Source organism: Agromyces sp. Y575 (assembly GCF_059445445.1).
The window spans coordinates 1,186,375-1,241,934 of the sequence record NZ_JCAIUI010000002.1 but is presented as its reverse complement, the minus strand read 5'-3'; the positions used below and the strand labels follow the sequence as shown (position 1 = coordinate 1,241,934).

Below are 55,560 nucleotides of genomic sequence, written 5' to 3'. Positions count from 1 at the left end.
GGAGGTCCTCGCCTACATCACCCCACGTTCACAACGTGTCGGGGAAATACAGGTAGCGCTCGGCGTCGCCGACGCGGCTGTAGGCCTCCGTCGGCGGGCCGTCATCGCCCCACCGGTACGGCTCGGCCGGGAGCTCGTCGACGCCCGACGACGCGCCGCGCCGCGGTAGGGCGGGTGGCAAGCCGACGGCGCCGGTCATCCGCCCGCCCGCTCGACGAGGCCCGTCATGATCGCCGTGTCGGAGTCGATGCAGGCCTCCGAGAGCGCAGCGTCCCACTCGGCGTCCATCGCCATCGGGTGGTCGCCGACCATCGGGAACCAGCCCTGGTTCGGCCAGTTCGCGACGAACTCCTCGCGCGGCGGAGCGGGCGGCACGACGATGTCGTTCGCCTCGTAACAGGGCACGTAGTACTCGGTGAGATAGTCGTAGATCCAGCCGAGCTGCTCGGCGTTCGGCGGGCCCGAGGTGCGCCGCTCCGGATGCGCGACCCGGCAGGAGAACAGGGCGATCGCCTCCTCGACCGTCGTCGTCGACGTGCCGACCGAGACGACGGGGTCGTCGGGGTTCGGGCCGGTGCGACCCTCGTCGATCGGCAGGCTGGCTGCCTCGAAGCAGGCACGCGTCACGTCGACGCGGTTCTCGTCGGTCACGTAGGCCTCGAACGCGACCTCTGGTCGCACCGCATCGGGATACGTCGCCAGCACGGCCTGCCAGTTGCTGTCGGACTCGGCGATGCGCGCGGCCTCGATGTCGGCCTCGGTGAACGGATCGCTCTCGGGCCACGGTGCGAACTCGGGCATCGGGATGGACACGACCTGCGCCGCGGCATCCGTCGCCTCGATTGTCGCCTTCGCGTCGCCGGATGCCGCGCTGTCAGAGCACCCGGCGAGCGCCGCCAGCGCCATCAATGCCGCAGCCGCACCCATCGAACTCGTCATTCTGCGCACGCGCACCTCCGCGGCGAACATAACAGCGCCCTGCGAGGTTGCACCAGAGCCCGCCCCTGCGGGTGAGCTCGTCCAGACTCGACCCGAGCGGTTTCGACAGGCTCAACCCGCAGACGCCGATCAGATGAACTCGATCAGGCGCTCGATCATGATGATGCGTCGGGCGGCCTCGATGAGGGCGAGGTGCGAGAACGCCTGCGGGAAGTTGCCGAGGTGCTGGCCCGTCTCCGTGTCGAGCTCCTCGGCGAGCAGGCCGAGCGGGGAGACGATTCGGAGCAGCTTCTCCATGAGCGCGTGGGCGCGCTTGCCCTCGCCGATGATCGTGAGCGCCGAGACCAGCCAGAACGAGCAGATGAGGAAGGTGCCCTCGCGCCCCGACAGGCCGTCGTCGGTCTCTTCAGTGCGGTAGCGAAGCGCGAACCCGCTCTCGGTGAGTTCGTCGGCGATCGCCAGCACCGTGTTCCGCAACCGCTCGTCGTCGACGGGGAGGAAGCCGTAGATCGCCGCGAGCAGGGCGGATGCATCCAGAGCATCGGTGCCGTAGTGCTGGCGCAGCACGCCACGATCGCTCACGCCGTTGCCCAAGATGTCGGCGGCGATCTCGTCGGCGACGCCGCGCCACTGCTTCGAAAGCTCCGCGTCGCCGACGATGTCGCCGAGCTTCGAGGCCCGGTCGAGCGCGACCCAGCACATGATCTTCGACGACACGTAGTGCTGGGGTTCGCCGCGGGACTCCCAGATACCCTGGTCGGGCTCGCGCCAGACCGCGGTTGCGCATTCGGCCTGCGACCGGATGAGCGGCCAGAGTGATCGCGGCACCCGCTGGCTGCGACGCGAGTGCATCAGGATTGCATCGAGCACCGCCCCGTACAGGTCGTTCTGCCGCTGGGCGAACGCCCCGTTGCCGATCCTGACGGGCCGCGAACCCAGGTATCCCGTGAGGTGATCGAGCGTCGACTCCGTGAGGTCGCGCCGGCCGTCGATGCCGTACATGATCTGCAGCGAACCGTCGCCGTTCGCCTCGAGCCCGGAGAGGAACTCCACGAACTCGTCGGCCTCCCAATCGAGGTCGAGATAGTGCAGCGCCTGCACGGTGAACGACGAGTCCCGAATCCAGTTGAAGCGGTAGTCCCAGTTGCGTTCCCCGCCCGGCGTCTCGGGCAGCGAGGTCGTGAGGGCGGCAACCGTCGCGCCCGTCGGCATGTACGTGAGTCCCTTGATCGTCAGGGCCGAGCGCTCGAGCGCTTCGCGCCACGGGTGGTCGGGGATTCTCGCGTCGCTCAGCCAGTCACGCCAGAACGCGACCGTGACGTCGAGTTCGGCGGTCGCCTCTTCGAACGTCGCCGGTCCGGCGAGGTCGTCAGCCCACGACAGCGAACAGAACGCCTGATCGCCCGCGCTCAGGGTGTGGCGCGCGCGAACGTGTCCGCCCTGGATGCCGAGGGAGAGATCGGAGCGCAGCCGCAGCGAGACGCCGCCGCCGCTCGCGGTCGTACTGTGCTCGTCGGTCGCCGCCCACTCGGCGTCCACGCGCCCGTAGTCGAAGACCGGCTCGCAGACGAGCTCCATCTCGACGTGTCCGTCGAGGCACGTCACGGTGCGAACGAGGCAATGCGCCGCGTCGTCGTCGGCGGGCGCCCGGGTATGCGGGGTCGTCGTGTCGGGCGCCGTCCGCGGAACGATCGTGAGCGCGTCGCGCACCTCGGCCCAGCCGGTCGGGGTCTTCCACGTGGTGACGAGCACGTTGGTGCCCGGGTCGTAGGCGCGCGCAGACGGTGCGTTGACGTCGAACGGCCCGAAGCGGAAATAGCCGGCCTGCCGGTCGAGGATCGTCGCGAAGACGCTGGGCGCGTCGAACCTCGGCGGGCAGAGCCATCCGACCGATCCGTCGGGTGCGACGAGTGCACCGGTGTGGCAGTCGGAGAGGAACGCGAACTGGGCGATCGGCGGGAACGGCGAGCGACGGACCGCGCCTGCCAATTGCGGTGCCCGACTCGCGTTCACGAGTTCGCCCCTGCGATTACCGGTTCCCGCGTCGAGTCAGTCACCCACTCATGACAGCACAGCATCGGAGCCTGTGGCGAGAGGCGCGCAATCGGAACGCCCGCACGCTGCCGCGCCCTGTAGCGCGCGCGTCGCGCGTCGCCCGCCGATCCGTCGGCCGACCGGCCGACCGGCCGACCGGTCGGTCACCGGCCGGGTAGGTCCTGCATGCGCTCGATCTCGGCGGTCTGGGTCTCGACGATCGCCTCGTAGCCGGCATCGGCGACGGCCGCGCTGATCGCAGCCGCGGAGACCGGGGCCGCGCTGCGCACCGTCACGCTCGAGACGCCGCCCGCGACGAGCTCGATCTCGACCGCGTCGACGCCGTCCATCCCGACGAGCTCTTCGGTCACGTGGCGCACGCAATTGCCGCACGTCATGCCCGCGACGCCGAAGTTCGCCTCGACGAGCGAGGCACCGTCGGCGGGCGTGTGCGCCTCGGGGACATGCGCGTGCGCCTCGGCGGGAGCCGCGGCATCCGTGACCGTGTCGACTGCGCAGCACGCGCAGCTGTCGTCGGTGAGTTCGATCTCGGTTCTGCCTTCGGGCGCGAGGGTCATCTCGGGGTCCTTTCGTCGTTGCGACTCAATATACCCCCCTAGGGTATGCACGACGCAAACAGACCACGCATGGCAGCATGAGGAAAAGAAGTTCGCGAGCGATGTCGATTCGGCGTCCGCCCGTTCGACGCCAGAGTGAGGCGGGCACTTCGGCCCCCTCCCCACAAAGGAGAGAACCATGAAGTACATGCTGATCATGCGGTCCAACGACGCAGCCGTCGAGGCGTACGAGAACCTCGACTTCGCCGAAGTCATCGCGGCGATGGGCGCATACAACGAGTCGCTGATCAAGGCCGGCGTGCTGCTCGCGGGCGAGGGCCTCTCCGACGCGAAGGAGGGCTTCGTCGTCGACTTCGACTCCACCCCGCCGGTCGTCACCGACGGCCCCTACGGCGAGACGAAGGAGCTCTTCAACGGCTTCTGGATCATCCAGGCCTCGAGCGCTGAAGAGGCCGCCGAATGGGCCAAGCGCTGCCCCCTCGGCCCGGGCTCGAAGCTCGAGGTGCGCCGGATCAATGAGCTCGAGGACTTCCCTCAAGACAACGAGTGGATCCAGAAGGAAGCCGGCTGGCGCGAAGAGGCAGAGGGCCGTCTCGGCACCGCAGCCGAATGAGCGAGACGGATGCCCCGGGCACGGTCGGCGAGGCGAATGAGCCCGCCGACCGCGCACGACGCGCCGTCGCCGCCGTCTGGCGCATCGAGTCGGCGCGCATCGTTGCGACCCTGACCCGCTTCGTCGGCGACGTCGGCCAGGCGGAGGATCTCGCGCAGGAGGCGCTCGTCGAAGCGCTGCGGCAGTGGCCGGCCGAGGGCGTGCCGAACAACCCGGGCGCGTGGCTCACCGCGGTGGCCAAGCGCCGCGCGATCGACGGCTGGCGTCGTCGCGAGCGGCTCGACGAGCGGTACGCCTCGATGGCCCACGACCTCGAGCGCGATCGCGCCGCGGCATCCGACACCTTCTGGGACCCCGACACGATCGACGACGACATCTTGCGGCTCATCTTCGTGTCGTGCCACCCAGTGCTCTCGCGCGAGGCGCAGATCGCCCTGACACTCCGCATCGTCGGCGGCCTCGGCTCGGACGAAATCGCCCGGGCGTTCCTCGTGCCGACGGCCACGATCCAGCAGCGCATCGTGCGCGCGAAGAAGACCCTCGCAGCGGCCAAGGTGCCGTTCGAGGTGCCCGAGCCGAACGAATACGCCGAGCGGCTCGGCTCGGTGCTCTCCGTGCTCTACCTCATCTTCAACGAGGGCTACCTGCCGGCGACTGGCGAGGCCTGGGTGCGGCCGGATGTCTCGGCCGAGGCCATCCGTCTCGCCCGCATGGTCGCGGGGCTCATGCCCCGCGAGCCCGAGGCGCAGTCGCTCGTCGCCCTGATGGAGTTCACCGCCTCGCGCTTCGCGGCGCGCACGAAACGCGACGGCACGCCGATCCCCCTCGACGAACAGGACCGCTCGCGCTGGGACCGGTCGCAGATCGCACGCGGCAGCGCAGCGCTCGCCCGCGCCGACCAGATCGGCCGCGGACGTGCCGCATACGGCCTGCAGGCGGCGATCGCCGAGTGCCATGCGGTCGCGGCATCCGTCGACGACACCGACTGGGCGCGCATCGTGGTGCTCTACGAAGCGCTCGGGCGCCTCGCCCCGTCGCCCGTCGTCGAGCTGAATTGTGCGGTCGCCGTCGCGATGTCGACGGGTCCGGCCTCAGCGCTGCTGATCGTCGACGAACTCGTGGCCGGCGGCAAGCTCGCCGGCTACGCCCCACTGCCTGCCGTGCGCGGAGAGCTGCTGCGTCGGCTCGGCCGCACCGGCGAGGCACGCGGCGAACTCGAGACCGCAGCCCGACTCACCGGCAACGAACGCGAGCGCGCCTCGCTCCTCGCGAAGATCGCCGCGCTCGCGCCGCCTGCACCACCCGCGCCACCCGCGCCGCCCTCCGAGTAGCGCGCCAATACACAACTGAAGTCACCGAAACGTCGCAGATGGCGACCTCAGCGGGCCGATGCCCGCCATCTGCGACGTTTGGACGCCCCGTCGATCGGTTGCCGGGGTCAGATACCGTCGCCCGGGGAGACGTCGTCGACGTCTCCCCGGTGGGCGTCGGGGTCGGCGTCGGCGTCGACCGCAGCGGGCGCGGCCGACTCAGTGTCCAGCTCGACGGACGCCGCCGCTGCAGACGCCGCAGCGCCACCCGCGACGGCGAGCGCCGGCGACACCGAGGCATCCGACCCGCCGCCCGCCGCCTTCGCCGCTCGCTTCGCCCGGCGACGCTCGCGCCCGCCCTCGACGAGGTCGTAGAGCACCGGCAGCACCACGAGGGTGAGCGCCGTCGACGACACGAGTCCGCCGATCACGACGAGCGCGAGCGGCTGCGAGATGAAGCCGCCATGACCGGTGATGCCGAGCGCCATGGGCAGCAACGCGAAGATCGTCGCGAGCGCGGTCATCAGGATCGGGCGCAGTCGCCTCGACGAACCGTGCACGAGAGCTTCACGCACGGTCATTCCGCGATCTCGATACTGGTTCACGAGGTCGACGAGCACGATCGCGTTCGTCACGACGATGCCGACGAGCATCAGCACACCGACGAGCGAGGCGACGCCGAGGGGGATGCCCGTGATCACCTGCAGCGCGATCGCACCGGTCGCCGCGAACGGCACCGACACGAGCAGCAGCAACGGCTGCAGCAATGAACGGAACGTCGCCACCATCACGATGTAGACGATCAGGATCGCGGCGAGCAGTGCGAGCCCGAGCTGCGAGAACGACTCGGTCTGGTCGGCACTGACGCCGCCGATCGATGCCGTCGTGCCTGCGGGCAGCTCGACCGCCGCGACCGCCGCCGAGACGGCGCCGCTCGCCGTGCCGAGGTCGTCTCCCGAGGGCGTCGCAGACACCGTCGCGCTGCGGAGGCCCTGCACGGTGGTGACGGATGCCGGCCCCTCGACGTTCTCGACTGTCGCGAGCGAATCGAGCCGCACGAGGCCGGCGGGAGTCGGCACCTCGAGCGCCGACAGCTCTTCGACGGTGACCGGCGGGTTCGCGGCGGCGAGGTAGATCGTGAGCGTCTTCTCGTCGATCACGACGGAGCCGGCGCTCTGCGGTTGCATCGCGGCGGACACGACCGCACCGAGGGCGACCTCGGAGTAGCCCGCGGCAGCGGCATCCGCTCGGTTCACCTCGACGGCGACGTAGGGCTGGGACTCCGACAGATTCGACGACACCTGCGCGATGGAATCGATGCCGTCGAGCTCTTCGACCACGGCATCCGTCGCGGCTTGCAGGTCTTCGGCGTTCGACGCGGTGATGTCGACTTCGATGTCGTTCGAGGCGCCGAACCCGCTCGACGCGGCGAGGGTGACGTCGCCGACGTCGTCGAGGGCGGCCAGTTCGTCGCGCACGCTCGCCTGCAGTGCATCTTGATCGGCGCTCTCGTCGGTCGTGACCGAGTACGTCACGGTCGCACCGCCACCACCGAACGCGGCGGCGAGCCCGCTGCCGCCGCCGATCGAGGTCTGCACTGTCTCGACGCCCTCGGTGTCGCGGATCACCCGCTCGACCGGCTCGGACGCCGCTTCCAGCGCGTCGAGGCTCGTACCGAGCGGCAGCTCCTGCGACACCTGGAACGTGTTCTGGCCCGAGGATCCGAGGAAGTTCGTCTTCATGAGCGGGGTGAGCGCGACGGTGCCGCCGAGCACGAGCAGCGCGACGACGATCGTCACGACGCCATGCTTCAAGGTCCACTCGATGATCGGTAGGTAGCCGCGCTGCAGGCGCGACGGGTGCTCGAGCTCGTCGACGGCTGCTGCGGCGCTCGTGCCGGTCGCCGGCACCGGCGTTTCGTCGACGAACGCCGCCGCCGCGACCTCTGCATCGGCCCCGGAATCACCCGATCCCTGACCCTGTCGAAGGGTCGCGGGCTTCAGGAACCAGTACGCGAGCACCGGCACGATCGTGAGCGAGACGAGCAGTGAGGCGACGAGCGCGATGGTCACGGTGAGTGCGAACGGCCGGAACAGTTCTCCTGTGACGCCCTCGACGAGCGCGAGCGGCAGGAAGACCGCGACGGTCGTGATGGTGGACGCCGTGATGGCGCCGGCGACCTCGCGCACGGCGTGCACGATCGTCGAGGCCTTGTCGACGCCTTCGATGAGGTGCCGCTTGATGTTCTCGATGACGACGATGGAGTCGTCGACGACACGGCCGATGGCGATCGTGAGCGCACCGAGCGTGAGGATGTTGAGCGTGTAGTCGGCAGCCTGCAACCCGATGAAGGTGATGAGCACCGACGTCGGAATCGAGATCGCGGTCACGAGCGTCGCCCTGATCGAGAGCAGGAAGACGAGGATCACGATCACCGCGAACAGGAGGCCGAGCAGGCCCTCGGTCGCGAGCGACTCGATCGACTGCTCGATGTAGGGTGCCTGGTCGAAGACGACCGTGAAGGTCGCTCCCGGATTCGTGGTGTCGAGCGAGGACTCGAGGTCGGGCAGCAGCGCGGTCACCGCGTTCGACACCTCAACGGTGTTGGCCGCGGGCAGCTTCGTGACCGAGATGGTGAGCGCGGGCTCGCCGTTGACGCGCGAGATGCTCGAGACGGGGTTGTCGGTGAGCTCGACGGATGCCACGTCGGCGATCGTCGCCGCGACGGGAACGCTGTTGGTTGAGCCTGTCGAAACCGAGCCTGGCGCAACCGAGTCTGGTGCAACCGAGCCCGTCGGCTCCTGCTCTGCCGACGGTTGCTCTTCGGTCGCCGGCTGGTCGCCGGCCGGGGTCTCGGGGGGCGGGGCCGGCAGCACTTGCTCGGTCGCTCCCAGCACGGGTAGCGCGGCGATCTCCTCGATGCTGCCGATACGCGTGCCGGTCTGCACGGCGAAGGTGGAGTCGCCCTCGGTGATGCTGCCGGCGGGTACGAGCAAGCCGTTCTGCTGCAACGCGTCGCGAATTGCCTGCTGGGTCAGCCCGAGCGCCGCGAGCTTCTCGGGGTCGGGTGTGATGGTGACCCGCTGGCCGACCTCGCCGATGAGGCTCGCTTCACGCACGCCGTCGACGTCGGTGATCTCGGGCAGAGTAGTGCGCTCGATCTCGTCGGAGAGCGCGCTGATGTCGTCGGCGCCGGTGACTGCGATCTGCAGCACGGGGAAGTCGTCGAGACTGAGGGCGAGCACCTGGGGGTCGACATCCTCGGGCAACTGGCTCGAGATGCGGTTCACCGCCGAGAGCAACTTCTGCTCGACGAACGCGAGGTCGGTGCCGTAGGTGAAGCTCGCGGTCACCCGCGAGAGACCGGTCGAGCTCGTCGTCGAGGTTGTCTCGAGTCCGGTGATGCCCTGGATCGCGGTCTCGATCGGCGTCGAGACATCCGTGTTGACGATGTCGGGTGACGCACCCGGGTAGCTCGTCACGATCGACAGCTGCGGGAACTCGATCGACGGTGCCAGCTCCTGCTTGAGGCTCGTGAGCGAGATGCCGCCGAAGATCGCGACGACGACGGTGATGAGCGCGATGAGCGCGCGGTTCTTCATGCTGAGCGCTGCGAGCAGGTGCATTGCTCAATTCTCGCAGGCACGAGCGAGCGATATCTCGAACCGATGAAATCCGAGTGACATTCGGTGAATTCCGATCGCCTCGAGTCGGGCAGCCATCGGGCGAGCTCAGATCACCGACGCGAGCAGGCTCTGGTCGGGCGCCGGCGCCGCCCCCGAGAGCGAGCGCCACGCGCGGGCGAGCGCCTGCACCGCGGCATCCGTCGTCTCGGCCGGATAGCAGATGGGCAGCCTGAGGAATCGTTCGAACGCGCCGTCGATGCCGAACCTCGGCCCCGCCGCGATGATCAGCCCCTGCGAACGGGCGGCGAGCGCGAGCTGCGAACTCACGGCGGCGCCGAGCCCGACCCACGTGACGATACCGCCGTCGACGTGCGGCACCTGCCATTCGGGGAACGCCTCGGCGAGCAACCCCTCGAGCCGGTCGCGCCCGGCTCGGAGCTGCTCGCGGCGCAGGTCGAGGATGTCATCCATGTGCGGAAGCAGTCGGGTGACGAGCAACTGCTCGATGATCGGCGTGCCGAGATCGCCGGGTGATCGCACGGCGAGCAGGCGCCGGATGAGCGGCTGGTCGGCGCGGATCCAGCCGACGCGCACGCCGCCCCAGACCGTCTTGCCGACCGAGCCGACCATGATCGCCGGACCGTACGCGGCCATCGGCAGGAAGGATCCTGCGCGATCGATATCGAGTTCGCCGGTCGTCTCGTCGGCCACGATCACCGTGCCCTGTCGGGCGGCGGCGTCGAGCACGCGCTCACGGGCGTCGACGCTCATCGATCGCCCCGTCGGGTTCTGGAAGTCGGGCATGAGATACGCGGCAACCGGGTTCGAATGCCCGATCGCTCGAGTGAGCGCCTCGGTCTCGGCCTGCCCGGTCCAGGCGGGGTCATCGCGCGACGCGACGCTCACGGGCACGAGCCGGGCACCCGCCGCGCGCAGCGCCTCATACGCGTGCGGGTACGTCGGCGCCTCGATGATGGCCCGGTCACCGCGCCCGACGATCGCACGGGAGAGCAACGCGATCGCGTGCTGCGCACCGATCGTGACCATGATCTGCTCGGGAGCTGTCGGGAGTCCGCGCGCCGTGTAGCGATCGGCGATCGCCGCACGCAACGCGGGCGTGCCGATCGGATCGAACCCGGCGTCGCCGAGGTGCTCTGGCAGATCGTCGATCGCCTGCCGCGCGACATCCGGAAGCCAGGGAAGCGCCGGGGGCGCCGCCTTGGAGAAGTCGATGTAGTCGGAGGCGGGTGGCGCCGGCAGGATCGTCGGCGCTCCGGGCAGTCTCGCGACGCTGCCCGAGCCGCGCAGGCTCAGCACGAGCCCCTGCTCACGAAGATGACGGTAGGCAGCGGTCACCGTGGTGCGACTGAGCCCGAGTCGCTCGGCGAGATCGCGCTCGGCCGGCAGCCGGGTGTCGACGGGGATGCGTCCGTCGAGCACGAGCAACCGGATGCGTTCGGCGAGCGCGTGATACGCGCTGCCTGCGCCCGTTCGCCAGTCGCCGAGCAGGTTCTCGAGCGATCGCGCGCTCAGTGTGGACTCCGCCATTCGAGCCACTTTAGACGAATTGGCTCTTTGCGAAAAGGCCAATCATGCAATTGGATTGCAGAATGCCCCGCTCGACGCTCTTTCAGTCTGCCGATTCGACCCCGGTACTCGTACGCCGGTTCGTGCAGCTCTTCGTCGGGCTGTTCCTCTACGGCATCGCCATCGCATTCATCGTGCGCGGCGAGCTCGGCGTCGGCCCATGGGACGTGCTGACGCAGGGCATCGCGAAGCACACCGGCGCCGGCTTCGGCCTCATCACGGTGCTCATGAGCGGCGTGGTGCTGCTGCTCTGGATCCCGATCCGCCAGCGACTCGGGTTCGGCACCGTCATGAACGCCCTGCTCATCGGCCCGGCCGCCGACGTCGGCCTCTGGCTCATCCCTCCGGGGCTCGACCTCTGGGTGCGCGTGCTCTTGCTCCCCGCAGGCATCCTCCTGCTCGCCGTGGCGACGGGCCTCTACATCGGCGCGCACTTCGGCCCCGGCCCGCGCGACGGCCTGATGACGGGCCTGCACCGCGTCACCGGCTGGAAGATCTGGATCGTGCGCACCGGCATCGAGCTCATCGTGCTCGCCGCCGGCTGGCTGCTCGGCGGCAATGTCGGCATCGGCACCGTCGCCTTCGCGGTGCTCATCGGTCCGCTCTGCGGGTACACGATCCCGCTGTTCGCGATCAAGCGCACGCCGGTCGCGCCGGTCGCGCCAGTCGCGCCAGACACACCGAGCTTCGAAAGCGCGCCGGACGCGCCAGACACAACGGGCATCGAGCGAGCGGATGCCGCTGCGCCCGGGTCCCCCGCCACATCTGCCACACCCGCCGACCCCGCCACATCTGCCACACCCGCCGACCCCGCCACATCCGCGACATCCGCCGCCTGACCCCGACCCTCGCCGCATCCGCGACATCCTCCCACCCCGCGACATCCGCCGACCCCGCGACATCCGCCGCCTGACCGCGACCCTCGCCACCATGACCGTCACATCGACTCCCAGCAATTCAGGACGACGATGGCGTGTCTCACGCGCAACCGTGGCGACACGCCGGGCGACACACCTCCGCTCCTGAATTGCTGAAGCCGACCGGGCGCCGAGACCGCAGTCGCCCCCGAGGCCGGGACACCTCGGGGGCGACTGCACGGGCTCGCGTTACAGCTCGCGCTACAGCTCGCGCTACAGCTCGCGCTCGGCGTAGGCCGTCATCGCGTCGCGCACGAACTCGGCACCCGCCTGGCCGCCGTAGTTCGCGCCGAAGCGCTCGTCGGCCACGTACATCTCGGCGAGGCCGAGAAAGTAGGCCTTGCTCGGGCCGGCACCGCCGCCACCCGGCGTACCGGGCACGCCGCGCAGCCACTCGAAGTGCCGCTGCGCGAGCGCCTGCGCCTCGTCGCCCGCGGGGTCGACGCCCCGCTCGAACGCCGAGATCCAGTCGCTGCTCAGCTGCAAGACGCGCTGCTGCCCCGCAGCCTTCTCTTCAGAGCTCAGCGAGCGCCACCACGCGTCGCTCTTCGCGTATGCCTCCTTGCCCCAACGCTCCTCGACCTCCTCCCTGTACTGGGTGTGGTCGAATCCGTCGAACATGTTTTCTGCCATGAGTTGTTCACCTCCTTCCAATGCTCCGATGGTGCTCACGACCGACGCGATCTGCCGCGCCAGCCGCTCCTGCTCGCCGCGCAGCCACTCGAGGTGACTGCGGAGCGCATGCGGGGCGCTCTCCTCGCGGTCGAGCACCTCGCTGATCGCCGGGAGTCCGATGCCGAGCTCGCGCAGCAGCAGGATGCGCTGCAAGCGCACGAGCGCGGCGTCGTCGTAGTAGCGATACCCGTTCGACCCGATGCGCGCCGGGGCGAGCAGCCCGATGTCGTCGTAGTGACGCAGCGTGCGGCTCGTCGTGCCGGCGAGCTTCGCGATCTCCTGGATCGACCAGTCCACGGCGTGCTCCTCTCGTGATCAGCGGGGCGTCTGCCCCACGTCACTGACGATAAAGGTTGACGCTGCGTCAATGTCAAGCTGCGGCATCCGCTCGCCCTGACGGGCTGAAGCTCCCATGGCGCTGAGTTGCACGATGATCGGCACGACGCGCCGCGCGCAAACGGCGTGCCATGCAGATCATCGTGCAACTCGGCGAATACGGGCCGGCGAAACACGCACTTGCGATTCGCGGAGACGCGATATATCGTGTTTACGTCAGCACACGCGATATATCGCGATACAGACTTCGAGGTCAGCGGATGCCGCGGCATCCGAACCTCGCAACAGGCCTCAACGGCGTTACGGCAACAGAAGGAGCACCGCATGTCCATCGAGAAATGGGTCATCAACCCAGGCGAAACGCGGGTCATCGACCTCGAACTGGTTCGCAAGCTCAAGGTGAGCCTCATCGGCGGCAAGGTCGACGTGATCGCCCACGACGAACCCGGCGCCCGCATCGAGGTCGCCAACGTCACCGGCAAAGACCTGAAGATCGAGATCGACGGCGATTCCCTCGAGATCGACCACCCGCAACTGCGGTGGGACAACTTCATCGACGTCTTCAAGGGCTGGGCCGGCAACGCGAAGGCCGACGTGTCCATCCTCGCTCCGCGCCATGTGGTCATGAAGCTCGGCATGGTCTCGGGCGATGCGCTCGTCTCCGGATTCACGACCGATGCGAAGCTCAGCACCGTCTCGGGCGACCTCGTGCTCGACAACCACGAGGGCGACGTCGAGCTCTCGACGGTCTCGGGCGAAGTGTCCGCCGGCAACCACACCGGCCGCATCACCGCGCACTCGGTGTCGGGCGACGTCGTCGCCACCGGCGACGTGCGCTCGTTCAACGCCGACACGGTGTCGGGCAACATGATCCTCGATGCGTTCGGCACGCCCGACCGGGTCGACACGAACACCGTCTCGGGCAACCTGACCGTGCGCTTCGCGCCGGGCGCCGGCGCTCGCTACCGCATCAACACGGTCGGCGGCACGGTGCTGATCGACGATACGACCATCAGGGGCATGCTCGGCAAGGGCTTCGAGCGCGTCACCGGCGAGCTGTCGGGCCGGTGGCTCGACCTCGGCGCGAACAGCGTCTCCGGGTCGATCTCCGTCATGCGCCGCGAGGCGAACAGCACGGCGACGGATGCCGCGGGCGCGAGCCACGGCGACGCGTCGAGCGCTTCGGGCTCGAGCGACGACGAGGCATCCCCTCGACAGGCTCAGGGCGGCGCCGCATGACCCCGCCCGTCTTCGCCCACGGCAGTCTGCGCCTCTACCTGTTGGCGCTGCTCGACGAGCAGCCGCGTCACGGTTACGAGTTGATCCAGGCGCTCTCGGAGCGCTTCGGCGGCACGTACAGCCCGAGCGCCGGCACGATCTACCCCCGCCTCTCGAAGCTCGAGGAGGAGGGCCTCGTCTCGAAGTCGACCGACGGCCGCAAGACCGTCTACGAGATCACGGATGCCGGTCGCGCCGAACTCGAGGCACGCCGCGACGAGCTCGACGGCATCGAGAACGAGGTGACCGACTCCGTGCGACGCCTCGCCGACGGCGTACGTGCCGAGGTCAACGATGCGATGCGCTCGCTCCGCGCCGAACTCGCGAGCGCGGCCCGCGAGGCCACGCGATCGGCGACCAAGATGCCGGCATCCGCGGCATCGACGTCGGGCAGCACCTCGACCACCGGTTGGGGCGGCGACGCTCGCGCCGAGACGAGCCGTGCCGTGCACGAGGCCGATCTCGTGCTGAGCGAGTTCCGGCAGCAGCTGCGCACCGATCTGCGCACCCACGCGAGTCGCGGTCGCGTCACGCCCGAGTCGGTCACGGTCCTGAAGGCGCGACTCGCGCAAGTGCGCGCCGACGTGCTGGCGACCCTCACCGACCACTGAGCCGGCACCCGCCGCTCAGTCCCAGGTCATGCGGGACGGATGCCCCCGCTCCGTCCCGCATGTCAGCCGCATGTCAGCCGCATGTTTGTCAGTCGTGCATGCTTCGATGACGAAATGCCCGACATCGAACTGCGCCCGTGGTCCGAAGACGACCTCGAACTCCTCCACCGTGCGAACACGCCCGAGCTCATGGACCAGCTCGGCGGCCCCGAGAACGACGAACAGGTGCTCGCCCGCCACGAGCGCTATCTCCGACTGCAGCGGGAGGGCGCGGCCCACCAGTTCCGTGTCGTGATCCCGGGGCATCCCGAGGGGGTCGGCATGGTCGGCTACTGGCAGCATGAGTGGCACGGCGAGCCCGCCCTCGAGAGCGGATGGTCGGTCGAGGCCGAGTATCGCGGCCAGGGCATCGCGCCTGCCGCGGTCGTTGCGATGCTCGAGGCGGCACGCGCCGAAGGCGAGACCCTGCCGGTGCACGCGTACCCGCGCGTCGACAACCCGCCGTCGAACGCCGTGTGCCGCAAGGCCGGCTTCCGGTTGCTCGGCGAGGAGCCGTTCGAGGTGAAGCCCGGCCTCGTGCTGCACACGAATGACTGGGTCTTCGAGCTCAGCGCACCGCCTCAGGCATAGGGCGGCCGCGCGAGCGGATGCCGCGTCACCCGCGACATCCGCTCGTTTCGATCAGACGGCGTCGCCCGACGAATCGGTGCCAGACGAACCTGTGCCATCTGTGCCATCGGTGCCGGTCGAGTTCGTTCCCGACGATCCCGAGCCGTCGCCAGCACCGGGACCTGCACTCCGACGTCTCGCGTTCACGATGACGGCGGCGATGAGCGCGAGAATTCCGAGCCCGCCGACGACGAAGCCGACGATCGCCAATCCGTCGGGGCCGCTCGCGGCGGCGTCACTGTGCGCATCGTCGTGCGCGTCGCCGTCCTCGGCGTGCTCACCCTCGTCGTCGCCGGTGGCCGCGTCGTCGTGCGGCGGCTCCTCGGTCCAGCCGCCGGTCGCGTCGGCGCCGACACCGAAGTCGATGGTTCCCTCGATGGGGTGCCCGTCGCTCGAAACGGCACGCCAGCGCACCTGGTACTCGCCCTCGAGGCCGGCGGGCAGCGAGGCCGTGACGCGTGGCCCGGCGACGACGGGCTCGCCCACGGCGACCTCTTCGCCGTGGTGGTCGACCACGATCACGGCGGTGCCGAGCTCGATGATGTCGTTCGAGAAGTCGAGCGCGACCTCGGTCGGGGCGGTGTCGAACACCTGGCCCGGCTCGGGGGTCGATGCGACGAGTTCGTCGTGGGCGAAGGCGGGCGATGCACCGGCGAGCGTGATGCCGGCGGCGACGGTGAGCACGAAGGCGGTGAGCACGAAGGCGCGCACGCGGGTGGTGCGGGTCGTCGACTGGTCGACGCTGGTTGCGATGGTCATTGCGGTTGGGAGTCCTTCTCCTCGGGTCCGGGACCGATGAGGACCACGCGCGCGTGGGTCACTCGGAACATCCGGAGTTCTCTGGTACCGCCGAACGGCGGCGATTATGCGGAGGCGAGGAGGAGGGGCGGCCCGCGATAGCCGAACGCGGTGAAGCGCAGCCGCGAGCGAAGCTGGGGCGCCGGCGACTCGACGACCCGGAGTGCGACCGGCGCCGTGACGGCGACGGGTTGCATCGGCATGGTGAGCCGCAGTACGAATCGGCGGGCGGCGGCACCGACCGCGCGCCATGCCGCCTGTTCGAATGCGAGCAGATACACGATGGTGAGGGCCGCAGCGACGGCGTGACCGACGAGCATCGCAGCATCGGCGTGAGTGTGTGCGGCCGCCGCGGCACCGGCGGCACCCGCGCCGTCGACGAACGCGACGGTCTGGTGGTGGCCGGCGCCGTCGATGACGAACGACCCGGTCGGCTTGCCCGCGCCGACGGCGAAGAGCAGGTGGAATGTGCCCTGGCTCGCGATCACGGCCAGCGCGGTGCGCAGCGGCGTCGAATGGCGGCCGACGAAGGCGACGGATGCCGCGAGCGCGACGATGCCTGCGAGCACGAGCCCGACCCCTCCGGGCGCCTCACCACCGGCGGCGGCGTGTGAGAACGCTGCGAGGAGCAGGGCGACCGCAGCGGTGGCGGAGCCACGCGCGAGTTGCATCGCACGGTTCACGTCCGCTCCCGGGTGGCTCGAATGATCGAAGAATCGTCACCCAACTCTACAAGGCGTTCCCGGCGCTGATCGGGCGCGTTTCAGGCCACGCGCGGCTGCAGCGTGAGGCATCCGTCACCCGGCGTCGATCGACCCTTGACACGGGGCGCCGCGGGTGTAGTCTCAACCGCCGTGACGAATGAGGCGGATACACCGCCGGCTGAATTGAAGTCGCCGAAGAACTGGATCATCGGCGACCCGCTCCCCACTGAGCATCTCGAGGGTCAGCTCCTCCCGAAGCGCTTCGCGCTGCCGATCTTCGCGAGCGACCCACTCTCTTCTGTTGCGTACGCGCCGCAAGAGCTCCTGATGATCCTCATGGTCGGCGGCCTCGCCTTTCTGAGCTTCGCACCGTGGGTCGCGCTCGCGGTCGTCGTGCTGCTCGTGACGGTCGTCGCGAGCTATCGGCAGCTGATTCGCGCCTACCCGTCGGGCGGTGGCGACTACGAGGTGGCGCACAAGAACCTCGGCGAGAAGTCGGGCCTCGTCGTGGCATCCGCCCTGCTCGTCGACTACGTCATGACCGTCGTCGTCTCGGTCGCATCGGGGGTCGACAACATCATCTCGGCGATCCCTGAGCTGAACCCGTTCCGGGTCGAACTCGCCGTCGTCTTCGTCATCATCCTCGCCGCCGTGAACCTCCGCGGCGTCAGCGAGTCGTCGAAGGCGTTCGCCGTGCCGACGTATCTCTTCATCGGCAGCGTGTTCATCATGGTCGTCATCGGCCTCACCCGCACCGTGCTCGGCGACCCGCCGGTGGCCGAGTCGGCGGGCTACGGCGTGCAGGCCGAATCGCTGGGCCAGGCCGCGGTGATCCTGCTGCTGCTCCGATCGTTCGCGAGCGGATGCTCCGCTCTCACGGGCGTCGAGGCGATCTCGAACGGCGTGCCCGCGTTCCGGTTCCCGAAGGTCAAGAACGCGCAGATGACGCTCGTGCTCATGGGCGGCATCGCAATCGTGCTCTTCGCCGGCCTCACGGCGCTCGCGCTCGTCTCGCAAGTGCACTACGCCGAGGATCCGTGCCACCTGATCGGCTGGGCGGAGTGCGCCACCGAGCCGCAACGCAGCCTCATCGCCCAGGTCGCGGCCGCGACGTTCGGCGACGGCACGGTGTTCTTCTACGTGATCCAGGCTGCGACGGCACTCGTGCTGCTGCTCGCGGCGAACACCGCGTTCAACGGCTTCCCGCTGCTGGGATCGGTGCTCGCACGCGACCGCTACGCCCCGAAGTCGCTGTCGACCCGCGGCGACCGCCTGATCTACTCGAACGGTGTGGTGATCCTCGCGCTCGCGGCATCCGTCATTCTGGTGATCTTCCAGGCGAACCTGACGGTGCTGATCCAGCTGTACATCATCGGCGTGTTCGTCTCGTTCACGCTCGGGCAGACCGGAATGGTTCGGCACTGGCTGCGAGAGCTTCGGCGTCGGCGGCATCGGCCCGGCGGCTCGAAGGCGTCGAGAGGGCGAGCGGATGCCTCGGGCGCCGCCCCGCTCTCTCGCGGTGGAGTCGATGCCTCGGGCGCCGCCCCGCTGACTCGCGGGGCGATCTGGCGGGCGCTCGTGATCAATGCGATCGGCGCTGTGATGACGGCGGTCGTGCTCATCGTGGTCACGATCACGAAGTTCACCCACGGCGCGTGGATCGTCTTCGTGCTGATGCCGATCCTGTTCCTCCTCATGTTGGGCGTGAACCGCTACTATCGCGACGTCGAGAAGGAGATCGAGGTCGACCCGACCACGACGTTCGGTGCGACGGGCGACCATGCGATCGTGCTCGTCGGCCGCATGCAGAAGCCGACGCTGAAGGCGCTCGACTATGCGATCGCGGCCCGCCACGACTCGCTCGAGGCGGTGCACGTCTCGCTCGACGAGGAGGAGACGAAGCGCCTGAAGAAGGACTGGGTGAAGCAGAACATCCACGTCAAGCTGCGCATCCTGAGTTCGCCGTATCGCGACCTCAGCTATCCGCTGATCCACTACATCAAGTCGCGGCGCGAGGAGCACGGCTCCGAGGTCGTCACGGTGTACATGCCGCAGTACATCGTCGGGCACTGGTGGGAGGGCATCCTGCACAATCACAAGGCGCGGCGCATCAGCCAGAAGCTGCTCCTCGTGCACGGTGTCACGGTCGCGCTCGTGCCGTGGCTGCTCGACTCCTCCGACCTGCTCTACGGTCGGCGCTCGCGCCCGCTGCCCGGACAGGATCGTCGTGGCGAGCCCGTGCGGCCGGTGCCAAGACGAGCGAATGCCGAGAGCGGCAGGAAGCCGAAGAAGTAGCGTCGGACTACGGCTACGGAAACGATGGATGCCTCGGTGCGCGAGTTCATCGACCGTGTCACGCGCGCCGTGCGGCGGCGCGACATCCGCCTGACCTCTGCGGGTTGAGCTTGTCGAAGCCCCTCAGCCCCGAGTCTCGACATCCGCCTGACCTCTGCGGGTTGAGCTTGTCGAAACCCCTCAGCCCCGAGTCTCGACAGGCTCAACCAACAGTTCGGCCGATTAGAGCATCGCCATGATCTGCCGGGCGATCATGCGCCCCGCGCGGCTCGCACCGATCGTCGAGGCCTGCGGACCGTAGCCCGCGAGGAAGATCCGCGGGTCGCTCCACGCCGCGCCCTGGCCGACCGTGACGCCTCCGGCCTTCTCGCGGAGCTTCAGCGGCGAGAGGTGGCGCAGCTCGGGCCGGAAGCCGGTCGCCCAGATGATGACGTCGGCACGGGCCATGCCCGATTCTTCGCCCTCCCAGACGACCCGGTCGCCCTCGATGCGGTCGAACACTGGTCGCGCGACGAGCAGACCGCGCTCGATGCCCGCGGCGATGCGCCGGCTTCGGGGCACGCCGGTGCCGCTGACGATCGACGGCAGCGCACGACCCGAGCGCGCGGCCTCGTCTTGCATGGCCACCGCAGCGGATGCCCCTTCGAGGTCGAGCTCTTGGCGATCGAGCCAGTCGATCGGCCGGCGCGAGACCCACGTGAGCCCTGCTGCGACATCCTCGAGTTCGAGCATGAAGCCGATCGCGGAGGTGCCGCCGCCGACCACGACGACGTGCTTGTCGCGGAAGTCCTCGGCCGCGGTGTAATCGGAGGTGTGCACGTGCCGGCCGGCGAACTCGGTCATGCCGGGGTAGTACGGCACGAACGGCGAGCCCCATGTACCGGTGGCGTTCACAAGGAACTGCGTCGCGAGTTGATGCTGCGGCGCTGACGGGGCTTCGGGCTCTTCGAAGGTCTTGCGCCGCCGCCCGAAGAGACCGCGCGCGGCCTTCTGCTCTTCGAGCGCGAATGGTTGCGGGGTGATGTCTTCGTAGCGCACGAGCAGATCGACGCCGTCGTTGGAGACCTGCCGTACGTTCATGGGCCGTCGCACACGGAGGTCGAAGTGTTCTTCGAACCGCCCGTAGTAGTCGGCGACGACGTCTTTGGCGGGCAGGTTGCGGTCGGCGGTCTCGAAACTGAGGTCCAGTTCGGCCATGCCGGGCAGGTCGTTCACCCGGTGCGCGGTTCCGAGCCTGAGCGATGACCAGCGGTGCTGCCAAGCCCCGCCTGCGCCAGGCGCCCGGTCGAGCATCACGAAGTCTTGGTCGGCGACGAGCTGGAACCGGCGTAGGTAGAACGCGACCGACAAGCCGGCCTGGCCGGCGCCGATCACTACGACCTTCACGCGTTCAGGGCTCGTCATCACCTGACAATCTCAGCACGGGTTGCTGTGTGCTCGCAGCACACGCGCTGAACGCCGGCATCCGACCGACAGCACGCCTGTGGAGGACGCCGAGCGCCCCGAGTCCGGTGCTAAACTGGCGGCCGGACGATTTCATTTATCAGATGAGCGCCGGGTGACGAAGACATCCCACCCGGCCAGATGCCGTAAGGGGGTCACGCATGGGGCGCGGCCGTCAGAAAGCCAAGCACACCAAGGTCGCTCGGGAGCTGAAGTATTTCAGCCCGAACACCGACTACAACGCGCTTGAGCGCGAGCTCACCAGCTCGCCGCATGACGATTACACCGAAGAAGCGGCGAAGTGGGCGGATTACTCCGCCGACGACGACGACACCTACGTCGCGGGCGACGAACAACGCGCCTGACAGGCGCTGTCATCACCGACCTTCCCTCACGGTCTTCGTCACACCGGCCCGAGGGCGGCATGCGTAGGCTCGCGACATGGCCGAGTTCGTCATCCTCGTGAACGGTGTTCCTGGTGCCGGAAAGTCGACCCTCGCCGCTCCGTTGGCGCACGAACTCGGTGTGCCGCTCGTGTCGAAGGACGCGATCAAGGAGGCCCTCGCCGATGCGGTCGACGCGCGACTGCCCACCTCGCGGCTGGGCGCAATCGCGTCCGACGCGATGTGGTCGATCGCGGCGATGCTCGACGGCGCCGTCATGATCGACTCGTTCTGGGCGACCGGCCGCGACGAGGCCTTCCTCCGCGACGGGCTCCGAACCGTCGGCAACCCGCCGGGCCTGGAAGTGTGGTGCCACGCTCCCGCCGACGTGATGCGTCGTCGCTTCACGTCACGACAGAGGCATGCGGGCCACACCGATGCGGGGCGCCTGGCCGAGTGGGACGAATGGAGCGCGACGGCTCGACCGATCTCGGACTTGCCGATCCTCGATGTCGAGACCGAGCATGCCGTCGACGTCGGCGCCGTGACGAACGAGATCGCGCGGCTGCTCTCGCCTGCCTCAACGCGAGCGGCGACACACGCGCCCACAGAAGGCGCTGCGCCTCAGGAGGCGCCGCGCCACCCGGCCGCCGTCTCGACGAAGCGCTCGAGTTCGGCGAGTGAGCCCGTCGGGTTGATCGCGCGCAGCACGATCTCGTCGACCGCGCCGTCATAAGCCGAGAGACCCGCCGCGTCGGTGATCGTCGCGTCGATCGCGCGAATGCCGAGGCGGGCGAAGTTCGCCGCGTACGAGGGCACGGTCTCGTAGCGTTCGGCCTCGACTTCGAGCGCCGGGCGCGCATCGGCGTCGGTGATGGTGCGCACGTAGAGCACGCTGCTCACCTGCCGCGATCCGGCCGCGGCGCGGAGCTCTCGCGTCGCGTCGGCGGCCACCGACGGCGTGAGCCAGTTGAAGACGACCCCGTCGGCCTGCTCAGCCGCGAGTCGGCGCATGCGGGGGCCGAGTGCGCCGACCATGATCGAGACGTCACTCGCTTCGCGAAGCGAGGCGATGCCCCGTTCGACGAGCGCGAGCGAGCGGGCGGCTCCACCTGAGCCGACGCCGATCACCGTGCGCCCGGCCGGAAGGCCGGCGAGGTCGAGCGAGTCGGCTGGCCGCCGGTCGAGCGGAATCACCCCCGTCGCGAGCCGGAGCGAGTCGGTGACGCCGGCCGCGACGCGAAGCCCGGCAAGCGAGTCGCCGCCGGGGACGTCGTTGAGCCACAGCCCGGAGAACCCGAGACGCTCGATGCGCGGCGCCAGTGTCCGCACGATCGACGCATCGGTGGTGCCGGTGAGCCCGATCGAGACGGAGGTGCGCATGATGATCGTCAACCCCGGTCAGCTCGCGTAGGAGCCGACGAGGCGCACGGCGCCGCCGTCGACGCCCTTGGCGCCCTGCTCCCAGCCATCGACATCCGCTCCCTGAGCTTGGCCTGCCCTGAGCCCGTCGAAGGGTCGAAGGGCGCCGATCGTCACGGTGCCCGCCTGCCAGGCCGGCAGGCCGAGGGCGCCGAGTGCCGAGATGACGGATGCCGCGGCATCCGCTCGCACGACGGCGAAGAAGCCGATGCCGAGGTTCCAGGTGCCTTCGGTCGACTCGAGCGTGGTGCCCGCGAGGTCGTTGAGCACGCGGAACACGGGCGCAGGTGACCACGTCGAGCGGTCGAGTTCGACCCACGAACCGAGGGGCAGCACGCGTGCGAGGTTCGCGGCGATGCCACCGCCGGTGACGTGCGAGAGCGAGTGCACCGCATCGCCGTGCGGGCCGGCGAGCAACTCGACGAGCGGGCCCGAGTAGAGGCGTGTGGGCTCGAGCAGGGCCTCGCCCCAAGTCGAGCCGAGATCGTCAGAGCGATCGGCGAAGTCGATCTCAGCCTGTCGAAGCACACGGCGCACGAGTGAGAAGCCGTTGGAGTGCAGGCCGCTCGAGGCGATCGCGAGCACGACGTCGCCTGACTCGACTCGTTCGGCGCCGAGCAGCTTGTCGGCCTCGACCACCCCGACCGCAGCACCCGCGACGTCGTAGTCGTCTTCGCCCATGAGCCCGGGGTGCTCGGCGGTCTCGCCGCCGACGAGTGCAGTGCCCGTCTCGGCGCACGCCCGGGCGATGCCCGTGACGATCGCGGCGATGCGTTCGGGTACGACCTTGCCGCACGCGATGTAGTCGGTCATGAAGAGCGGCTTCGCGCCGACCACGACGATGTCGTCGACGACCATGCCCACGAGGTCTTGCCCGATGGTGTCGTGCTTGTCGAGCGCCTGGGCGATCGCGATCTTCGTGCCGACGCCGTCGGTCGAGGTCGCGAGCAGCGGCCGCGTGTAGTCCTTGGCGAACGAGAGGTCGAAGAGCCCCGCGAAACCGCCGAATCCGCCGACCACGTTCGGCCCATGCGTGGCGGACACCGCCTCTTTCATGAGCTCGACAGCGAGATCACCCGCGCGCGTGTCGACTCCGGCAGCGGCATAGGACGAGTTCGAGGTCACCCGTCAAGCGTACCCGCGCACCGCGCGCCGATCCGTGCCGCCGAGCGAGGCGAGGACTAAAATGCTGCCATGCAGCCGGGGGGCACACCATCGTGGGTGATCCGTGAGAACGCGGGTCGTCCGGTACTCCTCGCCCTCTATCTGCGCGAAGTGCTCTCGATCGCCTCGCCCGTCGAGCTCCCGCGGTTGCGCGACGTCGGCGCGGTCGGCGACCGCCTCGAGATCGACCAGCACGACCTGCTCGAGCGCCAATGGCGCGCCTGGTGGGCGATGACCGTCGAGCCTGAGGCGCATCCGTCGCCCGTGCCCCTCGAACTCGTCGATGAGTTCGGTGCGGATGTCGCGCTGCCGCTCTCCGAGGCCGAAGTGCTCGCCGCCGCGATCGTGCCACACGCCGAAGCCGCGCGGGCGTGGGCCGATTGGGCGCACGAGGGCTACCGCACTGCTTCAGCCTCGCGCCGCGGCGACTCGTACCGCGCCTACGCCGGCACGATCGCCGAGCACGAGCGGGAGGTCGGGCGTCGCGCCCACTCCTTCGAGCTGAACGTCGAAGTCGTGCCCTTCGCGACGGCCGGCGTGTGGTGGATCGGCGCGATGACCGTCGCAGTCACTGACTCGCTGCGGTCGGATGCCTCGGCGTTCGACGACGCCATGCACCCGATCATCGCCGAGCTCGCATAGAGTCACGCGGGTTGAGGAAACCCCGCCAGGGCCGTCTCGAAACCGCGAGACGGATGTCGAGCGGTTTCGAGACGCTCGCTGCGCTCGCTCCTCAACCCACAGAGTGAGACGCTCGCTGCGCTCGCTCCTCAACCCACAGAGTGGTGCCAGACTCGAGGGCATGAGCATCTGGTTCGGCGAGCCTTCACTGGAGTGGGCGAACTCACGAGACGACACCATGATCCGGGCGATCGGCATCGAGATGACCGAGGTCACGGAGCATTCGCTGAAGGGTCGCATGCCCGTCGACCACCGCACGCGCCAACCTGGCGGAGTACTGCATGGCGGGGCATCCGTCGCCTTCGCGGAGACGCTCGCGAGCTGGGGCGCGAGCTTCACCGTCGACCCCGAGAAGAACTACTGCGTCGGCATGGAGATCAACGCGAACCACACGCGCCCGGTGGCCGACGGCTGGGTCTACGGCGAGGCGACGCCGCTCACGCGCGGTCGCACCACCCAGGTGTGGGAGATCAAGATCACGGATGCCGCTGGCAAGCTCGTGTGCATCTCACGCTGCACGATGGCCGTGCTCGCGAAGCCGTCGGAGTACTGAGCGTTCGTTCGTTGCTCAGGCAGCTCCCACGCGCACGTATGGGAGGATTGAGGCGTCCTGCTCGGACGCTTCCCCCACCTTCGAGGAGCCATCGCTCGCATGTGCGGCATTGTCGGCATCGTCTCCACTGAGCCCGTCAACCAGCAGATCTACAACAGCCTGCTCCTCCTGCAGCACCGCGGCCAGGATTCGACCGGCATCGCGACCGCCGACGGCCCCGTCTTCCACATGACGAAGGCACGCGGCCAGGTGCGCGAGGCCTTCCGCACCCGCGACATGCGTTCGCTCATCGGCAACATGGGGCTCGGGCACGTTCGCTACACGACGAAGGGCGCAGCCGAGCGCGAAGAGGAGGCGCAGCCGTTCTATGTGAACGCGCCCTACGGCATCACCCTCGTGCACAACGGCAACCTCACGAACACCCGCGTGCTCTCGAGCGACCTGTTCTCCATCGACCGTCGTCACGTGAACTCGACGAGCGACACCGAGATGCTCCTGAACGTGCTCGCGACCGAGCTGCAGAGCCAGATCACGGGTCTCGACCTCGACCCTGACCAGGTGTTCGCCGCGGTCGAGCACGTGCACCAACGCGTCGAGGGCTCTTACGCGGTGATCGCGATGATCGCCGGCTACGGGCTGCTCGCCTTCCGCGACCCGTTCGGCATCCGCCCGCTGATCCTCGGTCGGCGCAGCGCCGCCAACGGCACCGACGAGTGGATCGTGGCATCCGAATCTCTCGTGCTCGAGAACGGCGACTACGAGATCGTGCGTGATGTCGAGCCCGGCGAGGCGATCTTCATCGGCCTCGACGGCGCGATGATCTCGAAGCAGTGCGCAGCCAACCCCGTGCTCGTGCCGTGCTCGTTCGAGTACGTCTACCTCGCCCGCCCCGACTCGATCATGAACGGCATCTCGGTCTACGAGGCGCGACTGCGCATGGGCGACCGGCTCGCGACCACGATCGCGACCCACATGAGCAAGGGCGACATCGACGTCGTCATGCCCATTCCCGACTCGTCGCGCCCCGCCGCGATGCAGGTCGCGCAGAAGCTCGGCATCGAATACCGCGAGGGCTTCTACAAGAACCGGTACGTCGGCCGCACCTTCATCATGCCGGGCCAGGCCGAGCGCAAGCGCTCGGTGCGCCAGAAGCTCAACGCCATGGGCACCGAGTTCAAGGGCAAGAACATCCTCATCGTCGACGACTCGATCATTCGCGGCACGACGTCGAAGGAGATCGTCGACATGGCCCGCCAAGCCGGCGCCAACAAGGTGACGTTCACCTCGGCTGCGCCGCCGGTGCGGCACCCGCACGTCTACGGCATCAACATGCCCTCGCGTCAAGAGCTCATCGCCTACGGCCGCAAGATCCCCGAGATCGCCACCGAACTCGGCGCCGACCACATGATCTACCAGGAGGTCGCCGACCTGCAGGCCGCGATCACCCAGGGCACGTCCATCGAGCAGCTCGACCTGTCGTGCTTCACGGGCGACTACGTCACGGGCACCGTCACCGACGAATACCTCGGCTGGGTGGAGCGCACGCAGCTCTCCTGAGTCGAGCGGATGCCGCGGCATCCGTCACCCGTTCACTCATCGACGCGGTGCGTGGTTTCGTGTTCGACGGCGACGGATGCCGCGCGCCGCGAGGAGACCCGGTCGATGACGAGTGCGACGACCGCCCCGAGTGCGACGCCGACTGTGGCGCAGAGGAGCAGCAGGAAGCCGAACACCTGGCCCTTGTCGAACTCGTCGTTGTCGGGGAAGACGACGGTGAGGATGATCGCGACGACGATCCCGACCAGTGCGCCCAGCGCGAGGAACCGCGGGTAGCGCGGTGCGCGCCGCACGGCGACCGTGTCGCGTGTGACGTCGGTCTCGAGCGGTTCGGGCTCGACGGGGACTCCGCCGACGCTCACCACGCGGTAGTGCTCGGGCGTCTCGGGAGAGTTCTGCGTGTCGCTCACCCCTCTATTGTCCCGCACCTCGCTGGAAGTGGCACCCGGTACCTGTTCAGCCCCGCTCAGCTGAGGGCCACGACCGCTGAGAGCGCTGAGAGCGCTGAGAGCGCTGAGAGCGCTGAGAGCGCTGAGAGCACGTCGACGACGGGGTCGCCGAGCAGATCGGCGCCGTTCACTTGGAGGGCGCCGGGTTGCGGAAGACCGGCAGCACCTCGGTGAGGTCGGCACGCTGGCCAGAGGCGTGCACCCGCCCCGCCGCCCGAGCGTCGACCCACGAGAGCGCGCCCGTCGCGAGGGCGAGCCACGTCGAGGCATCCGTCTCGACGACGTTCGGCGGAGTGCCGCGCGTGTGCTTCGGGCCCGCGACGCACTGCACCGCGCCGAACGGCGGCACCCGCACCTCGACGGTGCCGCCCGGCGCCTGCTCGGCGAGCAGCTGCAGCGAGTAGCGCACCGCAAGTGCAAGGGTCGAGCGGTCGACGGATGCCGCGGCATCCGTGCCCTCGACCGTCAACGCCTGCACGGTCGCAACCGCCGCCTGTCCGATCTCGTCGCCGATCCTCGCCCGTGCCATGCCTCCATCCTGAACTGTTTTCAGGAGTTTCTGCACGAAACCGGCCGTTTTCCGGCCGACATCCGCATGCGGGACCAAAATCTCCTGAAAAAGGGTGATTGGGCGGATCGGGTAGCCTGAACCGGTGAGAATCCTGGTCCTCGGCTCGGGCGCGCGCGAGCACGCCATCATCCTCGCGCTCCTCGACGAGGAGGCCGGGCACGAGATCATCGCGGCACCGGGCAACGCGGGCATCGCGGCATCCCACACCTCCTCGGCTCGCGGCAGCGTGACCACGATCGCGCTCGACCCGACCGACCCCGGGCTCGTCACCGACTACGCCCTCGACAACGACATCGAGTTCGTCATCATCGGCCCCGAGGCACCGCTCGTCGCCGGCGTCGCCGACGCACTGCGCACCCGCGGCATCGCCGTGTTCGGGCCGGGCAAGGCGGCCGCCGCCCTCGAAGGATCGAAGACCTTCGCCAAGCGCGTCATGGAGGCGGCCGACGTTCCGACCGGCCGGGCGAACCTCGCCGAAACCCTCGACGACGTCCAGGCGACACTCGACGAGTTCGGCGCCCCGTACGTCGTGAAAGCCGACGGGCTCGCCGCCGGAAAGGGTGTGCTCGTCACCGACGACCGCGTAGCCGCCGTCGCGCATGCGGCTCATTACCTGCAGCAGGGCCCCGTGCTCATCGAGGAGTTCCTCGATGGCCAAGAGGTCTCGCTCTTCCTCCTCTCCGACGGCACCAACGTGTTGCCGCTCTCGCCCGCACAGGACTATAAGCGTCTGCGCGACGGCGACGCCGGCCCCAACACCGGCGGCATGGGCGCGTACTCGCCGCTGCCGTGGCTCGACGACGCCGACGACGGCCGCGGCGGCCGCTTCGGCAGCGAGCACGCCTTCGTCGACGAGGTCATCGAGACGATCGCGCTGCCGACCGTGCGCCAGCTCGCCGCCGAGCAGACTCCGTTCATCGGACTGCTCTACGCGGGGCTCATCCTCACCTCGCGCGGCATTCGCGTGATCGAGTTCAACGCCCGTTTCGGCGACCCCGAGACGCAGGTCGTGCTCCCCCGCCTCGACACCCCGCTCTCGGGCCTGCTCTACGCCGCGGCAACCGGCGGGCTCGGCTCACTGCCGCGTCCGGTCTTCCGAGCGGATGCCGCGGTGACGGTCGTGCTCGCGAGCGAGGGGTACCCAGAGGCCCCAGAGACCGGGCGCCCGATCGAGGGCATCGAGGCCGCGGCATCCGTGCCCGGGGTGCACCTCGCGCACGCGGCGACCGCGATCGGTGCGGCGACCGACAAGGCCTCCGACTCCGGCGATCTGCCGCTCATCGCCACAGGCGGCCGCGTGCTCAATGTCGTGGCCGTCGGCGACGGTTTCGCCGAGGCGCGCCGTCGCGCGTACGAAGCGCTCGGGCATCTGCGCCTCGAGGGCGGCCAATACCGCACCGACATCGCCGCTCGCGTCACCGAGTAGCTCGCCCGAATTCGCGCACGCCCGTAAACTGGGGCGGTGAGCGATTCGCAGGAATACCCCGGCTGGACCCACGTCTACTCGGGCAAGGTGCGCGACCTGTACGTGCCGACCAAGGTGCTCGACGACGACGACACCTGGACGGGCGATCCGCTGAGCCTCTCGCCCGTCGTGCTCGTCGTCGCGACCGACCGCGTCAGCGCCCTCGACCGGGTGCTCTCGCCCGCGATCCCGGGCAAGGGTGCGATGCTCACGACCCTCACGCACTGGTGGTTCAATCAACTGCCCGATGTACCGAATCATCTCGCGCACCCCCTCGACGATCGACTCCAGTCGCTCGAACTACCCGAGGTTCCGGCTGAACTCGCCGAGCGGGCGGCGCTGTGCCGCACGCTCGACATGTTCCCCGTCGAGTGCGTCGTGCGCGGCTACCTCACCGGCGCGGGCTTCAAGGAGTACCAGGCGACGGGTGCGATCGGCGGCTTCCCTCTGCCCGAAGGACTCGAGAACGGCGATCGCCTGCCCGAGCCGATCTACACTCCCGCGTGGAAGGCGCCGGTCGGCGAGCACGACGTGAACGTCTCGTACGAGCGCACCGTCGAACTCGTCGGCGACGTCGTGGCCGCACAACTGCGCTCACTGTCGCTCGATATCTTCGCCCGCGCTTCGGTGATCGCCGAGGCGCGCGGCCTCATCCTCGCCGATACGAAATTCGAGTTCGGTGCCGATCGCGCCACCGGCATCGTGACACTCGCCGATGAGGTGCTCACGAGCGACTCGAGCCGCTACTGGGATGCCGCGACGTACGCCACCGCTGCGAGCCCCGAGCTGCGCATGGCGAGCTTCGATAAGCAGCCCGTGCGCGATTGGCTCGCCGCGAACTGGGACGAGGATGTCTCGGAGCAGCCCCCGACGCTCCCCCACGAGATCGTCGAGCAGACCGCCGCGCGCTACCGCGAACTGCTCGACCGCTTGACGTCCGGCGTCTGACCTCCGGCGCTTCGCACGGGCGCTCGCCGTCCCGCGCTCCGCTCCGCTCGCACCGTCGGGTGTCGAATCGCCGCCTGCCCGTTCGTCGCTCCCTTGAGGGTGCTGCTCCCGGCACCGAGGAGGCAGCATGTCCACGTTCGAGCAACTCACCGATACGGCGGCGATCGACGCGATCGCGGTGCGCTGGCTCGTCAGCCAACGGGCAGTGGCGATCCGTTCACGCGATTCGGAGTACCTCGCGTCGCGCTACACCGTCGGCGCGGTGACCTTCGGCGTCGCTCCGCCGCTCGACGTCCGCGGCGGAGAAGCCCCGCACGTCGCCTGGCTGCACCTCTGGTTCGCCCAGTTCCGCGGTCGCATCGGTTACGAGGTGCGCGATCTCACCGTGAGCGTCGCAGGCGAGGTCGCGTTCTGCGTCAGCCGCGACGAGTTCACGGCGCGCTCGAGCGGTCGACGGCGCGAGACCGTGCGCTTCACGACGACGCTCGGACTACGAAGAGTGAACGGAGTTTGGCGCGTCGCGACCGAGCACCTTCGCATCGGGCAGGATGCCGGGCGCTCGTCGGGCGGGAAGAGACGCAGGCGCGCATGAGTGCTGCCTCGCACGGCAGCCTCGCAGTGCGCGGCCTTCCCGGGATTCGGCCGAGTCCGGCGCTCGATCAGCCGTGTTCGCCGCCGCCGGCAGATGCCGAGGGGGCCGTGTCTTCTGCGGCATCCGCGGCACCGGCGGCACCCGCGGCACCCGCGGCACCCGCAGCGAATGCGGCCAGGAGCGTTGCCGAGATGAACCGTGCGGCGTCGCCGGGCTCGAGTCGGCCGGCGGCGATCTCGTCGGCCGCACCGTGCATCACGACATGGGTGGTCGCCAGGAGCCAGGCGACCGGAAGATCGGTGCGGAACGCACCTTCACGCTGCCCGCGCTCGAGTAGTCCGCGCAGGCGCGACTCCGCATTCTCGTGGAGCTCACGGATTCTGGCGGGTGGCAGTTCCTTCTGCGCTGCAGCGAGCAGCGCGCGTGATTGATCCACGAGCGTCCAACTGGTCTCGATGAGCTGACGGAACACGGCGGTCGCATCGCCGTCGAGGTCGACGTTGCTCAGAATGCCTTCGCCACGGGCGAGCACCTCGACGAGAGCGGCCTCGAGCAGTTCGGCGCGGGTCCTGAAGTGCCCGTACAGCGTCATCCTTCCGACGCCGGCAGCAGCGGCGATGTCGCTCACCGAGGCATCCGGATTCCTGCGCAGTTCGTCGACCGTTGCCTGCAGGATGGCCGCGCGGTTTCGCTGGGCATCGGCGCGCACGTTGGCGCCCCGTCGATCCACCGCTGCGGGAACGCTTGTGGTCGATGCCATCGCGTCGCCTCCTCGGTTTACAACTCGTACGGGAATGTATGAGTTAGTCTATCGGTTACAACTCGTACACCCGTGCTTGACTTACAGATTGGAAGAATCATGGACGGCTACCCCAAGCGCTGGCGAGTGCTCGCATTGCTCGGCATCGCACAATTCATGCTCATCCTCGATGTGACCGTGGTGGCGATCTCCCTCCCGTTGATGGGCGCCGATCTCGACCTCAGCAGGGAGGCGTTGACATGGGTGGTCAGCGCCTACACGCTCACGTTCGGCGGACTGATGCTGCTCGGCGGCCGAGTCGCAGACCTCATCGGGCCGCGCCGGCTCGTGCTCGTCGGCCTGGCCGTGTTCACGGTCGCATCGTTCGCCGCCGGCGCTGCGCAAGACCCCGTCATGCTGCTGGCCGGCCGTGTCGGCCAAGGCCTCGGCGCCGCGATGCTCTCGCCCGCCGCCCTCTCGATGGTGGTGCGGATGTTCGAGGGCGACGAGCGGAACCGGGCTCTCGGCATCTGGTCCGCCCTCGGCGGCGGTGGCGCGGCCGCCGGCGTACTCGTCGGCGGGCTCCTCGCCGCGGGCCCCGGGTGGCCGTGGGTGTTCTTCATCAACGTGCCGGTCGGCATCATCGTGTTCATCGTGCTCACCCGGCTCCTTCCCGCCCTCCCTGCGGCAGCGATCGGGGCCGACCGTCGCGCCGACGTGCTCGGCGCGCTGCTCGTGACCGCCGCAACCGGATCGGTGATCTACGCACTCATCGGTGCAGGCGAGATCGGATGGCTCGCCCCGCAGACCTGGATCCTGTTGGCAACCGGCGCGGTGCTCTACCTCTTGTTCGGCTGGCGGCAGAAGACGGCGGCCTCTCCGCTGCTCGACCTCGGGCTGCTGTTCCGCCGCCCCGTCGTCGCCGGCACGTTCGTGATCGCCATCGCCACCGCGCTCATGGTCGCGGTGTTCTTCCTCGGATCGTTCTTCCTCCAGGGCCACGCTGGCCTCGGACCGCTCGTGACGGGTCTCCTGTTCCTGCCGGTCGCGCTGGCGACCATGCTCGGTGCGAACCTCGGCGGCCGGGTACTCGGTCGCACGGGCGGCCGCGCGCTCGCGATCATCGGACTGGTCATCGCCGCCATCGGACTGTCCATCCCGGTCGTCTTCCCCAGCGTCGCAGGCGTCGTGATCGGAGTGAGCGTCGGCTCGGCCGGGATCGGCGCGTTGTTCGTGGTGGCAGCGGCCACTGCGCTCGGTCAGGTCGCACCGCATGAGGCCGGCGTGGCGTCCGGCATCGTGAGCACGTTCCACGAGTTCGGTGCCTCGGTCGGCGCTGCGGTCATCTCGAGCGTGGCCGCAGCGAGCCTCGTCAGTCAGGCCACCGGCGGATACGTGACCGCCTTCATCGTCGCAGCCGCGGCCGCGTTGGTTGCAGCGGTCATCGCCGGGGTCCTGATTCCAGGCCGCAACCCGGCAAAGGCGAACATCGTCTCGGCGGGCTGAACCGGCACATCTCATGCGCGCCCGCCGATCGAGTGAGTCGGCGGGCGCGCCGCCGCATCGGAGGATGCCGGGCGGGTTTGCGCTCTGGAGTTTGCGCTCTGGGGTTTGCGCTCTGGAGTTTGTGCCTCTGGAATACGGGTGCCGCTGCATCCGTTACTATTAGTTGTGATTACAACCAATGGCCATCCGGGCGGAACCGGCCTCCTCGCCGCCGATACCGGCATGGGCGCCGTGACGCTGCGCGTCGGCGACCTCGACGCCATGATCCGCTACTACCGCGACGGCGTCACCCTCGAGCTGCTCAGCCACGACGGCCCGGTCGCCGTACTCGGACGCGGCACCACGCCGATCGTGATCCTCGAGCATGCGCCCGAGCTGAAGCACGCGAGCCCCCGCGACGCCGGCCTCTTCCACACGGCGATCGTCTTCGACACGCGCGAGGCACTCGCCACCGCGATCTACGCCGTCGCCTCGAAGTACCCGGGCACCTTCACGGGCAGCGCCGACCACCTCGTGAGCGAGGCCTTCTACTTCACCGATCCAGAGGGCAACGGCGTCGAACTGTACTTCGACCGCGACCGCTCGCAGTGGAGCTGGGTGCACGGCACCGTCGAGATGGCGACCTTGCATCTCGACCCCAACGAGTATCTGCGTGAGCACCTCACCGAGGGCGCAGCGGATGCCGCGGCATCCGGAATCGGCATCGGCGACGCCGTCGTCGGCCACGTGCACCTCTCGGTCGGCGACGTCGCGAGCGCCCGTGAGTTCTACGTCGAGCGGCTCGGCTTCGAGACCACGGCGAGCATGGGCGACCAGGCACTGTTCGTCTCGGCCGGCGGCTACCACCACCACATGGCGATGAACACCTGGAACAGTCGTGGTGCCGGCCGCCGCAGCCTCGCCCTCGGACTCGGCAAGGTCGAGATCGTGGTGCCGACCGCCGACGACCTCGGCGCACTCGGCGAGCGGATGTCGCACGCTCGAGTCGCCACGCGCGACGACGGTCGCACGCTCGCGTTCGACGACCCGTGGGCGAACCTCGTCGAGGTGCGCGCCGCCGACTGAGGCGGGGCAGAAGGCGACAGCCGGGCAAAGAGTGACACAGCCGGCGGAGTGCCCCGTCCCCGTGGCTAGGCTGGAGCCGTGACTGAACACGAGAGCGCGGTCGACGGCGTCGAAGCGAACACCCGCACGATCGAGGCTTCCGTCGTCACCGACTTCAGTGATCGCATGAGCTACGGCGGGTACCTCGACCTGCCCACGCTGCTCTCGGCGCAGCGGCCGATCTCGCGGCCTGAGCACCACGACGAGCTGCTGTTCATCATCCAGCACCAGACCACCGAGCTGTGGCTGAAGCTCGTGCTGCACGAGCTCGAGACCGCGCGCGACCTGCTGCGCGCCGACGAGCTCGGCCGGGCGCTCAAGTGCATCGCCCGCGTCAAGCACATCCAGAAGACGTTGACCGAGCAGTGGTCGGTGCTCGCGACGCTCACACCGACCGAGTACGCGCAGTTCCGCGGAGTGCTCGGCAACGCGAGCGGCTTCCAGTCGTACCAATACCGCGCGGTCGAGTTCGTGCTCGGCAACAAGAACGCGAAGATGATGCAGGTCTTCGAATCGGATGCCGCGGCGAGCGTGATCCTCCGGCACGCGCTCGAGTCCCCGAGCCTCTACGACGAGTTCCTCCGGCTCCTCGCTCGCGCCGGGTACCCCGTGCCCGTAGAGATCCTCGAGCGCGACGTGACGCAGGCGTGGACCTTCGCCCCCGAGCTCGTGCCGGTCTTCGCGACGATCTACGCGAACACCGATGAGCACTGGGCCGCGTACGAGACGTGCGAAGAGCTCGTCGACCTCGAAGACAACTTCCAACTCTGGCGCTTCCGTCACCTGAAGACCGTCGAGCGCATCATCGGCAACAAGACCGGCACCGGCGGCTCGAGCGGTGCGTCCTTCCTGCGCCGCGCCCTCGACCTCACCTTCTTCCCCGAGCTGTACGCCGTGCGCACGGAGATCCCGGGCTGACGCCATCGGGCACGAGTCGACGTAGGCTGGCTGACGTGGCCGAAGATGACCGAGAACTCGCCCTGACCGGCCTCGAACTCGGGCCGCTCGCCCGGCCCGCGCGCCGTTCCCTCAGCGGTGGCGGCGACCGGGCCGGCGAGACCGGCACGATGCTGCCGCCGCTCATCGACCATCACGTGCACCTCGAGATGGTGCAACCCGAGGCCGCGGTGACGGGCGGCATCGCGGCCGTCGTCGATCTCGGGGCGAACCCGGCCGTCATCGCCTCGCTCGCCGCCCGCGACGGATTGCCGCACGTGCATCACGCGGGCGCGTTCCTCACCGCACCGGGCGGATACCCGAGCGATCGGGACTGGCTGCTCCCCGGGAGCCTGCGCGAGGTGCCGCTCGTCGGCGACATCCGCGGCCGGTATCGCGGCGAGCTCTCGACCGCGATCGAGACCATCGTCGAAGAGCAGCGGGCGTTCGGTGCGTCGCTCGTGAAGCTCGTGATGAACTCCGACGCGGGGCCGGTGTTCGATCGGGCGACGCTCGATGCGATCGTGCGCGCGGCGCGCGCAGCCGGGCTCCTCGTCGCGGTGCACGCCGAAGGCACCGGAATGGCTGAGCGCGCGATCGACGCCGGTGCCGACGTGCTCGTCCACACCCCGTGGACCGAACGGCTTCCGAGCGAGCTCGTGCAGCACGCGGCATCCGATGGACAGATCTGGATCTCGACGCTCGACATCCATGGTCGCGGTGAGGCGACCCCCGACCTCCAGCGAGCGGTCGAGAACCTCAGCAGGTTCCGTTCGGCCGGCGGGCGTGTGCTCTACGGCACCGATCTCGGAAACGGCGCACTGCCCGACGGGGTCAATCCCGGTGAGCTCGCCGCGCTCGCGAGCGCCGGTCTCACGGCTGCCGACATCCTGACCGCCATCACCGACCCGTGGCCCGCCGCCGACGCGCCGCACTCGCTCGAGGGCATCGCAACGTTCGTGCCCGGCCCGGCGCCCGTGACCCTCGACGAGCTTCCCGCCTGGCTCGCGAGCGCCCGAATCTCACCCATCGAAGACCTCGAGCCCCTCGACGGCCGCCCCGCCCGCGACCGAGACCGCACCCGCGCCAACCATCTGGAGTCACGTTGACCCTCGACCCGCATCTCGCCTTCGCCCGCCGCATGGATCGTTCCGACGGGCTCGCCCACTACCGCAAACGCTTCGCGGGTGCGGAGACCGACCTCGTGTACTTCGACGGCAACTCGCTCGGCCGGCCGCCGGTGTCGGCGATCGCGCGGGTCGAGCGGTTCCTCCGCGACGACTGGGGCGGGCGCCTCATCCGCGGCTGGGATGAGGCGTGGTTGCAGTTGCCGACCGAGATCGGCGACCGCATCGGGCGGGCCGTCATCGAGGCGAAGGCCGGACAGACGGTGATCGGCGACTCGACCACCGTGCTGCTCTACAAGCTCGCCCGGGCGGCGGTCGACGCCCAGATCGCCCGCAACCCCGTGCGGCGTGAGATCGTCGTCGACACCGACAACTTCCCGACCGACCGCTACGTGCTCGACGGCATCGCTCGCGAGACGGGCTCGCGCCTGCGGTGGATCGAGGCCGACACCTCGGCGGGCGTGACCCCCGAGCAGCTCGCCGAAGCCGTCGGCCCCGAGACCGCGCTCGTCGTCGTCTCGCACGTCGCCTACCGATCGTCCTATCTCGCGGATGCGCACGAGCTCACGCGCATCGCGCACGACGCAGGCGCCCTCATCCTCTGGGACCTCTGCCACTCGGCAGGCTCGGTGCCGGTGAGGGCCGATCTCTGGGGCTTCGACCTGGCCGTCGGATGCACCTACAAGTACTTGAACGGCGGCCCCGGGTCACCCGCCTTCGCGTATGTTCGCGACGACCTGCAGGCGGTGCTGACCCAGCCGATCCAGGGCTGGTGGGGCACCACCGACATGTTCGCGATGGGACCCGACTACGAGCCGGTGCCCGACATCCGCCGGTTCCTCTCAGGCACGGCGCCGATCGTGGGCATGCTCGCGATGGAGGAGACCCTCGCGATGATCGAGGAGGCCGGCATGCCGGCGCTCCGCGCGAAGTCGGTCGCGCTCACCGAGTACGCGATCACCCTGGCCGACGACTGGCTCGCACCGCTCGGCGTGACGCTCGCCTCCCCGGCCGATGCCGAGGAGCGCGGCGGTCACGTGACATTGCACCATGCCGCGATGCGCGAGGTGACCGCCCGGCTCTGGCAGCAGGACGTCATTCCCGATTACCGCGACCCCGGCGGGCTGCGCATCGGACTCTCTCCGCTGTCGACGAGCTTCGAAGAGGTGCACCGCGGACTCGCGGCGACGCGCGACATCCTGAAGACCGTGCTGCTCGAGCGGGCCGGGCTCGCCTGAGGCGCGCAGGCGACGAACGCGTGGCAGGCCGCCCAGCGCGAGGCGCTCGCACCGACGCCGGAGCCGAACTCGCGAACCGCGCGAACACCGCCGTCGAGGCGACCGACCTCGCCTACTTCGGCCGACTCGGCCGCGACCTCGGCGCGTTCAGCGATGCGCTGGGGCGACTCTCCCCCACGGTCGCCTGAGGCGCAGCCGGCCGTTCGTCGGCGGCATCCGGCGCCTGCGCGCTCTGCCCCCACGTCACCGTCACCTTGGGCTTGGCGAAGAACGCCACCACGACGGCACCGACCGCGAATGCCACGACCGAGAGCCAGAGCGACTGCGACATCGCCGCCGAGAACCCCTCGGCGATCGGCGCGGGCAGCGCACCTCCCGAACCGCCGCCGGCCTGTTCGGCCGCCTCGGTGTCGAAGCCGGGGAGCTCGGCGGCGAGGCGGGCGTTCAGGAGCGCCGCGATCGCCGCAGAGCCGAGTACCGCCCCGACCTGACGGGTCATGTTGTAGACGCCCGAGCCTGCGCCGGCCATCGCCGTCGGCAGATTGCGGGTTGCCGTCGAGGCGAGCGGGGCCCAGATGCCCGACAGGCCGACGCCGAGCAATGCCGACGGCAGCAGCAGCAGCCAGAGCTCCGCATCGGGCGTGAGCAGCGACGCATACCAGCCGAGCGCGAGCGCGACGATCGAGAAGCCGGCCAACGCGACCCATTTCGGGTCGACGCGGTCGCTGAGCCTGCCGATGAGCGGAGCCATGATGCCCGTGGTCACGGCCATCGGCGCGAGCATGAGCGCCGCCTGGGTGGGTTCGAGACCGCGCGCGATCTGGAAGTAGAAGGCGAGGGGCAACGGCATCGCCGTGATCGCGAGGCCGACGAGCGTGATCGATGCGTTGGAGAGCGAGAAGTTGCGGTCGCGGAAGAGGCCGAGCGGCAGCAGCGGTTCGGCGCGGTTGAAGCGCTGCCAGACCACGAACGCCACGAGCACGACGATGCCCGAGATGATGAGACCCCACACCGTGATCGGGCCGGTGATCGTGCCCCAGTCGTAGGTCGCGCCCTCCTGGATGCCGAAGACGAGCAGGAACATGCCGACCGCGCTGAGCACGACGCCCAGCCAGTCGAATCGGTGCGAGTGCGTCTCGAGGTTCGGCACGAGCCGCCAAGCGGCCACGAACGCGACGATGCCCACGGGCACGTTCACGAAGAAGATCCACTCCCAGCCGAGCGAGTCGACGAGCACGCCGCCGAGGATCGGGCCGACGAGCGTCGCGATGCCCGCGACCGCACCCCAGAGCCCCATCGCCGCACCGCGCTTGTCCGGCGGGAAGATGCGCGTGATGACCGCCATCGTCTGCGGGGTCATCAGCGCAGCTCCGATGCCCTGCACCGCGCGGGCGGCGATGAGCATCGTGATGTCACCCGAGAAGCCGCACCAGAGCGAGGCGAGAGTGAAGACGACGAGACCCACGAGATAGACGCGCTTCGGCCCGAACCGGTCGCCGAGACGCCCGGTGATGAGCAGCGGCACCGCGTAGGCGAGCAGGTACGCGCTCGTCACCCAGATCACCGCAGTGAGATCGGTGTCGAGGTCGGTGAGGATCGCGGGGTTCGCGATGGAGACGATCGTCGAGTCGACGAGGATCATAAAGAAGCCGATGACGAGCGCCCACAGGGCGGGCCACGGCTTGGCGATCTGGTTCACTGTGTCCTTCGAAGGTCTGTGTTCGGTTCTGGGTTCACGTCGGAGTCCGTGTCTGGCCAGGTGAGCGAACCGGAGTCGAGTTCGCCGATGGTCTGGGCGATCCAGCGCGACTCGGCCTCGAGCATCGCCCGGGTGTAATGCACGTTGAGCACGTGATGCCGGGCGATGCCCTTGGCGGCGATGTGTTCGAGCCCGGTGTCGATGAAGCCGATGGTCGCGGCGATCGCCTCGAGTCGTTCGCCGAGCAGCCGGGCCGCCTCGGCGACGGGGAGGTTGTGCGCCTCGCCGATGGCGACCGGGAACTCCGGGTACTCGTTGACATACTCGCTGAGCATCTCCGCGAGCGTTGCGCGCAATGCCTGCCGACCGGAGTCCGTGATCGCGTAGACGGTGCGCTCTGGCCGGTTGCCGGAGCGCTCGACGCCACACTCGGCGATGAGGCCATCGGCGGCGAGCCGCTCGACCGCCCGGTAGAGCGAGCCGGCGTTGACCTTGACGACGCGGTCCTCACGTCGTTGCAGCATCAACTGGTACATCTCGTACGGATGCATCTCGCGCTCGGCGAGCAGCGCGAGCGTGGAGACGGCGAGCGGGTTGAGTCGTGACATCCGCTCCCCTGTACCGATCGGTCGAGTTCAATTATTCCGTTCGGAATAATACGCACGGAACGATTGGATGGCAAACTCCCGCACGAGCACGAGCACGAGCACGACCACGACCATTGGCGATAGCAGCCCGGCGAACCCGTGGCAAGCCCATCCGCCGATCCGAGTCGCTCCGGGGTAGCGAGCGTACGATGACTCGATCACCCGACGAAGGGAGCCACTGATGACGGACACCGACCGCACCATCGACGACGCCGAGGCAGCCGCGAAGGACGCAGCGAACCGAGTTACCGACGCGACCGACGCGGCGCGCGACGCGACCGAGCAGGTGACTGAGACGATGCGCGACACCGCCGAACACGTCGCCGACACCGCCACCGACGCGGCCGACGCCATTGCCGAGCAGGCGAACGCCGCCATGACGAGCGCAAAGGAGGTCGCCGACGACAGCGTCGCCTACGTGAAGGCGCGGTACCGGGAGAATCCGGCACTCGTCATCGCCGTGGGCGCGGCGGCGATCGTCGGCATCGGCCTCGTGATCAAGGCCATCACTCGCCGTTGACGCACGAACCGGCCATCCGCCGCGGCACGGCACGACGGCCCGGTCGCCGACAGCGCGACCGGGCCGCGGCGTGCGCGTCCGGCGCCCAGGGCGCGCGAACGGCGACGGATGTCTCGACGCCTCGGCTCCCCGGTAGAATCGACGCATCCACACTTTCGACACCGGACGGAGAACCGCGGTGCCCACCATCGTCGTCGACGTGATGCCCAAAGCCGAACTGCTCGACCCCCAGGGGAAGGCCGTCGCCGGCGCTCTCGCCCGCACCGGCCACGCCGGCATCAGCGCGGTGCGCATCGGCAAGCGATTCGAGGTGACCGTCGACGGACCCGTCGACGACGCGCTCAAGGCGAACATCCGCCAGATCGCCGAAGACATCTTCTCGAACCAGGTGATCGAAGACGTCGTTGGCATCCACTACGAGGTCACCAACGCCGAACTCGCCGAAGAGGCAGCGGATGCCGCGGCCTCCGCCGAAGACGGCTTCGTCGCCCCCGCCGGCGAGACGCACTGAGGCGCGGGAGACAACGCATGCGCATCGGTGTCATCACCTTCCCCGGCTCGCTCGACGACCGCGACGCCCAGCGCGCCGTGCGCATCGCTGGCGGTGAGCCCGTCGCGCTCTGGCACGGCTCGCACGATCTCGAGGGCGTCGACGCACTCATTCTTCCTGGCGGCTTCAGCTACGGCGACTACCTGCGCTGCGGCGCGATCGCCTCGCTCAGCCCGATCATGACGGAGGTCGTCGACGCGGCGAACCGCGGCCTTCCGGTGCTCGGCATCTGCAACGGATTCCAGATGCTCACGGAGGCAGGCCTGCTCGAGGGCGGGCTCATCCGCAACGACCATGGCTCGTTCATCTGCCGCGACCAGGTGCTGCGCGTCGAGAACGCGTCGACCGAATGGACGAGCGAGTTCTCGGCCGGCCAAGAGATCACGATCCCGCTGAAGAACGGCGAGGGCGGGTTCATCGCCTCGGATGAGACCCTCGACCGGCTCGAGGGCGAAGGCCGCGTGGTGTTCCGCTACGTCGGGGTGAACCCCAACGGCTCACTTCGCGACATCGCGGGCATCTCGAACGAACGCGGCAACGTGGTCGGCCTGATGCCGCACCCCGAGCACGCGGTCGAGCCGGGCTTCGGCCCTGACACCGCGCTCGCGATGCGCTCGGGCGTCGACGGGCTCGGCTTCTTCACGAGCGTCATCAAGCGTGCCCTCGTCGAGGCGTAGCAACACATTTCCGGAAACAGCAACGAGCGACCCGGACGGGTCGCTCGTTCCTGTTCTCATCTCCGATGCAGCGCGTCGTCCTGTTCTCGGGTCGGGCTGAGCCCGCGCGGTCAGCGGTACTCGGGGTTCGCCTCGAAGCCCGAGAGGTCGCCCGCGTCCCGGGCAGCTCGGCCATGCGGCCGATGCTACTCGTGGGCTCACGCCACCGACGGGCATGGACGGCCCCGCCGCCGACGGCCGCACCTTCCGGCCGCTTGGCCGCGCCCGTCTCAGCGCCGCGACAACTCGGTGTCGGTGTAGCGGCCGGGTGCCACGACAGTGCGCGCGCCCGAGACGTACGAGCCGCCGAGCACGTGCACGATCTGGGCACGCTGTGAGGCCGAGCCCATCGCGACCTGCTGAGGGTCGAGCGCGGGTGCCGGAGCATCCGTCATCGTCATCGCCGCGCGCTGCCCGGCCGAACCCATCGCGATCTGCTGAGGGTCGAGCGCGAGCGCCGAGGGCTCGACGTAGGCTGGGAGGGATCCGTTGTTCATGTTGCGTTCCTTCTGTCGGAGGGGTTGTGCGTGATGGGTCGGCGATGCCGGGGCTGCAACCCCGGCATCGCGCGTTTCGAGCGCCTCGGCTACGCCGCGGCATCCTCGCTGCCGACGCTCGCGCGGAGCGCTGCCCCGAGCTGGGCGTCGACGTTCGTCCAGTACTGGAAGAACCGCTCGCGGATCTCGTCGATCGTGATCGACTCGCCCTGACCCGTGAGGGTCACGAGCAGACGAGCCTTCGCCTCGGCCGAGTAGACCTCGCGGTAGAGGGTGCCGGCCTGGCCGAAGTCGCTGTCGTCGGAGCGCAGCGTGTACGCCGAACGCACGAGCTCGCCGTCGGACTCCCAGCCGCCCTCGGCCGCGCGCTCGGCATCGGCCACGGGGCCGCCGAACGAGTTCGGCGCGTAGACCGGGGTGGTCGGCGCGTTGAACCCGTGACGCTGGGCGCCGTCTTGCGAGTAGTTGGCGACGGATGCCGCGTGCGGGGCGTTCACCGGAATCTGGTTGTAGTTCGTGCCCACGCGGTAGCGCTGCGCATCGGGGTAGCTGAACACGCGCGCCATGAGCATCTTGTCGGGGCTGATGGCGATGCCGGGCACCGTGTTCGCCGGCGAGAACGCGGCTTGCTCGATCTCGGCGAAGAAGTTCGCCGGGTTGCGGTCGAGCGTGAGCGTGCCGACCTTCACGAGCGGGTAGTCGGCGTGCGGCCACACCTTCGTGAGGTCGAAGGGGTTGAACCGGTAGGTCTTCGCGTCGTCGTGGGGCATGATCTGCACGTGCAGGTCCCACTTCGGGTGATTCCCCGCATCGATCGCGTCGTGCAGGTCGCGCCGGTAGTAGTCGGCGTCGGCGCCCGCAATCGCCTCGGCGGCGGCCGGGTCGAGGTGCAGGTCGCCCTGCCGCGTGCGGAAGTGGTACTTGACCCAGAACTTCTCGCCCTCGGCGTTGATCCACTGGTAGGTGTGCGAACCGAATCCGTGCATCTCGCGCCATGACTTCGGCAGGCCGCGGTCGCCCATGAGGTAGGTCACCTGGTGAGCCGACTCGGGCGAGAGGGTCCAGAAGTCCCACTGCATGTCGGAGTTGCGCAGGCCCGAGCCCGGGAGGCGCTTCTGCGAGTGGATGAAGTCGGGGAACTTGATCGCGTCGCGGATGAAGAATACGGGGGTGTTGTTGCCGACGATGTCGTAGTTGCCCTCGGTCGTGTAGAACTTCACCGAGAAGCCGCGCACGTCGCGCCAGGTGTCGGGAGAGCCCTGTTCGCCGGCGACGCTCGAGAAGCGCATCAGGGTCTCGACGGTCGCACCGGGCTGGAACACCGCGGCACGGGTGTACGCCGAGACATCCGCGGTCACTTCGAAGGTGCCGAACGCGCCGCCGCCCTTCGCGTGCACGATCCGCTCCGGGATCCGCTCGCGGTTGAACTGGGCGAGCTTCTCAACGAGGTAGCGGTCGTGCAGCACCGTCGCGCCGTCGGCGCCGATCGTGAGGGAGTGGGCGTCGCTGGCGACCGGCGTTCCGGTCTGCGTCGTGGTGGGTGTCGTGATGGGTGTCGTGATGGGTTCGGGCATGCGTCCTTCTCTCTTTTTCTCTTCGTTCTTTCTCTGGGATCGCCGGCCAGCGGCAGGCGGGGCGCCAGGAGGGTGGCGCCCGAGTTCGGGGCGCGCCGGATGAGCCCGGCGCGGGGTGCGGATACGGATACGGATACGGATGGTGGATGCGGAAATGCCGGCGCGGGCGGCTTCGGACTCAGCTCAGCGCGTCGCTCGCGCTGCACTCGAGGCAGATCCCCCAGAACGTGACTTCGGCCGAGGCGATGCGGAAACCGTGCGTTTCGCTCGGCGTGAGACAGGCGGCCTCGCCCACGACGCAGCCCACGTCGAAGACGGTGTTGCAGCGCGTGCAGACGAGGTGGTGGTGGTTGTCACCCGTGCGGGTCTCGTAGAGAGCCGGCGAGCCGGCCGGCTCGATCTTGCGTAGCAACCCCGCTTCGGTCAGCGCGCCGAGCACCCCATAAACGGCCTGCCGGGACGTGCTCGGCAGCGACGCGGCGACGCGGGTGTGCACGTCGTCGGCGTCGAGGTGCTCGCCCTCGAGGAAGGCGTCGAAGACCGCGAGTCGCGATTCGGTGACCTTGAGCCCCGCGCCGCGAAGCCGGGCCGAAGCCTGCTCGCGTTCATCGATGGCGTTCGTGGTCATGGCCTGAGCCTATCGGTTGTCTTGATTTTGTCAAAACAACTTGCGTCGGCGCGGTGGGCTGTCACGTGCCGGGACCGGGTGCCGCACCGAGGCATCCGTTCGCCGAACTCAGCGCGAGAGCGACTCGGGCTCATCGCGGATGCCGAGCATCTCGGCAGCCTCCTCGCGAGTCGGACGCGGGTCGGACGATGCGCTCAGGATGCTGTCGATGAGACCAGGGAACCGCGAGTCGAGCTCTTCGCGACGCAACGAGACGATGCGCGCGGTGCCGGCGACGGCCGTGCTCGTGACGCCCGCCTCGCGCAGCACCTTGAGGTGATGCGATGCGGCAGAGGGCTCTGCGCCTGCCGCGAGTGCGCAGGTGCCGCTGAGGCTGTCGCCGTCGTGCGCGAGCAGCGAGAGGATCGCGCGGCGATGAGGGTCGCTCAGGGCGAACAGCACATCGTCGAGACGGATGTCGGCTGCGGCCGGGTGGGCGAGTGTGCGCATCGCGGATATTCCTCGGGGTCGACTCTTGCTGCGACCAGCATACCCGTGGTTCACTGCTTCAAGAACTTTTGAAATAAGACCATCACTGGAACCTGAGGACTTGTGAACCTGCACCTGCTACTCCTGATGTTCGGAACCTTCGCCACGGGTACGAACGCGCTCATCATGACGGGGATTCTCCCGTTGGTCGCCGACGGCCTCGACACCACGCCCGCCGTCGCCGGGCTCAGCGTCACCGTGTTCGCGCTCGCCTACGCCGTCAGCGCCCCGCTGCTGCCGGTGCTCCTGGCGCGCTTCGAGCGGCGCACGATCATGGTCATCTCACTCATCGGTCTCGTGCTCGGCACCATCGCCTCGATCGCGGCGCAAGACATCACGACCTTCCTCATCACGCGGGCGATCGTCGGCTTCGGCTCGGCGGCCTTCACCCCCCAGGCGTCCGCCGTCGCCGTGGGCATGGTGCCTGCCGAGCGGCGGGGCCGAGCCATCACGATGGTGCTCCTCGGCATCACTGCTGCGAGCGCGATCGGCGTTCCGATCGGCACCGTGGTGGGCAACGCCTGGGGGTACCGCGCCGCGCTCCTGGTGGTCGCGGCGCTCGGGGTTCTGGCGATCGTCGGCATCCTCTTCGTTCCGAAGACGCCGAGGCCGGCGAATCCCGGCTTCGCTGCACAACTGGCGCCGTTGCGCCGCCCCGCCGTGCTCGCCGTCGCCGGCACCACGGCACTCGTGACTACCGGCTTCTTCGCAATCTCGATCTACTTCGCACCTCTGCTCTTCAGCACTGCCGGGCTCGACTCCTCCGCCCTGGCCGCCGTGCTCTCCGCGTTCGGCGTCGCAGGCATCGCATCCCTCCTGTTCGGCGGGCGATACATCGATCGATTCGGCGGCTTCCGCATCACCGCCGTCTCGCTCGTCGCGATCACGATCGGAACACTGGTGTTCGGCCTTGCGACGAACTTCTGGTGGGTCCTTCTCCTTGTGGTTCCGTGGGGCGTCTTCGGCAACATCATCATCCCGGCCCAGCAGTACGAGCTCGGCCGTCTCGACCCCGACAACCCTGCGCCCGTGTTCGCGTTGAACAGCTCGGCGATCTACGCGGGCACCGCCCTCGGCGGCCTGGTGGGCTCGGTGTCCATGAGCATCGCGCCCGTGCAATGGCTCGTCGTCGTCGCTGCCGTTCCGCTGTTCCTGGCGCTGCTCGCCACACTGGCGCAACTTGCGCGAGCGCGTCGCGCCGGGCGAGCCGGCGAGCTCGAACAGGCGTCGACCCCAGACGCATCCGACCTCTCCGACGTCGCCGCACTCGCTGATTGAGCGGCGGGGTGCCGCGGCACCGTGGCTGCGCTGGGGGGCCGTCCACCATTGGATCTTCGGCGCTTCCGGTGTCGCGGGGAGGCGCGTCTGCAAGAGGTCCAACGGCAGAACGAGCTCGAAGTGGATTCTCCGATGCCGCCGCGGTTGAACCCGAGTTACACTCACGTCTATGGACATGCTGAAGGGCGAACAGATCGCCGCGGCCGACCTGACCGACTGGCGCAAACTGGCCCAGGGACTGCATGCCCGGTACGTGGTCGACGACTTCGGCACGGGAGCACGGTTCGTCGTCGCGGTGGGCGAGGCCGGCGACGCGCTCGGCCACCATCCGCGCGTATCGATCGGCAACGGGTACGTCGACCTCGAGCTGGTCAGCGACGACGCCATCTACCGCGACGACGAGGGTACCGAACACGTCGTCGAATGGGTGACCCAGCAGGACGTCGACCTCGCGCGGCGGATCACCGAGATCGCCGCCGACCACGACCTCGACGCCGACCCGGCCTCGGTCAGCGACATCGAGCTCGGCCTCGACACGGCCCGCTCCGCGACCATCGCCCCAGTGTGGGCCGCCCTCCTGACCGGGAGCGCCGAGTCCCAGGGCCGCGGGTCCCCCAGCGACGAGATCCGGGACGCCACGGGACGGGTACCGAACCTCTGGTTCGGGGAAACCGACGAGCACGAGACTCCGCGTCAGCGGTTCCACATCGAGGTCTATGTGGCGCCCGAGGTGGCCGAGCAGCGGATCGCCTCCGCCCTCGCCGCGGGCGGGATCGTCGTCGATGACAGCGACGCGCCCTCGCTCACGGTCATCGCCGATCAGGACGGCAACAAGGGAATCGTCTGCGTCGACGTGTCCGCGGCGAAGAAGGAGTGAACCCGCCGACTCGGGTGACCACAGCGGGAACTATTTCGCGTTTGTTGGCCTGGGAGCGGCCCGGGCGGCGAGGACAGCGGGGACGTGTTCTTCGGCCCATTCCCTCACGGCGCGGAGCGGCACCAGGAGCGAGCGGCCGAGTTCCGTGAGTTCGTACTCGACGTGAGGGGGGTTCTCGTCGAATACGGTTCGGGATATCAGGCCGTCTTCCTCCAGGGACCGGAGCGTTTCCGCGAGGACCTTCGGGGTGATCCCTTGGATTCGGGTCGCCAGGGCGGTGAATCTCATCGGCTCGTGTTCGAGCGCGTTGACGATGAACACCGTCCATCGTGCGCCGATGCGCCGCAGCACGATACGCGATGGACAGCTCGCGGACATGATGTTGTACGCCATATGGAACCTCTCCGGTTACGTTGAAGTCACCAGTTACCTTTCCATAGCGTCGGGTGTATCGGCACCCGATCGGAGAAGAACGTGACTGGAAGACTCGCCAACAAGACCGTCCTCGTCATCGGCGGAACCCACCGCTTGGGCGCCGCCATCGCGGCGGGCGCAGATGCGGAAGACGCACACGTGACCGTCTCCGCACACGCGCCGCGTGATGAGACGACAATGCGCATCGACCTGCGTGACGAGGCGTCTGTGGCTGCGGCCGCGCAGCACATCGGTCCCATTGATCACCTGATCTCGACCGCCAGCATGACGTACAGTGCACCGATCCGCGCGATGGAGCTCTCCCGGGTGCAGGAGGCGATCGCGGCGAAGATCACCGGTCCCCTCCTGCTGGCCAAGCACTTCCAGATCCGGCAATCGCTGACCCTCTTCTCCGGTCAGGTCGCCTGGCGTCCCGGTTCCGGGAGCTATGCCACGGGAATCGCCAACGGCGCCATCGCGTTCGCAGCCCAACACCTGGCCGCCGAACTCGCTCCGGTACGCGTGAACGCGATCTCTCCGGGGATCATCGACTCAGGTCTCTGGGACGCCCGCGGTGCGGAGAAGGCGGCGTTCCTCACCGCAGCCGCCTCCCGGACGCTCGTCGGTGCGACAGGATCCGTTGAAGACGTCGTCGACGCGGTGCTGTGGATCATGTCCGCCCCGTACTTCACCGGCGAGACCCTGCGCCTCGACGGCGGACGCCGGTGACACTCCCCGCGCGAGCGACGCCAGAGCCGGCCGGCTCAGCGGTCGGTGCGGCGCTCGAGCGGTTCGGGCAGCACCCAGCGCTTCGGGCGCTCGGCGTCGACGGCGACGGGCTGCGAGCGCCCGCGGATGTAGAACATGACGAGGGATGCCGCGATGAGCGCGGTGCCGAGCGGCAGCACGAGTGTGTTCACCAGGTCGATCGCCAGGAGCCAGAAGATCAGCACGGTCTGCCCGGGCTGGGCGTTGAGCCAAGCTGTCGCGTAGAGCTCAGGGCGCACGTACGCGGCCAGGACGGCTCCCGCGAGCGACAGGGCGACGCCCCACCAGAGCGTTCGCTTCGGCATGCTGTCCCGCATCGGACCTCCTCGTTCGGAGGCAAACGCTACCAAGGAACGTCCGCGATGACCATGGCGGTTCCGCGGCGCTCGGAGTCCGCGGCATCCGCTCTGGCCGAAAGAGCGCTCAGTACTGCAGCAGCGAGAAGATCTCGTAGCGGTCGCCGAGCGCGCCGCGCCCGCCGAGGTCGGTGAGCTCGAGGGCGACCGAGATGCCGGCCACCTGCCAGCCGGCGCGTTCGACGAGCCGTGCGGCGGCCGCGACCGTACCGCCGGTCGCGAGCACGTCGTCGACGATGAGTACGCGGGAACCCGGCGGCAACTCGCCCTCGTGCACCTCGAGCGCTGCGGTGCCGTACTCGAGGGCGTAGTCCTCACGGAGTACCGCTCGCGGCAGCTTTCCGGCCTTGCGAATCGTGAGCACGCCTGCGCCGCAGATCGCCGAGGCTGCACCCGCGATGAGGAACCCGCGCGCCTCGACCCCGCCGATGTCGTCGAACCGGCCGGCGAACGGCTCCGTCAGAGAGGTGCCGAGCGCGTGCAGCGCCGGCCCGCTCGCGAACACCGGGGTCAGGTCGCGGAACGTCACGCCCGGTTCGGGGAAATCGGGGATCGACGCGATGAGGCTCGAGACGAGCTCGCGTGCAGACTGCTCGGTCACCGGCCAAGGCTACCGCGCACCGGCCGAGCGCGAGTGCCGGTCGAGCTCGTCGAGACCTCGAGGCGACGGTTTCGACAGGCTCAACCAGCAGAGGAGACGACGGTTTCGACAGGCTCAACCAGCAGAAGAGACGGCGGGTTTCGACAGGCTCAACCAGCAGAGGAGACGACGGTTTCGACAAGCTCAACCAGCAGAAGAGACGGCGGGTTTCGACAGGCTCAACCAGCAGAAGAGACGGGGGGTTTCGACAGGCTCAACCAGCAGAGGAGACGGGGGGGGGGGGGGTTCGACAGGCTCAACCAGCAGAAAAGACGGGGGGTTTCGACAGGCTCAACCAGCAGATGGGTCAATCGTTCGTTCGATGCGGGCATGCAGCCGGGCCTGACACGATGGAAGCAACCGAGCTCTGGAGCGCCTGTGTCACCGAAACGCCTGTACCGCGGCCTCGCCTTCGCCGAGGCCGTCACGTGGACGATCCTCATCGTCGCGATGATCCTGAAGTACGCCGCCGGCGTCGAGTGGGCGGTGCTCGTCGGCGGTTCGATCCACGGGTTCGTGTTCCTGTCGTACGCCCTCGCCTCGGTCATCATCGGCGTCAACCAGCGCTGGAACGTCGGCCGCATCGCCTTCGCCGTGCTCACCGCGATCGTGCCCTACGCGACCATCCCCTTCGAACTGTGGCTCGTGCGAAAGGGCCACCTCGAGGGCGACTGGCGCCGCGAGAAAACGGATCATCCCGCCGATTCGAACTGGGTCAACGGACTGCTGCGCTGGTTCCTCGCGCGGCCCGTGCTGCTCGTGTCGCTCGCGGTCGTCGGCATCGCCGTCGTCTTCGCGGGGCTGCTCGTGATCGGCCCGCCCGGGGGTCGCGAGGCTTGATGAGGTGCGGATGCCGCGGCATCCGCTCTCGGACGTCGACGCTGTTGTGGTCGCCGATGCCGTGCCGAGACCGATCGGCAGGGTCTCGATACGCGCTTCGCGCTACTCGACCAACGGCTGCGGCTGCGGCTGCGGCTGCGGCTGCGGCTGCGGCTGCGGGAAGATTGCAGCATGCCCATCCTCAACAAGGACATGGCGGTCTGCATCTCGCTCGCGGGCCGGCCGTCGAACCTCGGCACACGGTTCCACAACTTCCTCTACGACGAGCTCGGCCTGAACTTCATCTACAAGGCGTTCACGACCGACGACCTCGAGGGCGCCGTGCGCGGCATCCGTGCGCTCGGAATTCGCGGATGCTCCGTGTCGATGCCGTTCAAAGAGGCGGTGATCCCGCTCGTCGACGTCGTCGAGCCCTCGGCGGCGGCGATCGAGTCGGTCAACACGATCGTGAACGACGGCGGCGTGCTCACCGCGTCGAACACCGATTACGAGGCGATCGCGCAGCTCATCGCCGAGCACGAGCTCGACCCCGCGCAGCGCGTGCTCGTGCGCGGTTCGGGCGGCATGGCGAAGGCCGTGGTCGCGGCGTTCCGCGGCGCGGGCTTCGACGACGTGGTGGTCGTCGCGCGCAATTCTTCTCTCGGGCCGGCGCTCGCCGGGCAGTACGGCTACGCGTGGACGCCGACCGATCCCGAGCCCGGCGCCGACGTCATCGTGAACGTCACCCCGCTCGGCATGCACGGGGCGGATGCTTCGGCGCTCTCGTTCTCGGCGGAGCATGTCGGTGCGGCATCCGTGGTGTTCGACGTGGTCGCGTTCCCGGCGGAGACGCCGCTCGTCTCAGCAGCGCGGGCCGCCGGCAAGCTCGTGATCAGCGGGGCCGAGGTGCACGCGATGCAGGCAGCGGCGCAGTTCGAGCGCTATACGGGCGTGCCGCTCACGCGCGAGCAGATCGAGCGCGCCGCCGCGTTCTCACGAGCCGAGTAGCTGCCCCGCCGGTCGAGTAACGCGCGACGAAGGAGCCCCACCGCCGGTCGAGGAGTGCGCGACGAAGGAGCCCGCGTATCGAGACCCCGCCCCCAGGTCTCGATACGCTCGCTTCGCTCGCGACTCGACCAACGGAAACGACTCGACCAACGGTCGAATCGTCAGCGGTGCACGCGATTGACGGCAGCGGTCCAGATGAGGGCGGTGCTCGAGCACGCGAGCAGCGCCACGAAGACCCACGGAAGTCCGCCGAGCCCGATCACGCCGAACAGGATCGCGCCGAGCAGCGCCCCGCCGCCGATGCCGGTGTTGAAGGCCGTCGTGTAGATGGATGCCGCGGCATCGCGGATGCGCGCCGACGCCGAATGCAGCAAGCGTGTGTTGAGCATCGGCGGGAGCGCCCCGAACGCCGTGCCCCACAGGAGGAAGCACGCGATGCCGACGCCCGGCACCTGCGGGAAGAGCGCGAGACCCGCGACGCCGAGGCCCGTCGCGATGAGCGCGACGGCGAGTCCGACGGTGGGGCGGCGTCCGAGCACGGTTCCCGCGAACACGAGGCCGACCGCGCCCGCGATGCCGTAGGCGAGCAGCATCGGGCTGATGGCGCTGGCCGGCAGTCCCATGACCTCGGTGATGAAGGGCGCGACGTAGGTGTAGAAGGTGTACGCACCGACCATCGTGACCGCGGTGATCAGGCAGACGACGAGTACGGGCACGAACGTGGGATCACTGCGCAGACGGAGCGGCGCGGCATCCGTCTCGCCCGCATGGTGCCGTACTGGAGGAAGGAATCGCCAGACGAGGAGGGCGCCGAGGAGTGTGAGCACGCCGATTCCGGCGAACGCGAGCCGCCAGCCGAAGGCCTGGCCGAGCGCCGTGCCGAGCGGAACGCCGAGCACGAACGCGAGCGAGCCGCCCGCGACGCTGATAGAGACGGCGCGGGCGAGCTGCTCCTTCGGCACGAGGTGGCCTGCGTACGCACCGACGACCGACCAGAACAGGCCGTGGGCTGCGCCGCCGAGGATGCGGGTGGCGAGCACCGTGCCGTAGTTCGGCGCGAACGCGGTGAGCACGCAACTGACCGCGAGCACGGCGAGCGCGATGACGATGAGGGTGTGTCGCGGCATCCGCTTGGTCAGGGCCGACAGCGGCACCGTGAGCACCACGACGGTCGCGGCGAACACGGTGACGAGCAGGCCGATGAGGGGCTCGCTGACCTCGAGCTCGCGGCTCATGTCGGGCAGCAGGCCCGTCGGGATCATCTCGATAGTGACCGAGAGGAAGACGGCGGCGGCGAGCACGATGAGGCCGAGCCACGGGAACGGCGGCGCGAGGGCGGGCGTGGTGTCGGTTCGATCGACGGGAGTGGACGGCGTCATGGGAGTACCTGAGCGAAGGGCGTTCCCCGCGGACGGCGGGGCGGGGCTCCGCGAGTGGCCGACGGCGGGTCGACTGCGCGCTGATGTGCGCGCCCAGGGCCGCCGAGAATGCGGCGACCGCGTTCAGTCTACAGAGCGGATGCCGCTGGGTGCAGGTGGTTCGTGGGGGTTCGCGGGGTTCGTGGAGGTTCGCGGGTGGCTCGTGGGCGGCTCGGGTTCCGGGGGCGGTGCACCTCGGGGCGGCGCGCTTCGGGGCGGCGCATTCGGGCGGTGCACCTCGGGGCGGTGCACCTCGGGGCGTCCCACTCGAGTTCTCCACATTCGAACATTCATTCGTATTTGAGTCTGAAACCCGCTAGAATAGTGACATGCCCGAAGCCCCTGCAGCACTCCGCGAACTCGAAGCGGTGTGCGCGTCGGTGCTGCAGGAGTGGGCGGGAGCCCTGCTCGCCGCGTCGCGCGACGCTGAGGCCGACATCGGCGTCATGAGCGACGACGGGCTCATGCGCGCGACCGAGTCGTTGGCCAGGCTCGGTCGCCGCGTCGAGGCCCTGCAAGCACGTTGCGCAGCCGGCATCGCCGAGCGCTCGCGTGGCGGTGGCGACGGCGACGACTTGTCGCGAAAGCACGGCTTCTCCTCGCCCGAGCGGCTGATCGCACAGACGACCGGCGGCCGCTACTCCGATGCCGCACGGCTCGTCGCGGTGGGTCAGGCCACGAGCCACCGTGCCTCGTTCACCGGCGAGGCCCTGCCCCCGCGGCATCCGCATGTTGCTTCCGCGCTCGATGCAGGCACGCTCGGCGTCGCTGCGGCCGAGGTCATCCGCCGGTTTCTCGACCACCTGCCGCCGGTCGTCGCGCGCGACGAGGTCGACGCCGCAGAACTGCTCCTCGTCGACCGCGCTCCGATGGTCGGCGTCGACGGGCTCACGCGCTTGATCAAACAGCTCGAAGCGCACCTCGATCCAGACGGTGTGAAGCCGCGCGAAGACGAGCTCCGGTCCCGGCGAGGTCTCTCCATCTGGCAAGACGCGGCGGGCATGATCAATCTGAAGGGCGCGTTCGATCCGGCGAACGGGGCACCGATCAAGCTCGCGATCGAGGCGCTCGTCGGTGCCGAACTGCACCGGGCACGAGATGCGAAGCGTCCGTTCGGGGCGACGGGCGACCACACGGCGCCCGGCTCCGGCGCCGACGGCAACGCTGACGGCAACGCTGACGGCGATTCTGGCGCAGGTTTCGTGTCCGACCCAGGTGACGGCGAGGTCGAGGCCGCCGACCCCCTCTTCCGCGAAGAACGCACGATCGGGCAGATGAACGCCGATGCGCTGGCCGACATCGCGAGGCTGTCCCTCTCGAGCGCGGCCGCACCGCCAGCACTTCGAGGGGTCAGCGTCGTCGCCCGCATCGATGTCGATGCGCTCGTGACAGGGCGTGGGCACGCGAACATCGACGGCGTCGATCAGCCCGTGTCGGCCACCACCGCGCGCGAACTCGCCGAGTCGGCCGGGGTCGCCCCGCTGCTCATGCGCAACGGATGCGAACCCCTCGAGCTCGGCCGCGCGGCAAGGCGATTCTCCCCGGCCCAGAAGATCGCGCTCGTCGAACGAGACGGCGGCTGCGCATGGCCGGGCTGCCACCGACCCCCGTCGCATGCCCAGGCTCACCACATCGCGTGGTGGAAGCGCCACCGTGGCCGCACCGACGTGGCGAACGGCATCATGCTCTGCAGCTTCCATCATCATCGGGTCCACGACGACGGGTGGAGCATCTTCATCCGCGATGCTCGCAGCTGGTTCGTCCCGCCCGCACACCTCGACCCCGAGCAACGGCCCCGACCGGGCAATGTGGCAGCGCGTCACCTCCTGTCTCGCCATGGCCCAGCACGGCATCCCGACAATTCGCCGCAGGTCGAACGGCAGCGGTCGTTGCCCACGCCTGTGCCCATGCCCGTGCCCGTGCCCACCACCTCAGCCTCGGCCGCCGGAGTGGTCACAGCGGTTGCGTGAGACCGGTCGCATCGCAACGGCCGGTCGGGGCGCCACGGTCGCACCACAGCGCCCGGTCGGGGCGCCACGGTCGCACCACAGCGCCGGGTCGGGGGCGCCACGGTCGCACCACAGCGCCCGGTCGGGGCGCCGCAGTCGCACCACAGCGGCCGGTAGACTTGCGGGGTCAGGCATCCGCCCCGCGGCATCCGCTCGCCGCCGTTCTCTGGAGCTCGCCACTCGTGACCACTGAAGCCCCCGCCAACACCGCTGCCCCTTCGACGGGCTCAGGGAGCACCGCGACGCCGGCGCTCGACACCGTCGAGGTCGCCGCAGTGACTCCTGAAAAGGAGCAGCCGTACGCCGCGCTGGGCCTGAAGCCCGACGAGTACGAGCGCATCCGCAACATCCTCGGCCGCCGCCCCACGAGCGCCGAACTCGCGATGTACTCCGTCATGTGGAGCGAGCACTGCTCCTACAAGTCGAGCAAGATCTACCTGAAGCAGTTCGGCAAGAAGGTCACGCCCGAGATGAAGAAGAACCTCATGGTGGGCATGGGTGAAAACGCGGGCGTCATCGACGTCGGCGAGGGCTGGGCGGTCACCTTCAAGATCGAGAGCCACAACCACCCGAGCTACATCGAGCCGTTCCAGGGCGCAGCAACCGGCGTCGGCGGCATCGTGCGCGACATCATCTCCATGGGCGCCCGCCCGGTCGCGGTCATGGACGCCCTGCGGTTCGGCGCGATCGACCACCCCGACACTGCACGCGTCGTGCACGGCGTCGTGTCGGGCATCAGCTTCTACGGCAACTGCCTCGGCCTGCCGAACATCGGCGGCGAGACCTGGTTCGACCCGATCTACCAGGCGAACCCGCTCGTGAACGCCCTCGCGGTCGGCGTCATGCGCCACGAAGACCTGCACCTCGCCAACGCGAAGGGCGCCGGCAACAAGGTCGTGCTCTTCGGCGCCCGCACGGGCGGCGACGGCATCGGCGGCGCGTCGATCCTCGCCTCCGACACCTTCGCCGAGGGCGGCCCGACCAAGCGCCCCGCGGTGCAGGTCGGCGACCCCTTCGCAGAGAAGGTACTCATCGAGTGCTGCCTCGAGCTCTTCGCGGGCGGCCTCGTCGAGGGCATCCAAGACCTCGGCGCAGCCGGCATCTCGTGCGCGACCTCCGAGCTCGCCTCCAACGGCGACGGCGGCATGGCGATCGTGCTCGACGACGTGCTGTTGCGCGACCCCACGCTCACGCCCGAAGAGATCCTCATGAGCGAGAGTCAAGAGCGCATGATGGCGATCGTGCGCCCCGAGAAGCTCGCCGGCTTCCTCGAGGTCGTCGCGAAGTGGGACGTCGAGACGAGCGTGCTCGGCGAGGTCACCGACACCGGCCGCCTCAGCATCATGTGGCACGGCGAAGAGATCGTGAACGTCGACCCGCGCACCGTCGCCGTCGACGGCCCCGTCTACGAGCGCCCCGTCGCCTACCCCACCTGGATCGACGCGCTGCAGGCCGACACCGCCGCGAAGCTCGACCGGCCCACGACGCCTGACGAGATCCGCGCGCAGTTCCTGCAGCTCATCGGCTCGGCGAACCAGGCGGATGCCGCGTGGGTCACGAACCAGTACGACAAGTACGTGCTCGGCAACACGGCGCTCAGCTACCCCGACGACGCGGGCATGGTGCGCGTCGACGAGGAGTCCGGCCTCGGCGTCTCGATCGCGACCGACGCCAACGGGCGCTACTCGCAGCTCGACCCGCGCCAGGGCGCGAAGCTCGCCCTCGCCGAGGCGTACCGCAACGTCGCCGTCTCCGGCGCGGTGCCG

General features: G+C 69.1%; 55 protein-coding genes (1 of these 55 only partly in view). 30 read left to right on the top strand and 25 right to left on the bottom strand.

Annotated elements, in window-relative coordinates:
* Positions 1-28 precede the first annotated feature (28 nt).
* From AC1C2U_RS11985 to AC1C2U_RS11970, 4 genes are all read right to left on the bottom strand, one after another.
* The gene (locus AC1C2U_RS11985; RefSeq protein ID WP_495361955.1) at positions 29-199 is read right to left on the bottom strand and encodes a hypothetical protein; all 171 of its coding nucleotides are present in this window, start codon (positions 197-199) and stop codon (positions 29-31) included.
* Positions 196-939, bottom strand: coding sequence for a hypothetical protein (locus AC1C2U_RS11980; RefSeq protein WP_495361954.1), 744 nt, complete (start codon positions 937-939; stop codon positions 196-198). Before AC1C2U_RS11980 ends, AC1C2U_RS11985 begins: the two co-directional genes overlap by 4 nt.
* A gap of 129 nt (positions 940-1,068) precedes the next feature.
* Positions 1,069-2,952, bottom strand: coding sequence for a glycoside hydrolase family 15 protein (locus tag AC1C2U_RS11975; protein ID WP_495361953.1), 1,884 nt, complete (start codon positions 2,950-2,952; stop codon positions 1,069-1,071).
* A gap of 185 nt (positions 2,953-3,137) precedes the next feature.
* A complete protein-coding gene (locus AC1C2U_RS11970) occupies positions 3,138-3,551 on the bottom strand; it encodes a heavy-metal-associated domain-containing protein (RefSeq protein WP_495361952.1) in 414 nt (137 codons plus the stop codon).
* Positions 3,552-3,729: 178 nt separating this feature from the next.
* Between AC1C2U_RS11970 and AC1C2U_RS11965 the strand changes: the two genes are divergently transcribed.
* Together AC1C2U_RS11965 and AC1C2U_RS11960 are read left to right on the top strand one after the other, a co-directional pair.
* Positions 3,730-4,164 carry a YciI family protein gene (locus AC1C2U_RS11965; RefSeq protein WP_495361951.1) on the top strand — a complete coding sequence of 145 codons (435 nt, stop codon included), beginning with the start codon at positions 3,730-3,732 and terminating at the stop codon, positions 4,162-4,164.
* Positions 4,161-5,495 carry an RNA polymerase sigma factor gene (locus tag AC1C2U_RS11960; protein ID WP_495361950.1) on the top strand — a complete coding sequence of 445 codons (1,335 nt, stop codon included), beginning with the start codon at positions 4,161-4,163 and terminating at the stop codon, positions 5,493-5,495. The genes AC1C2U_RS11965 and AC1C2U_RS11960 overlap by 4 nt, the downstream gene beginning before the upstream one ends.
* Positions 5,496-5,602: 107 nt before the next feature.
* Here the strand turns inward: AC1C2U_RS11960 and AC1C2U_RS11955 are convergent, their stop codons facing one another.
* Together AC1C2U_RS11955 and yczR are read right to left on the bottom strand one after the other, a co-directional pair.
* Positions 5,603-9,100 carry an efflux RND transporter permease subunit gene (locus AC1C2U_RS11955; RefSeq protein WP_495361949.1) on the bottom strand — a complete coding sequence of 1,166 codons (3,498 nt, stop codon included), beginning with the start codon at positions 9,098-9,100 and terminating at the stop codon, positions 5,603-5,605.
* A 105-nt stretch (positions 9,101-9,205) separates the two neighbouring features.
* Positions 9,206-10,648 carry a MocR-like transcription factor YczR gene (gene yczR / locus AC1C2U_RS11950; protein ID WP_495361948.1) on the bottom strand — a complete coding sequence of 481 codons (1,443 nt, stop codon included), beginning with the start codon at positions 10,646-10,648 and terminating at the stop codon, positions 9,206-9,208.
* 62 nt (positions 10,649-10,710) lie between these two features.
* On the opposite strand from yczR, the gene yczE reads away from it, so the two are divergent.
* A complete protein-coding gene (gene yczE, locus AC1C2U_RS11945; protein WP_495361947.1) occupies positions 10,711-11,526 on the top strand; it encodes a membrane protein YczE in 816 nt (271 codons plus the stop codon).
* Between the two features lie 291 nt (positions 11,527-11,817).
* Here the strand turns inward: yczE and AC1C2U_RS11940 are convergent, their stop codons facing one another.
* A complete protein-coding gene (locus tag AC1C2U_RS11940; RefSeq protein WP_495361946.1) occupies positions 11,818-12,576 on the bottom strand; it encodes a MerR family transcriptional regulator in 759 nt (252 codons plus the stop codon).
* A gap of 363 nt (positions 12,577-12,939) precedes the next feature.
* Here AC1C2U_RS11940 and AC1C2U_RS11935 point away from each other — a divergent pair, with 363 nt between their 5' ends.
* From AC1C2U_RS11935 to AC1C2U_RS11925, 3 genes are all read left to right on the top strand, one after another.
* Positions 12,940-13,854 carry a DUF4097 family beta strand repeat-containing protein gene (locus tag AC1C2U_RS11935; protein WP_495361945.1) on the top strand — a complete coding sequence of 305 codons (915 nt, stop codon included), beginning with the start codon at positions 12,940-12,942 and terminating at the stop codon, positions 13,852-13,854.
* Positions 13,851-14,504 (top strand): PadR family transcriptional regulator, encoded by a 654-nt coding sequence (locus AC1C2U_RS11930; protein ID WP_495361944.1) that lies wholly within the window; start codon positions 13,851-13,853, stop codon positions 14,502-14,504. Before AC1C2U_RS11935 ends, AC1C2U_RS11930 begins: the two co-directional genes overlap by 4 nt.
* Positions 14,505-14,618: 114 nt before the next feature.
* Positions 14,619-15,134, top strand: coding sequence for a GNAT family N-acetyltransferase (locus tag AC1C2U_RS11925; protein WP_495361943.1), 516 nt, complete (start codon positions 14,619-14,621; stop codon positions 15,132-15,134).
* A gap of 51 nt (positions 15,135-15,185) precedes the next feature.
* Here the strand turns inward: AC1C2U_RS11925 and AC1C2U_RS11920 are convergent, their stop codons facing one another.
* A complete protein-coding gene (locus tag AC1C2U_RS11920) occupies positions 15,186-15,932 on the bottom strand; it encodes a copper resistance CopC family protein (RefSeq protein ID WP_495361942.1) in 747 nt (248 codons plus the stop codon).
* 104 nt (positions 15,933-16,036) lie between these two features.
* The gene (locus AC1C2U_RS11915) at positions 16,037-16,654 is read right to left on the bottom strand and encodes a hypothetical protein (protein WP_495361941.1); all 618 of its coding nucleotides are present in this window, start codon (positions 16,652-16,654) and stop codon (positions 16,037-16,039) included.
* Between the two features lie 171 nt (positions 16,655-16,825).
* Between AC1C2U_RS11915 and AC1C2U_RS11910 the strand changes: the two genes are divergently transcribed.
* Positions 16,826-18,970 (top strand): APC family permease, encoded by a 2,145-nt coding sequence (locus tag AC1C2U_RS11910; RefSeq protein ID WP_495361940.1) that lies wholly within the window; start codon positions 16,826-16,828, stop codon positions 18,968-18,970.
* A gap of 222 nt (positions 18,971-19,192) precedes the next feature.
* On the opposite strand, the gene AC1C2U_RS11905 is transcribed toward AC1C2U_RS11910, so the two are convergent.
* Entirely contained in the window at positions 19,193-20,374 is a 1,182-nt protein-coding gene (locus AC1C2U_RS11905) for an FAD-dependent oxidoreductase (protein ID WP_495361939.1), read from the bottom strand.
* A 200-nt stretch (positions 20,375-20,574) separates the two neighbouring features.
* Between AC1C2U_RS11905 and AC1C2U_RS11900 the strand changes: the two genes are divergently transcribed.
* Both AC1C2U_RS11900 and AC1C2U_RS11895 read left to right on the top strand, forming a co-directional pair.
* Entirely contained in the window at positions 20,575-20,778 is a 204-nt protein-coding gene (locus AC1C2U_RS11900) for a DUF3073 domain-containing protein (protein WP_495352418.1), read from the top strand.
* Between the two features lie 76 nt (positions 20,779-20,854).
* Positions 20,855-21,532 (top strand): P-loop nucleotide/nucleoside kinase family protein, encoded by a 678-nt coding sequence (locus tag AC1C2U_RS11895; RefSeq protein WP_495361938.1) that lies wholly within the window; start codon positions 20,855-20,857, stop codon positions 21,530-21,532.
* Here AC1C2U_RS11895 and AC1C2U_RS11890 read toward each other — a convergent pair.
* Positions 21,421-22,179 carry an LLM class flavin-dependent oxidoreductase gene (locus tag AC1C2U_RS11890; protein ID WP_495361937.1) on the bottom strand — a complete coding sequence of 253 codons (759 nt, stop codon included), beginning with the start codon at positions 22,177-22,179 and terminating at the stop codon, positions 21,421-21,423. The genes AC1C2U_RS11895 and AC1C2U_RS11890 overlap by 112 nt on opposite strands.
* An 18-nt stretch (positions 22,180-22,197) precedes the next feature.
* Positions 22,198-23,343 (bottom strand): phosphoribosylformylglycinamidine cyclo-ligase, encoded by a 1,146-nt coding sequence (gene purM / locus AC1C2U_RS11885; protein WP_495361936.1) that lies wholly within the window; start codon positions 23,341-23,343, stop codon positions 22,198-22,200.
* 69 nt (positions 23,344-23,412) lie between these two features.
* On the opposite strand from purM, the gene AC1C2U_RS11880 reads away from it, so the two are divergent.
* From AC1C2U_RS11880 to purF, 3 genes are all read left to right on the top strand, one after another.
* On the top strand, positions 23,413-24,024 hold the full coding sequence (locus AC1C2U_RS11880) for a zinc-binding alcohol dehydrogenase (RefSeq protein WP_495361935.1): 612 nt from the start codon (positions 23,413-23,415) through the stop codon (positions 24,022-24,024).
* A gap of 160 nt (positions 24,025-24,184) precedes the next feature.
* Positions 24,185-24,616, top strand: a complete 432-nt coding sequence (locus AC1C2U_RS11875; RefSeq protein ID WP_495361934.1) for a PaaI family thioesterase — start codon at positions 24,185-24,187, stop codon at positions 24,614-24,616.
* A gap of 99 nt (positions 24,617-24,715) precedes the next feature.
* Entirely contained in the window at positions 24,716-26,173 is a 1,458-nt protein-coding gene (gene purF, locus AC1C2U_RS11870; protein ID WP_495361933.1) for an amidophosphoribosyltransferase, read from the top strand.
* A gap of 32 nt (positions 26,174-26,205) precedes the next feature.
* Here the strand turns inward: purF and AC1C2U_RS11865 are convergent, their stop codons facing one another.
* Both AC1C2U_RS11865 and AC1C2U_RS11860 read right to left on the bottom strand, forming a co-directional pair.
* Positions 26,206-26,583: a hypothetical protein gene (locus AC1C2U_RS11865; RefSeq protein ID WP_495361932.1), complete on the bottom strand. Its 378-nt coding sequence runs from the start codon at positions 26,581-26,583 to the stop codon at positions 26,206-26,208.
* Positions 26,584-26,749: 166 nt separating this feature from the next.
* Complete coding sequence (locus tag AC1C2U_RS11860) at positions 26,750-27,151, bottom strand: sterol carrier family protein (protein WP_495361931.1); 402 nt, start codon at positions 27,149-27,151, stop codon at positions 26,750-26,752.
* Between the two features lie 124 nt (positions 27,152-27,275).
* Between AC1C2U_RS11860 and purD the strand changes: the two genes are divergently transcribed.
* The 3 genes from purD (at position 27,276) to AC1C2U_RS11845 (ending at position 30,198) form a co-directional block, all read left to right on the top strand.
* Positions 27,276-28,619 carry a phosphoribosylamine--glycine ligase gene (gene purD / locus AC1C2U_RS11855; protein WP_495361930.1) on the top strand — a complete coding sequence of 448 codons (1,344 nt, stop codon included), beginning with the start codon at positions 27,276-27,278 and terminating at the stop codon, positions 28,617-28,619.
* 36 nt (positions 28,620-28,655) lie between these two features.
* Complete coding sequence (locus AC1C2U_RS11850) at positions 28,656-29,606, top strand: phosphoribosylaminoimidazolesuccinocarboxamide synthase (RefSeq protein ID WP_495361929.1); 951 nt, start codon at positions 28,656-28,658, stop codon at positions 29,604-29,606.
* Between the two features lie 127 nt (positions 29,607-29,733).
* A complete protein-coding gene (locus AC1C2U_RS11845) occupies positions 29,734-30,198 on the top strand; it encodes a YybH family protein (protein ID WP_495361928.1) in 465 nt (154 codons plus the stop codon).
* A gap of 67 nt (positions 30,199-30,265) precedes the next feature.
* Here the strand turns inward: AC1C2U_RS11845 and AC1C2U_RS11840 are convergent, their stop codons facing one another.
* Positions 30,266-30,958, bottom strand: coding sequence for a TetR/AcrR family transcriptional regulator (locus AC1C2U_RS11840; protein WP_495361927.1), 693 nt, complete (start codon positions 30,956-30,958; stop codon positions 30,266-30,268).
* Between the two features lie 99 nt (positions 30,959-31,057).
* On the opposite strand from AC1C2U_RS11840, the gene AC1C2U_RS11835 reads away from it, so the two are divergent.
* The 5 genes from AC1C2U_RS11835 to AC1C2U_RS11815 all read left to right on the top strand — a co-directional run bounded on the left by AC1C2U_RS11835 (position 31,058) and on the right by AC1C2U_RS11815 (position 36,848).
* Positions 31,058-32,443, top strand: coding sequence for an MFS transporter (locus AC1C2U_RS11835; protein ID WP_495361926.1), 1,386 nt, complete (start codon positions 31,058-31,060; stop codon positions 32,441-32,443).
* Positions 32,444-32,665: 222 nt separating this feature from the next.
* Entirely contained in the window at positions 32,666-33,508 is an 843-nt protein-coding gene (locus AC1C2U_RS11830) for a VOC family protein (RefSeq protein ID WP_495361991.1), read from the top strand.
* Positions 33,509-33,586: 78 nt separating this feature from the next.
* Positions 33,587-34,465 (top strand): tryptophan 2,3-dioxygenase, encoded by an 879-nt coding sequence (kynA, locus tag AC1C2U_RS11825; RefSeq protein WP_495361925.1) that lies wholly within the window; start codon positions 33,587-33,589, stop codon positions 34,463-34,465.
* Positions 34,466-34,500: 35 nt separating this feature from the next.
* On the top strand, positions 34,501-35,592 hold the full coding sequence (locus AC1C2U_RS11820) for an amidohydrolase family protein (protein ID WP_495361924.1): 1,092 nt from the start codon (positions 34,501-34,503) through the stop codon (positions 35,590-35,592).
* A gap of 32 nt (positions 35,593-35,624) precedes the next feature.
* On the top strand, positions 35,625-36,848 hold the full coding sequence (locus AC1C2U_RS11815; RefSeq protein ID WP_495361990.1) for a kynureninase: 1,224 nt from the start codon (positions 35,625-35,627) through the stop codon (positions 36,846-36,848).
* Between the two features lie 112 nt (positions 36,849-36,960).
* On the opposite strand, the gene AC1C2U_RS11810 is transcribed toward AC1C2U_RS11815, so the two are convergent.
* Entirely contained in the window at positions 36,961-38,547 is a 1,587-nt protein-coding gene (locus AC1C2U_RS11810; RefSeq protein ID WP_495361923.1) for a DHA2 family efflux MFS transporter permease subunit, read from the bottom strand.
* Positions 38,544-39,155: a PadR family transcriptional regulator gene (locus AC1C2U_RS11805; protein ID WP_495361922.1), complete on the bottom strand. Its 612-nt coding sequence runs from the start codon at positions 39,153-39,155 to the stop codon at positions 38,544-38,546. The genes AC1C2U_RS11810 and AC1C2U_RS11805 overlap by 4 nt, the downstream gene beginning before the upstream one ends.
* A 220-nt stretch (positions 39,156-39,375) precedes the next feature.
* Here AC1C2U_RS11805 and AC1C2U_RS11800 point away from each other — a divergent pair, with 220 nt between their 5' ends.
* The 3 genes from AC1C2U_RS11800 (at position 39,376) to purQ (ending at position 40,941) form a co-directional block, all read left to right on the top strand.
* Positions 39,376-39,714 carry a hypothetical protein gene (locus AC1C2U_RS11800; protein WP_495361921.1) on the top strand — a complete coding sequence of 113 codons (339 nt, stop codon included), beginning with the start codon at positions 39,376-39,378 and terminating at the stop codon, positions 39,712-39,714.
* A 178-nt stretch (positions 39,715-39,892) separates the two neighbouring features.
* On the top strand, positions 39,893-40,225 hold the full coding sequence (gene purS / locus AC1C2U_RS11795; protein WP_495361920.1) for a phosphoribosylformylglycinamidine synthase subunit PurS: 333 nt from the start codon (positions 39,893-39,895) through the stop codon (positions 40,223-40,225).
* A gap of 17 nt (positions 40,226-40,242) precedes the next feature.
* Positions 40,243-40,941 (top strand): phosphoribosylformylglycinamidine synthase subunit PurQ, encoded by a 699-nt coding sequence (gene purQ, locus AC1C2U_RS11790; protein ID WP_495361919.1) that lies wholly within the window; start codon positions 40,243-40,245, stop codon positions 40,939-40,941.
* A gap of 269 nt (positions 40,942-41,210) precedes the next feature.
* Here purQ and AC1C2U_RS11785 read toward each other — a convergent pair whose 3' ends face one another.
* The 4 genes from AC1C2U_RS11785 to AC1C2U_RS11770 form a co-directional block, all read right to left on the bottom strand.
* Positions 41,211-41,477: a hypothetical protein gene (locus AC1C2U_RS11785; protein WP_495361918.1), complete on the bottom strand. Its 267-nt coding sequence runs from the start codon at positions 41,475-41,477 to the stop codon at positions 41,211-41,213.
* Between the two features lie 89 nt (positions 41,478-41,566).
* Positions 41,567-43,051: a catalase gene (locus AC1C2U_RS11780; protein WP_495361917.1), complete on the bottom strand. Its 1,485-nt coding sequence runs from the start codon at positions 43,049-43,051 to the stop codon at positions 41,567-41,569.
* Between the two features lie 178 nt (positions 43,052-43,229).
* On the bottom strand, positions 43,230-43,679 hold the full coding sequence (locus tag AC1C2U_RS11775; RefSeq protein ID WP_495361916.1) for a Fur family transcriptional regulator: 450 nt from the start codon (positions 43,677-43,679) through the stop codon (positions 43,230-43,232).
* Positions 43,680-43,787: 108 nt separating this feature from the next.
* Positions 43,788-44,168 (bottom strand): ArsR/SmtB family transcription factor, encoded by a 381-nt coding sequence (locus AC1C2U_RS11770; RefSeq protein ID WP_495361915.1) that lies wholly within the window; start codon positions 44,166-44,168, stop codon positions 43,788-43,790.
* A 126-nt stretch (positions 44,169-44,294) separates the two neighbouring features.
* On the opposite strand from AC1C2U_RS11770, the gene AC1C2U_RS11765 reads away from it, so the two are divergent.
* Positions 44,295-45,485, top strand: coding sequence for an MFS transporter (locus tag AC1C2U_RS11765; RefSeq protein WP_495361914.1), 1,191 nt, complete (start codon positions 44,295-44,297; stop codon positions 45,483-45,485).
* A 169-nt stretch (positions 45,486-45,654) separates the two neighbouring features.
* Positions 45,655-46,362 (top strand): 4a-hydroxytetrahydrobiopterin dehydratase, encoded by a 708-nt coding sequence (locus tag AC1C2U_RS11760; protein WP_495361913.1) that lies wholly within the window; start codon positions 45,655-45,657, stop codon positions 46,360-46,362.
* A gap of 30 nt (positions 46,363-46,392) precedes the next feature.
* Here AC1C2U_RS11760 and AC1C2U_RS11755 read toward each other — a convergent pair whose 3' ends face one another.
* Entirely contained in the window at positions 46,393-46,755 is a 363-nt protein-coding gene (locus AC1C2U_RS11755) for a winged helix-turn-helix transcriptional regulator (protein ID WP_495361912.1), read from the bottom strand.
* An 81-nt stretch (positions 46,756-46,836) separates the two neighbouring features.
* Here AC1C2U_RS11755 and AC1C2U_RS11750 point away from each other — a divergent pair, with 81 nt between their 5' ends.
* On the top strand, positions 46,837-47,505 hold the full coding sequence (locus AC1C2U_RS11750; protein ID WP_495361911.1) for an SDR family oxidoreductase: 669 nt from the start codon (positions 46,837-46,839) through the stop codon (positions 47,503-47,505).
* A gap of 35 nt (positions 47,506-47,540) precedes the next feature.
* Here AC1C2U_RS11750 and AC1C2U_RS11745 read toward each other — a convergent pair whose 3' ends face one another.
* Complete coding sequence (locus AC1C2U_RS11745; RefSeq protein WP_495361910.1) at positions 47,541-47,861, bottom strand: hypothetical protein; 321 nt, start codon at positions 47,859-47,861, stop codon at positions 47,541-47,543.
* Positions 47,862-47,967: 106 nt separating this feature from the next.
* Positions 47,968-48,501: an adenine phosphoribosyltransferase gene (locus AC1C2U_RS11740; protein WP_495361909.1), complete on the bottom strand. Its 534-nt coding sequence runs from the start codon at positions 48,499-48,501 to the stop codon at positions 47,968-47,970.
* A gap of 417 nt (positions 48,502-48,918) precedes the next feature.
* Here AC1C2U_RS11740 and AC1C2U_RS11735 point away from each other — a divergent pair, with 417 nt between their 5' ends.
* Together AC1C2U_RS11735 and AC1C2U_RS11730 are read left to right on the top strand one after the other, a co-directional pair.
* Positions 48,919-49,380, top strand: coding sequence for a DUF3817 domain-containing protein (locus AC1C2U_RS11735; RefSeq protein ID WP_495361908.1), 462 nt, complete (start codon positions 48,919-48,921; stop codon positions 49,378-49,380).
* Positions 49,381-49,551: 171 nt separating this feature from the next.
* On the top strand, positions 49,552-50,367 hold the full coding sequence (locus AC1C2U_RS11730) for a shikimate 5-dehydrogenase (protein ID WP_495361907.1): 816 nt from the start codon (positions 49,552-49,554) through the stop codon (positions 50,365-50,367).
* Between the two features lie 161 nt (positions 50,368-50,528).
* On the opposite strand, the gene AC1C2U_RS11725 is transcribed toward AC1C2U_RS11730, so the two are convergent.
* Positions 50,529-51,746, bottom strand: a complete 1,218-nt coding sequence (locus AC1C2U_RS11725; protein WP_495361906.1) for an MFS transporter — start codon at positions 51,744-51,746, stop codon at positions 50,529-50,531.
* 368 nt (positions 51,747-52,114) lie between these two features.
* Here AC1C2U_RS11725 and AC1C2U_RS11720 point away from each other — a divergent pair, with 368 nt between their 5' ends.
* Positions 52,115-53,755, top strand: coding sequence for a DUF222 domain-containing protein (locus AC1C2U_RS11720; protein WP_495361905.1), 1,641 nt, complete (start codon positions 52,115-52,117; stop codon positions 53,753-53,755).
* 314 nt (positions 53,756-54,069) lie between these two features.
* Positions 54,070-55,560, top strand: partial view of a phosphoribosylformylglycinamidine synthase subunit PurL gene (gene purL / locus AC1C2U_RS11715; protein ID WP_495361989.1) — the 5' portion only. Its footprint extends 771 nt past the window's final position; 1,491 of the gene's 2,262 nt are visible here — the first part of the coding sequence; its start codon is at positions 54,070-54,072; the stop codon falls past the right edge of the window.

What these genes read in the sequence shown, in the direction of transcription:
- AC1C2U_RS11985 (WP_495361955.1), bottom strand. Translation starts at nt 199, where the DNA reads ATGACCGGCGCCGTCGGCTTGCCACCCGCCCTACCGCGGCGCGGCGCG.
- AC1C2U_RS11980 (WP_495361954.1), bottom strand. Translation starts at nt 939, where the DNA reads ATGACGAGTTCGATGGGTGCGGCTGCGGCATTGATGGCGCTGGCGGCG.
- AC1C2U_RS11970 (WP_495361952.1), bottom strand. Translation starts at nt 3,551, where the DNA reads ATGACCCTCGCGCCCGAAGGCAGAACCGAGATCGAACTCACCGACGAC.
- AC1C2U_RS11965 (WP_495361951.1), top strand. Translation starts at nt 3,730, where the DNA reads ATGAAGTACATGCTGATCATGCGGTCCAACGACGCAGCCGTCGAGGCG.
- AC1C2U_RS11960 (WP_495361950.1), top strand. Translation starts at nt 4,161, where the DNA reads ATGAGCGAGACGGATGCCCCGGGCACGGTCGGCGAGGCGAATGAGCCC.
- AC1C2U_RS11955 (WP_495361949.1), bottom strand. Translation starts at nt 9,100, where the DNA reads ATGCACCTGCTCGCAGCGCTCAGCATGAAGAACCGCGCGCTCATCGCG.
- yczR (WP_495361948.1), bottom strand. Translation starts at nt 10,648, where the DNA reads ATGGCGGAGTCCACACTGAGCGCGCGATCGCTCGAGAACCTGCTCGGC.
- yczE (WP_495361947.1), top strand. Translation starts at nt 10,711, where the DNA reads ATGCCCCGCTCGACGCTCTTTCAGTCTGCCGATTCGACCCCGGTACTC.
- AC1C2U_RS11935 (WP_495361945.1), top strand. Translation starts at nt 12,940, where the DNA reads ATGTCCATCGAGAAATGGGTCATCAACCCAGGCGAAACGCGGGTCATC.
- AC1C2U_RS11930 (WP_495361944.1), top strand. Translation starts at nt 13,851, where the DNA reads ATGACCCCGCCCGTCTTCGCCCACGGCAGTCTGCGCCTCTACCTGTTG.
- AC1C2U_RS11925 (WP_495361943.1), top strand. Translation starts at nt 14,619, where the DNA reads ATGCCCGACATCGAACTGCGCCCGTGGTCCGAAGACGACCTCGAACTC.
- AC1C2U_RS11920 (WP_495361942.1), bottom strand. Translation starts at nt 15,932, where the DNA reads ATGACCATCGCAACCAGCGTCGACCAGTCGACGACCCGCACCACCCGC.
- AC1C2U_RS11905 (WP_495361939.1), bottom strand. Translation starts at nt 20,374, where the DNA reads ATGACGAGCCCTGAACGCGTGAAGGTCGTAGTGATCGGCGCCGGCCAG.
- AC1C2U_RS11900 (WP_495352418.1), top strand. Translation starts at nt 20,575, where the DNA reads ATGGGGCGCGGCCGTCAGAAAGCCAAGCACACCAAGGTCGCTCGGGAG.
- AC1C2U_RS11895 (WP_495361938.1), top strand. Translation starts at nt 20,855, where the DNA reads ATGGCCGAGTTCGTCATCCTCGTGAACGGTGTTCCTGGTGCCGGAAAG.
- AC1C2U_RS11890 (WP_495361937.1), bottom strand. Translation starts at nt 22,179, where the DNA reads ATGCGCACCTCCGTCTCGATCGGGCTCACCGGCACCACCGATGCGTCG.
- AC1C2U_RS11880 (WP_495361935.1), top strand. Translation starts at nt 23,413, where the DNA reads ATGCAGCCGGGGGGCACACCATCGTGGGTGATCCGTGAGAACGCGGGT.
- AC1C2U_RS11875 (WP_495361934.1), top strand. Translation starts at nt 24,185, where the DNA reads ATGAGCATCTGGTTCGGCGAGCCTTCACTGGAGTGGGCGAACTCACGA.
- purF (WP_495361933.1), top strand. Translation starts at nt 24,716, where the DNA reads ATGTGCGGCATTGTCGGCATCGTCTCCACTGAGCCCGTCAACCAGCAG.
- AC1C2U_RS11860 (WP_495361931.1), bottom strand. Translation starts at nt 27,151, where the DNA reads ATGGCACGGGCGAGGATCGGCGACGAGATCGGACAGGCGGCGGTTGCG.
- AC1C2U_RS11845 (WP_495361928.1), top strand. Translation starts at nt 29,734, where the DNA reads ATGTCCACGTTCGAGCAACTCACCGATACGGCGGCGATCGACGCGATC.
- AC1C2U_RS11840 (WP_495361927.1), bottom strand. Translation starts at nt 30,958, where the DNA reads ATGGCATCGACCACAAGCGTTCCCGCAGCGGTGGATCGACGGGGCGCC.
- AC1C2U_RS11835 (WP_495361926.1), top strand. Translation starts at nt 31,058, where the DNA reads ATGGACGGCTACCCCAAGCGCTGGCGAGTGCTCGCATTGCTCGGCATC.
- AC1C2U_RS11830 (WP_495361991.1), top strand. Translation starts at nt 32,666, where the DNA reads ATGGGCGCCGTGACGCTGCGCGTCGGCGACCTCGACGCCATGATCCGC.
- AC1C2U_RS11815 (WP_495361990.1), top strand. Translation starts at nt 35,625, where the DNA reads ATGGATCGTTCCGACGGGCTCGCCCACTACCGCAAACGCTTCGCGGGT.
- AC1C2U_RS11805 (WP_495361922.1), bottom strand. Translation starts at nt 39,155, where the DNA reads ATGTCACGACTCAACCCGCTCGCCGTCTCCACGCTCGCGCTGCTCGCC.
- AC1C2U_RS11800 (WP_495361921.1), top strand. Translation starts at nt 39,376, where the DNA reads ATGACGGACACCGACCGCACCATCGACGACGCCGAGGCAGCCGCGAAG.
- purQ (WP_495361919.1), top strand. Translation starts at nt 40,243, where the DNA reads ATGCGCATCGGTGTCATCACCTTCCCCGGCTCGCTCGACGACCGCGAC.
- AC1C2U_RS11785 (WP_495361918.1), bottom strand. Translation starts at nt 41,477, where the DNA reads ATGAACAACGGATCCCTCCCAGCCTACGTCGAGCCCTCGGCGCTCGCG.
- AC1C2U_RS11780 (WP_495361917.1), bottom strand. Translation starts at nt 43,051, where the DNA reads ATGCCCGAACCCATCACGACACCCATCACGACACCCACCACGACGCAG.
- AC1C2U_RS11775 (WP_495361916.1), bottom strand. Translation starts at nt 43,679, where the DNA reads ATGACCACGAACGCCATCGATGAACGCGAGCAGGCTTCGGCCCGGCTT.
- AC1C2U_RS11770 (WP_495361915.1), bottom strand. Translation starts at nt 44,168, where the DNA reads ATGCGCACACTCGCCCACCCGGCCGCAGCCGACATCCGTCTCGACGAT.
- AC1C2U_RS11765 (WP_495361914.1), top strand. Translation starts at nt 44,295, where the DNA reads ATGTTCGGAACCTTCGCCACGGGTACGAACGCGCTCATCATGACGGGG.
- AC1C2U_RS11760 (WP_495361913.1), top strand. Translation starts at nt 45,655, where the DNA reads ATGGACATGCTGAAGGGCGAACAGATCGCCGCGGCCGACCTGACCGAC.
- AC1C2U_RS11755 (WP_495361912.1), bottom strand. Translation starts at nt 46,755, where the DNA reads ATGGCGTACAACATCATGTCCGCGAGCTGTCCATCGCGTATCGTGCTG.
- AC1C2U_RS11745 (WP_495361910.1), bottom strand. Translation starts at nt 47,861, where the DNA reads ATGCGGGACAGCATGCCGAAGCGAACGCTCTGGTGGGGCGTCGCCCTG.
- AC1C2U_RS11730 (WP_495361907.1), top strand. Translation starts at nt 49,552, where the DNA reads ATGCCCATCCTCAACAAGGACATGGCGGTCTGCATCTCGCTCGCGGGC.
- AC1C2U_RS11725 (WP_495361906.1), bottom strand. Translation starts at nt 51,746, where the DNA reads ATGACGCCGTCCACTCCCGTCGATCGAACCGACACCACGCCCGCCCTC.
- AC1C2U_RS11720 (WP_495361905.1), top strand. Translation starts at nt 52,115, where the DNA reads ATGCCCGAAGCCCCTGCAGCACTCCGCGAACTCGAAGCGGTGTGCGCG.